This is a genomic window from Pseudomonas sp. GP01-A4, from assembly GCF_058780865.1.
This window is the reverse complement of record NZ_JBYSWF010000057.1, coordinates 1-49316: the sequence shown is the minus strand read 5'-3', so window position 1 is coordinate 49316 and position 49316 is coordinate 1. Positions and strand designations below refer to the sequence as shown.

The window sequence follows — 49316 nt, the reverse complement described above, 5'->3', positions numbered from 1 at the left end:
CCGAGTGGTGGGGCAAGAGCGTTTTGCTTACTTTTGCGCTGTTCAAAAGTGAGCCGCTGTAAGAGCGGAACCATAAGCCGCCGTTACCTAAATAACGGATATGTACCCCATCCCCCTCAGGGCCGATACAAATGCGCATGCCCCGCACGATACAACGACGACTCACCAAAACTGTCACTGGCCAAAACCCGACCCACCAGAATCAACGCCGTACGCCGAAACCCCTTGGCTGCCACCTTCCCGGCAATATCCGCCAGCGTACCAATGGCCCAATCCTGATCCGGCCAGGTCGCCCGATGCACCACTGCAATCGGACAATCCTCCCCATAGTGAGGCACCAACTCAGCCACGATCTTCTCCAGATGATTCACCCCCAGGTGAATCGCCATGGTCGTCCCATGCTGCGCCAGGCTACTGAACACCTCACCCTCAGGCATCGCCGTCTTATCCGCATACCGCGTCAAAATCACACTCTGCGCAATGTCCGGCAACGTCAGCTCAGCCTCCAACAACGCCGCACAAGCCGCCACCGCCGTCACTCCGGGAATGATCTGAAACCCAATCCCAAGCTCCCGCAACAGCCGAATCTGCTCCCCAATCGCCCCGTACAAACTCGGATCCCCGGAATGCACCCGCGCCACATCCTGGCCTTTCTCATGGGCCGTCTTGATCAGCTCGATGATCTGCTCCAGATGCAACTCGGCACTGTTGACCACCAGCTCAGCCTGATGCCCCTCAAGCACCGCCGCCGGTACCAGCGAGCCGGCATAGATAATCACCGGGCAACTGCGAATCAGCCGCTGCCCCTTGACCGTGATCAATTCCGGATCGCCTGGGCCTGCGCCGATGAAAAAGACAGTCATGGATTCATTCCTGTGAAAAAAAGCACGCGAGCAGCCCTCCAGATGAAGATTGCTCATGATCAAAGCTGACGATTATCGGGAATTCAGCCGGCGCAAGCCAATGCAAAGGTGGCCTGGGCGGTTTTTTTGCGGGTGATCAGCAGGGTGGCAGGGCTTTGAGACAGCTGTTCTGCCAGGGCCAGGGCGGCACTTTCAGCAATGCCGTAGCAGCCGGTATGAGCAAAAACCGTCTCGGACTTATGGCTCAGTCGATCTTCATAGGGCGCCAATTGCTCCGCACTGAAAAATACCAACGGCAAATCCAGAACCTGAGCCAGTGCCAGCAACCCCGGCTCATCCCGCTTGCGATCAAGACTGGCCAACGCAGTGATGCGCTGACGCTCAATGCCACCCTCGGTGAGGGCGGCGTTGAACAGTTCACGCAGGATGTCGACAGAACAACCCCGCTGACATCCCAGGCCAACCGCCAGGATCATGCCGAATACTGACCATCACGGTTACGGCGAAACAGCCAGGCACTGATCAAGCCCAGCGCCAGCCAGAAGGCAACGTTGGTCAACTGCGAGGCGATCTTGAATTGAGCTTCCAGAGCCTCCGGCGCCAGCATCGAGTGGACTTCCGGCTGTGGTGCGCCAATCACATGGGGCACAGCCAGGATCGCCACGCCCAGGATTTTCAGCAGCCAGTTACGACCGAACACGATCAGCGCGATACCGGCAGCGGTAGAGGCGGCAGTGCCGATCCACCAGATTTGCCGTTGCGCCAGGTCTGCCGCCGCAGTCCCCGGCAATTCAGGCGGCAAGCCCAGGGTCGGCGCCAACACAAAGGTGGCGTAACCGGCCAGGCCCCATAGCAGGCCTTGGGCCGTACGGGTCGGTGCACGCAGGGTGTACAGACCCGCAAGCATCAGGGCAAAACCTACGGCGACCACCAGGTTACCGCCCGTAGTCGACAGCACACGCTGCCAGCCATCTCCCGGCTCCCAGGCTTCAGCGTCGTGGGTGTGGGCCGTGGCATCGGCATGTTCATGCACTTCGGTCGCGGCCGGGGCGTTTTCGAAGGTTTCCGCCTGCAGGATCAGCGGGGCAACCCAGAAGCTTTGCAGCAAGGTCAGCAGCAAGGCGGCCAGGAGGCCGGTGAAACCTGCGGTTTGGGCAATACGCTTGATCATGTCGGCAGGTCTCAGTGGCACGGGAACGCAGCGCTGTGGCGGGTATCGTGGGCGGCGTTGTGCACCGCTTCGATGTGCGAGAAACCGGCGAAATACACCAGGCACGCGCCGAGGATCGACGCGCCGATGGCGGCAGTCAGGCGTTGGCTCAGGGTGGCGGTGGTGCTGGCGGTAGAGGCGGTGCTGCTGATGATCGACATGGCGCGTCCCTTCAGGGTTTCAGGGTGACACGAGCGCATGAAAACCCCGCGAGCCAGGCACGCAGGGTTCTGAACAGCGCCCGCCCACCGCGGGTTTGTTATCTGAATTTTTCGGGCCGGTCTCCGGGCTTGCGAGGGGCCTGGGCCTTGAAAGCATCACCTTCCCATGCCGTAGAGGCACAGTGGTTTTGATGCTTCACTCGCTTACCGTTGCGGGGGCAGCACCGGACTCGTCACGCCCTTGAGTAAAGGAACATGACTCACCGGTTTCCCGTTTCACCCTGTGAAGGGCACCCGAAACAAGATGTGTAGGAGAGCATGGGCGGGCGATGGGCGTCAAATCGCCGGGTTATTGCCAGCGTTTGAACAGCACGCTGGCATTCACGCCGCCGAATCCAAACCCATTGGAAATAGCGTATTCAATCGGCAACGGCCGGGCTTGGCCCCGGACCATATCCAGCCCTTCGGCAGCGGGGTCCGGGTTGTCCAGGTTGAGGGTGGCCGGGGCAATCTGGTCGCGCAGGGCGAGCACGGTGAAGATCGCCTCGATCCCGCCCGCTGCGCCCAGCAAGTGGCCAGTCGCCGACTTCGTTGCGCTGATAGCCACACTGGAATCGGCTCCGAACAGCGTATTGATCGCTGCCAGTTCGCCGTTGTCGCCTACGGGGGTCGACGTGGCGTGGGCGTTCAAGTGCTGGATCTGTGCGGCGCTGATCCCTGCCTGCGCGATCGCCAGTTCCATTGCCCTGCGTGCACCCGAGCCATCTTCCGGGCCCGAGGTCATGTGATAGGCGTCGGCGCTGGTGCCGTAGCCCACCAGCTCTGCGATAGGCGTCGCCCCGCGAGCCAATGCATGCTCCAGTTCCTCGATCACCAACAGCCCGGCACCTTCGCCCATCACAAACCCGTCGCGGCCTTGATCAAACGGGCGGGAAGCCAATGCCGGCGTGTCGTTGTAATCGCTGGACAGCGCACGCGCCGCAGCAAAACCGCCGAGGCTGACCCGGTGGATACAGGCTTCGGCGCCGCCACACACGGCGATGTCGATTTCGCCGGCACGGATCATTCGCGCAGCATCACCAATCGCCTGTACGCCGGCGGCGCAGGCAGTGACGGGGGAGCCCAGCGGACCTTTCAGTTGATGCTGGATCGACACGTGCCCGGCCGCCATGTTGCCGAGGAATGACGGGATCGTGAACGGCGACAGGCGGCGAGGCCCTTTGCTGTCAGCCGTACGAACGGCCTCGGCAATCGCGGGAAAACCACCCACGCCGGAGGCGATGATTGTCGCGGTACGTTCCTGCTGCGAGGGCGTTTGCGGACTCCAACCCGCCTGGGCCAAGGCCTCTTGCGCGGCGGCCAGGGCAAACACGATGAACCGGTCCATCTTGCGTTGTTCCTTGGCCGGGATGACAGTGTCCGGGTCAAAGCCGGCTTCAGGGTCCTGGATGCGGTCCAACACTTGGCCGCCGATGCTGATTGCCAGGTCGCCGATCAATGCCTCGGGTAGCCTGCGAATCCCGGATTCACCGGCCAGCAGGCGCTTCCAGGTCTGTTCCACGCCGGTTGCCAGCGGTGTCACTGCACCCATGCCGGTCACAACAATTCGCTTACTCATGATCGCTTAGCTCCGCAAATTTCAGGTTGGTAGCAATGCATGGACGAAACTATCATTATGAAAGTAACATCCGATAGCTGAAATTTCTGTAGCCGCCCCACAGAGGAACTGCAATGCAACGTAAGTCGCTGGTGAATGCCGAATGCCCGGTAGCCCGTGGAGTGGAACGGGTAGGCGAGTGGTGGAGCATCCTGATCATGCGCGACGCGCTGCAAGGGTTGCGGCGTTTTGACGAGTTTTCCCAGAGCCTGGAAATCGCTCCGAATATGCTCACCCGCCGGCTCAACAGCCTGGTGGAAGCGGGGCTGCTGGAGCGCCGGCAATACAGCGAGCGGCCGCCCCGTTTCGAGTACGTACCGACGCCGGTTGGCGAGGATTTCCGGGTGGTGATCATGGCGTTCATCGGCTGGGGCAACCGCCATTTCGCCAACGAAGGTGAAAGTCTGCAATTGGTCGACCGGAAAACCCGGCGCCCGGTGGAAGTGGCGGTGGTGGACGCCGACGGTGCGCGTGTGTCCGTCGAGCAATGCAGCGTCCAGGCCGGGCCGGCGGCGAGCGAAGGCATGCTGGAGCGCCTGGCGCTGCTTAGTGCCAAACGCTCGGACATTGACCCGTCCCCGCGCACTGCGTAGCCTTGCACCTTCGAGGTTCTTCGGCCCAGGCCGAAGCTAAGAAGGGAACGCGGTCAATGCCGCGGCTGCCCCCGCAACTGTAAAGGGTTTATCTGACTGCCACGCCACTGCCTGAACAAGGCGGGAAGGCGCAGCCAGCGCCGGCATCACCGCCGGCAAGCCCCAAGCCAGGAGACCTGCCTCGCAACCGATTTTCTACTTCAACCGGGCGGGGTGATCCGGTGGCGAATTCTGCTTCTGCGCACCTGCGCAGGGCCACTCGTCCCGTATGCCCGCCCCAAAGGGCATCCGATGAAAACACTGGCCAAACTCCCCGTCACCATCGTTACCGGCTTCCTCGGCTCGGGCAAGACCACCTTGCTGCGCCACATGCTGGATAACGCCCAGGGGCGCCGCATCGCGGTGATCGTCAACGAGTTCGGCGAGCTGGGCATTGACGGTGAAATCCTCAAGCAATGCTCCATCGGCTGTACCGAAGAAGAGGCGAACGGCCGCGTCTACGAATTGGCCAATGGCTGCCTGTGCTGCACGGTCCAGGAAGAGTTCTTCCCGGTGATGCGCGAACTGGTGGCCCGTCGCGGCGACCTCGACCATATCCTCATCGAAACCTCGGGCCTGGCCCTGCCAAAACCCTTGGTCCAGGCGTTTCAGTGGCCGGAAATCCGCAGTGCCTGCACCGTTGACGCCGTGATCACCGTGGTCGACAGCCCAGCCGTGGCCGCCGGCACGTTCGCCGCCTTCCCGGACCAGGTTGACGCCCAGCGCAAGCTCGACCCGAACCTGGACCACGAATCCCCCCTGCACGAGCTGTTCGCTGACCAATTGGCCAGCGCCGACCTGGTGATCCTCAACAAGTCCGACCTGATCAGCCCTGAAGACCTGGCCCGTGTGCGCCTGGAAGTGGCAGAAGAACTGCCGCCGGCGGTCAAAATCATCGAAGCCAGCAGCGGTCGCCTGCCGCTGGACGTATTGATCGGCCTGGGCGCGGGCTCGGAAGAACACATCGATGGCCGCCACAGCCATCACGATCATCACCACGAAGGTGAAGACGACCACGACCACGATGCCTTCGACTCCATCTCCATCGAACTGCCCCAGGCCGACGAAAGCCTGCTGCTGGACGCCCTGACCCAACTGGTGGTCAAGCACGGCATCCTGCGGGTCAAGGGCTTCGCGGCGATTCCGAACAAGCCGATGCGCCTGCTGATCCAGGGCGTGGGCACGCGTTTCGACAAGCACTTCGACCGCGCCTGGCGCGCCGATGAGCCGCGCGCCACGCACCTGGTGCTGATCGGCCAGGAACTCGACGCCGCGTTGCTCGAAGCGCAACTGCGCGCTGCCCTCAGCGTTTAAACCATGCATCTGCTCAGGACCCAGCCCGGCGGTTTCGTTTCGGATGACAACATCGCCGACCTTGGGCAAACCCCCGCCGAGTTGGTGATCCTGTGCAGCGGTGATTCCAGCCTGGCGCTGCTGGCCGAAGCGGCCCAGCAGTTGCCCGAGGATTACCCGAGCCTGCGCCTGGCGAACCCGATGCAGGTGCAGAACCATGCTTCGGTCGACCTGTATGTCGATGAAGTGCTGCGCCACGCCAAGGTCATCCTGATTTCGCTGCACGGCGGCATCGGTTATTGGCGCTACGGTATCGAGCGCCTGGTGGAGTTGGCCGAGCGCGGCGTGCAGCTGATCCTGGTGCCGGGGGATGATCGCCCGGACCCGGAACTCAGTGGCCTCAGCACCGTGGGCGCCGAGGAACGTGACCGGCTCTGGCACTTCCTGCGCCAGGGTGGTTTGGGGAATGCGCTGGATTTCTATCGTTGCCTGGCCGCCGGCTACCTTGGCCGCGATTACGCCTGGAGCGAGCCGCAAACCCTGCCGCGCACGGCGATTTATCACCCGCATAAAGCCAATGCCCGTCTCAACGATTGGCAGGCTGACTGGCAAGCTGATTTTCCCGTGGCGGCGGTGCTGTTCTACCGCTCCCATTTGCAGGCGGCCAACACCGGCTTTATCGATGTTTTTTGCCAGCGCTTGCAGGCCGCGGGTCTCAACCCGCTGCCGATGGCGGTGGCCAGTTTGAAAGAGCCCGGCTGCCTGACCGTGGTCGAGGATTTGCTGGACGAAGTGCACGCCTCGGTGATTCTGAACACCACCGGTTTTGCCCAGTCCAGCCCTGAAGCGCCGCACCTGCGGCCGTTTCGCCGCAATATCCCGGTGATCCAGGCGATTTGCGCCCAGGACAACGAGCCCGGCTGGCAGGCCAGCGAGCAAGGCCTCGGCCCACGGGACCTGGCGATGCACATCGCGTTGCCGGAACTGGACGGGCGCATCATCAGCCGGCCCATCAGCTTCAAGGACCTGGCCTGGCGCAGTGAGCGCAGCCAGTCCGATGTGGTGTGCTATCGCGCACAGCCGGAGCGCATGGATTTTGTCGCCGAACTGGCGCGGCGCTGGGTCGAACTGGCGAGGGTGCCGAATGGCGAAAAGCGTATCGCGCTGATCCTCGCCAACTACCCGACCCGGGACGGACGTATCGGCAACGGCGTGGGTCTCGACACCCCAGCCGCCGCGCTGAATATCCTGCGGGCACTGAAAATCCAAGGTTATCCGCTGCCGGACGAGCTGCCGGAAAGCGGAACGGCACTGATCCAGGCGCTCTTGGGCGGCGTCAGCAACGACCTGGACAGCCTCGACTTGCGTCCGTGTCATCAGAGCCTGGCGCTGGATGACTACGAGGCGATGTTCAACCGCTTGCCCGAGTCCAATCGCCAGGCCGTGTTGGCACGCTGGGGTACACCTCATAGCGATCCGATGTTCCGCGACGGCCGCATGATGATCGCGGGCCTGCGTTTGGGCCTGACCTTCGTCGGCATCCAGCCGGCCCGGGGTTACCAGGTGGACGCGAGTGCGGTCTATCACGACCCGGACCTGGTGCCGCCCCATGGCTACCTGGCGTTCTACTTCTGGTTGCGCCACACCTACGGCGCCCACGGCGTGATCCACGTTGGCAAGCACGGCAACCTGGAATGGCTGCCGGGCAAGGGCGTCGGGCTTTCCGAGAACTGCTGGCCCGACGCACTACTGGGGCCGCTGCCGAATATCTACCCGTTTATCGTCAATGACCCGGGCGAGGGCGCCCAGGCCAAGCGCCGCACCCAGGCCGTGATCATCGACCACCTGATGCCGCCGCTGACCCGCGCCGAAACCTATGGGCCGCTGCGCGACCTGGAGTTGCTGGCTGACGAGTATTACGAGGCACAACTGCTCGACCCACGGCGTGCCCGCGAGCTGCAAAAGGACATCCTCAAGCTGGTGCGCGAAACCCGCATCGACCAGGAACTGGCCCTGGACGAAAACCTCGACAGCGACGCCGATGCGGCGATCTGGCTGCCGCGCCTGGACACCTACCTGTGTGACTTGAAGGAGTCGCAGATTCGCGATGGCCTGCACATTTTCGGCGAGTCACCCGAGGGCCGCTTGCGCATCGACACCTTGCTGGCGTTGTTGCGTATTCCGCGTGGCGATGGGCGGGGGCCGCAATCGAGCCTGCTGCGGGTATTGGCCAAGGCCTTCGACCTGGGCTTCGATCCGCTGGACTGCGCCCTGGCCGAGCCGTGGACGGGGCGCCGGCCAGTGGTGTTGCAGAAGATCGACACGCAGTTGTGGCGCACCGCCGGCGACACCCGTGAACGCCTGGAGCTGTATGCCGCGCGCTTGATCGAGCAGGCGCTGGAAGGTGCCGTGGAGCAGCTTGAAGAGCCCGGCTGGGAAGACGTCAAGGCGGTGATCGAGAGCTTGCGCATCGTCGTCGCGCCACGCCTGGATGCCTGCGGCCCGGCGGAAATGCGCGGGTTGCTGGATGCCTTGAGCGGGCGCTTCGTCCCGGCCGGGCCCAGCGGCGCGCCGAGCCGGGGCCGTCTGGACGTGTTGCCTACCGGTCGTAACTTTTTCTCGGTGGATGTGCGCAACCTGCCCACCACCACTGCCTGGCGCATCGGCTTCCAGTCGGCGAACCTGATTCTTGAGCGTCACCTGCAGGATCATGGCGACCACTTGCGCCAACTCGGCCTGTCGGTGTGGGGCACCGCCACCATGCGCACCGGTGGCGACGATATCGCCCAGGCCATGGCGCTGATGGGCGTGCGCCCGGTGTGGGCCACCGGCAGCCAGCGGGTGGATGACTTTGAAATCCTGCCGATCAGTCTGCTGGACCGGCCACGGGTGGATGTGACCTTGCGCGTGTCGGGGTTCTTCCGTGATGCATTCGCCAACCTGATCCGCCTGTTCGATGCGGCGGTGCAAGCCGTGGCGGCGCTGGACGAACCGGATGACCTGAACCCGCTGGCGGCCAAGGTGCGCAGTGAGCGCGAGGCTTTGCGCCTGTCGGGCCTGGACGAGGACGCGGCGGCGAAGCAGGCTGGTTGGCGGATCTTCGGTGCCAAGCCCGGTGCCTATGGTGCCGGCGTGCAGGGCGCGATTGATGGGCGCTTGTGGCAGAGCCGCGAAGACCTGGCCGAGGTTTACCTGAACTGGGGCGGCTACGCCTATGGCGGCTCCGACGAAGGCACCGCCGCCCGCGAACAGTTTGCCCAGCGTTTGAGCCAGGTGCAGGCGGTGTTGCAGAACCAGGACAACCGCGAGCATGACCTGCTCGACTCCAATGATTACTACCAATTCCAGGGCGGCATGCTCGCCGCCGTGGAAACCCTGAGCGGCGACAAGGCTGCCAGCTATCATGGTGACCACAGCCAGCCGGACTTGCCGAAGATCCGCACGTTGAAGGAAGAGTTGAACCGGGTGATTCGTGCCCGGGCGGCCAACCCGAAGTGGATCGAAGGGGTGAAGCGTCACGGCTATAAAGGCGCGTTCGAGATGGCGGCCACCGTGGATAATCTGTTCGCGTTCGACGCTACGACGGCGTTGATCGACGATCATCAATACGCGTTGCTGGCGGATGCCTACTTGCTGGACCCGGACACCCGCGCCTTTGTGCAGCAGCACAACCCGGATGCCCTGCGGGACATGACCGAACGCATGCTCGAAGCCCAGCAACGCGGCATGTGGCAGGAGCCTGGGGCGTACCGCGAGGCGTTGGAAAACCTGTTGTTGGATATAGAAGAAGGCAGTTGATGACCGACATTCCACATTTCCCGCTGTCCGCCGTGGTCGGCGCCGACGACTTGAAACTGGCCCTGTGCCTGACCGCCATCGACCCGAAAATCGGCGGTGTGCTGATCGAAGGCCCGCGGGGCATGGCCAAGTCCACCCTGGCCCGTGGCCTGGCGGACCTGCTCGCCAGCGGCCAGTTCGTCACGCTGCCGTTGGGCGCCACCGAGGAGCGGCTGGTGGGCACACTCGATCTGGACGCGGCACTCAGTGAGGGCCGCGCACAGTTTTCCCCCGGCGTGCTGGCCAAGGCCGACGGCGGCGTGCTCTATGTCGATGAAGTCAACCTGCTGCCCGACCACCTGGTGGACCTGCTGCTGGACGTGGCCGCCAGCGGCACCAACCTGATCGAGCGCGACGGGATTTCCCACCGGCATTCGGCGCGTTTTGTACTGATCGGCACCATGAACCCGGAAGAGGGCGAGCTGCGCCCGCAATTGCTCGACCGGTTTGGTTTCAACGTGGCGCTGAGCGGGCACACCCAGCCGGCCGAACGCGGGCAGATCATCCGTCGCCGCCTGGATTTCGACAGCGACCCTCAGGGTTTCTGCGGGCAATGGGCCGACCGGCAGGCCGCGTTGCGTGAGCGCTGCACCCGGGCCCGCGCCTTGCTGGAGAGCATCCCGTTGGATGACCAGGCGCTGGCGCAGATTACCGAGCGCTGCTTTGCCGCCGGGGTCGATGGCTTGCGCGCCGACCTGGTCTGGCTGCGTGGCGCACGTGCCCATGCGGCCTGGCGGGGCGCGACGGCTATCAGCGAAGAAGATATCGAAGCGGTCGCGGAATTTGCCCTGCGCCATCGTCGTCAGGAGCAATCCCCGCCTGCAACGCCGCCCGCTGGCGGTCAATCACCCAAGCCCAATGATGCACCTGAAGGCCAGGGCCAATGGGGCGACATGCCCGCACCCGCCTTGCCGATAGGCGCTCGCCGTGATGTGCCCACCTGGCCAAAAAAGCCCTAGGCATCCGCCCCAAACCTGACGCGGGGGCGGATGCACGGCCCAAGGCGGGTCGACTGAACAAGGGCCGGCGCGGCCAGGCGCGCAGCGCGGCCGAAGGTTCGATCAACTGGCCGGGTACCTTGCTCGGCGGGCGGCCGCAACGCCGCGAAGATTTGCTGTATCAACTGCGTAGCCGTACGCCCCATGAGCTGTGGCTGGTGATTGTCGATGCTTCGGCCTCCACCCGGCGGCATCAGGCGCTGAGTGATGCCAAGGGATTACTGGCCCAACTGTTCGACGATGCCTATCGACAGCGGGCGCGCATGGCGTTGCTCACCGCGAGCGGGCAATCGCCAAAGTGGCAGGTGCAGGGATTAAAGGCGGCAAAAGGGCTTGGTCATTGGCTTGATGGCCTCGGTGCAGGCGGTGGCACGCCATTGTTGCCAGCGCTGAACGAAGCGGGGCACTGGTTGGCGGCTCGTCGCAAGCGTTACCCGGTGGAGCAGCAGCGGTTGCTGGTGATCACCGATGGACGGCTGAAAGATGTGGCAGGGCTGCCGCCGCTGGACTGCCCGGGCTTGCTGGTGGACATCGAGCGCGGCCCGATTCGGTTGGGCCGTTCAAAGCAGCTGGCTATGGGGTTACAGATTGACTATCGGCATATCGATAACCTGTAAGCGCCGGCACGTTCGGCCAAAGATCCGCCACCAGAAACAACCGTTCGGCTTCTTCCCATTCGCCTTCGCTGTTTTCCACCAGGCGCACCAGCAACTGCGCGGGCGCCATGGGGTCCAGCTCGGTCAGCCAGTGCTGCATCCGGGCCGCGTCCCAGGCTTCGTTCGCCGGGTAGTGCGCCGGCGCCAGCCATGCGTGGCGGGGCAGCGGTTGCCAGCGTCCTGCCGGGCTTTGCTCGATAAACCTCGACCAATCGCGCTGATGCAGCCAACGGCCATTCAGGTGTTGGGGATGCGCGCCCTGCGGGGCCTGCGCCATGCCCGGCCATGGGTAGAGCAGATACCCGCCCAGCCACAGATGGGCATCAAAAGCCTGGATATCCAGCGCGGCCAGGACTTCGCGGCTCTCCGGCCGGGCGGAAATCGGCAGTTGGTGCTGGGCCAGGTGGGCCAGCTTGCGGTCGAGCCGGTCATGACAGCCGGGGCCGAGCCATTGCGCGGTGTCCCGGCCATTACCGTCCTGGGGCCCGAGGTAGAGTTTGATCGCCAGTTCCAGATGATGCACACCGTCACGGTCGCGCAGCAGCATGTCCAGCTCGCCCAGGGTATGCCCGGCCTGGCGGATCGGCAGGTTGGCCGCCAGCAGCTCCACGCCCGGCGCATGCTGCACGGCGAATTGCCACAGCCGTTCGTAATACAACCCCAGCCGGCGGGTGCGTGCCTGGCTCAGCCAATGCAGCAAGGCACTGCTGTCCTGGTCCAGCTGGCGCAGCCACTGCTCCAGCAAATGCGGGGCCTGCACCCAGTCGCTGCCGGTCAGCGGGTGGCGTTGTGGCCACGGCGTTTGCGCGAGCATCGGCGGGGCGAGCATCACCCACGCGAGATCGCGCACCTCGGGGTGACGCAGTTGGCGGGGCAGGTGCTGCAAATCAGGGAACAGAGTCATGGTCCGAGCATAGCCTTTTACAGCCGGGAAGGGGGCTGAGAACCGTTGTCGTCTGGGGTTTGCGGCGACAAAGGATTTTGTGTAACGCCGGCTTTCGCCCATAATCGTTCTTTTTTGCAGAACCCGAACCCCGCAGGAGCCCCATGGAGCAATTTCGCAATATCGGCATTATCGGTCGCCTGGGCAGTACCCAGGTGCTGGACACCGTCCGCCGACTGAAAAAGTTTCTGCTCGAGCGCCACCTGCACGTGATCCTCGAAGACACCATCGCTGAAATCCTCCCGGGCCATGGCCTGCAGACCTCGTCGCGCAAGATGCTCGGTGAAGTCTGCGACATGGTGATCGTGGTGGGCGGCGACGGCAGCCTGCTGGGCGCCGCCCGGGCGCTGGCGCGGCATAACGTGCCGGTGCTGGGGATCAACCGTGGAAGCCTGGGGTTCCTCACCGATATTCGCCCCGACGAGCTGGAAGTCGAAGTGGCCAAGGTGCTGGACGGCCACTACCTAGTGGAAAACCGCTTCCTGCTGCAAGCCGAAGTGCGCCGCCACGGCGAAGCCATCGGCCAGGGCGACGCCCTCAACGATGTGGTGCTGCACCCCGGCAAGTCGACGCGGATGATCGAGTTCGAGTTGTACATCGACGGCCAGTTCGTGTGCAGCCAGAAGGCCGACGGCCTGATCGTCGCCACGCCGACAGGGTCCACGGCCTACGCGCTGTCGGCCGGTGGGCCGATCATGCATCCCAAGCTGGATGCCATTGTGATCGTGCCGATGTATCCCCATATGTTGTCCAGCAGGCCTATCGTGGTCGATGGCAACAGTGAGCTGAAAATCGTGGTGTCAAAAGACATGCAGATCTACCCGCAAGTCTCCTGCGACGGGCAGAACCATTTCACCTGCGCCCCCGGTGACACCATCACCGTGAGCAAAAAGGCACAGAAGTTGCGGTTGATCCACCCGCTGGACCACAACTACTACGAAGTGTGCCGGACCAAGCTGGGCTGGGGCAGCCGCTTGGGGGGTGGAGGCGACTGATGCTCGATCCCGCGCGTAGCTACGACCTGATTGGTGACGTGCACGGTTGCGCTCATACCCTTGAGCACTTGCTCGACCGATTGGGTTACCACAAGCAGGGCGGCACCTGGCGCCATCCGTCGCGAATGGCCGTGTTCCTCGGCGATATCATCGACCGGGGCCCGCGCATTCGCGAGGCGCTGCATATCGTCCACGACATGACCGAGGCCGGCCAGGCACTGTGCATCATGGGCAACCATGAGTTCAACGCGCTGGGCTGGAGCACGCCCGCCGCCCCGGGCAGCGGCAAGCAGTTTGTGCGCGAGCACACGCCACGCCACGCGCGGTTGATCCACGAGACCCTGACCCAGTTCGAACAGCACCCGGCAGACTGGCACGATTTCCTCGGCTGGTTCTATGACATGCCGCTGTTTGTCGACGCCGGGCGATTCCGCGTAGTGCACGCTTGCTGGGACAACGGCTTTATCGAGCCCCTGCGCGCGCATTTCCCGGACGGCTGCATCGACGAACACTTCCTGCAAGCCGCCGCCGTGCCCGGCAGTTTCGCCAGCAATGCCTTCGACCGCCTGTTGCGCGGCACCGACATGCGCCTGCCGGACGGCCTGACCCTGACCGGCGGCGACGGCCTGACGCGTTCGTTCTTCCGTACCAAGTTCTGGGAAGACGACCCGAAAACCTACGGCGACATCGTGTTCCAGCCCGATGCGCTGCCGGAACCGGTGGCCGCCACGCCGCTGTCGTCCACTGAAAAAAATTCCCTGCTGCGCTACGGCGTCGACGAGCCATTGCTGTTCGTCGGCCACTACTGGCGCAGCGGCAAACCGGCGCCGATCCGCCCGAACCTGGCCTGCCTGGACTACAGCGCGGTGCTGTACGGCAAGCTGGTGGCGTACCGGCTGGATCAGGAAACCCGCCTGGACCCGCGTAAATTTGTTTGGGTCGATGTCGAGCGCCCTGAGGTTATTTCATGAGTACCGTTGCTGTATTACGCCTGCCGCTGGCGGTGGATTTGAGTGGTTTCGTCAAGCTTCTGCAACGCATGCAAGTGCCCCATCGCGTCAGCGAAGAAGCCGGGGAGCAGGTGCTGTGGGTGCCTGACTCCATCAGTGAAGACGTGAAGGTCCTGTACCAGCGCTTTCCGGCCGGTGACCCGGACCAGCAACTGGACATTCCCGAGCAGGCGACGTCGACCAGGCGTCCCGGGTTTGCCCAGCAGCTTCGCCACAGCCCGGTGACCGCGTTGGTGTTGCTGCTGAGCATCATCGTCGGCGCCGTTACGTTGCTGGGGGATAACCTGCAAGCCATGAGCTGGCTGACCTTCCTGCCGTTCAGCGTGGCAGGCGAGTACATCCGTTTCACGCCATTGACCGACAGCCTGGCGTCGGGACAGTGGTGGCGCCTGGTCACGCCGATGTTGATCCACTTCGGCATCCTGCACCTGGCCATGAACGGCATGTGGTACTGGGAACTGGGGCGGCGCATCGAGTTGCGCCAGGGCAGCATCAACCTGCTGGGCCTGACCCTGCTGTTCAGCCTGGTGTCGAACTACGCTCAATACTATTTTGGTGGTCCCGGCCTGTTTGGCGGGTTGTCCGGCGTGCTGTATGGCTTGCTCGGGCATTGCTGGATCTATCAGTGGGTGTCGCCGAATCCGGTGTATCGCCTGCCTCGCGGGGTGTTGGTGATGATGCTGGTGTGGCTGGTGCTGTGCCTGTCGGGCCTGGTCTCGATGATCGGCTTCGGCGAAATCGCCAACGCGGCCCACGTGGGTGGCCTGGTGATGGGTTGCCTGACCGGTTTGTTGGGTGGCTTGTACAGCCGCCGCAAAATGTCTCCTATTTAGTTAAGGAAGAGTCTTATGTCCTCTTTTGTCGAAATGATCGAAAACATCACCCCGGACATCTACGAGAGCCTCAAGCTCGCCGTGGAAATCGGCAAATGGTCCGATGGCCGCAAGCTCACCGCCGAGCAGCGTGAACTGTCGTTGCAGGCGGTGATCGCCTGGGAACTGCAGAACCTGCCGGAAGACCAGCGCACCGGCTACATGGGCCCGCAGGAATGCGCCTCGAAGTCGGCGCCGGTGCCGAACATCCTGTTCAAGTCGGATGCCATCCATTGATTGAGATTGGCCGTGGTGCAGTCAGCAAGATGTCGGCGCAGTTGGGTGAGCCGACCGTTCAATACGCGTTTCGCCTGGGCGATACCGAGGTGCCGGTCAATCCATTGATCGGCACTACCGTGCGCCTGGAATACCTCGGTGCGATCCATTGCACCCATTGCGGTCGCAAGACCAAGACCAGTTTCAGCCAGGGTTACTGCTACCCGTGCATGACCAAACTGGCCCAGTGCGACCTGTGCATCATGAGCCCCGAGCGCTGCCATTACGACGCCGGCACCTGCCGCGATCCGGCCTGGGGTGAAAAATTCTGCATGACCGACCACGTGGTGTACCTGGCGAACTCGTCGGGGATCAAGGTCGGCATCACCCGCGCCAGCCAGCTGCCGACCCGCTGGCTCGACCAGGGTGCCAGCCAGGCGCTGCCGATCATGCGCGTTGCCACGCGCCAGCAGTCGGGCTTCGTCGAGGACCTGTTCCGCAGCCAGGTGGCCGACAAGACCAACTGGCGCGCGCTGCTCAAGGGCGACGCGCAGGCCGTCGACCTTGCGCAGGTGCGTGACGAACTGTTCGCCAGCTGTGCCGAAGGCATGCTCGGTTTGCAGGAACGCTTTGGCCTGCAGGCCATCCAACCGGTGACCGACATCGAACCGATCGAAATCCGCTACCCGATCGAGCAGTATCCGACCAAGATCGTCAGCTTCAACCTGGACAAGAACCCGATTGCCGAAGGCACGCTGATGGGGATTAAGGGCCAATACCTGATCTTCGATACCGGCGTGATCAATATTCGTAAATACACGGCCTACCAGCTCGCCGTGCATCAGTAGAAGGACGACAGACATGCGCACCGAACAGCCGAAGATGATTTACCTGAAGGACTATCAGGCGCCGGACTACCTGATCGACGAGACGCACCTGACCTTCGAGTTGTTCGAGGACCATAGCCTGGTCCACGCGCAGCTGGTGATGCGCCGCAACCCCGAGCGCGGCGCCGGCTTGCCGCCGCTGGTGCTGGACGGGCAGCAGCTGGAGCTGCTGTCGGTGAACCTGGCCGACCAGGAACTGACCGACGCCGACTACCAGTTGAGCGACAGCCACCTGACCGTGCACCCCACCAGCGCGACCTTCACCCTCGACACCACGGTGAAGATCCACCCGGAAACCAATACCGCCCTGGAAGGCCTGTACAAATCCGGCGGCATGTTCTGCACCCAGTGCGAGGCCGAGGGTTTCCGCAAGATCACCTATTACCTCGACCGTCCGGACGTGATGAGCGTGTTCACCACCACGGTGATCGCCGAGCAACACAGCTACCCGGTGTTGCTGTCCAACGGCAACCCGATTGCTTCCGGCCCTGGCGAAGACGGCCGGCACTGGGCGACCTGGGAAGATCCGTTCAAGAAGCCGGCGTACCTGTTTGCACTGGTGGCCGGTGATTTGTGGTGTGTCGAAGACACCTTCACCACCATGACCGAGCGCACCGTGGCGCTGCGTATCTATGTCGAGCCGGAAAACATCGACAAGTGCCAGCACGCCATGAACAGCCTGAAGAAATCCATGCGCTGGGACGAGGAAGTCTATGGCCGTGAGTACGACCTCGACATCTTCATGATCGTCGCGGTCAACGACTTCAACATGGGCGCCATGGAAAACAAGGGCCTCAACATCTTCAACTCCAGCGCCGTGCTGGCCCGTGCCGAAACCGCCACCGACGCCGCGCACCAGCGAGTCGAGGCGATCGTTGCCCACGAATACTTCCACAACTGGTCGGGCAACCGCGTGACTTGCCGCGACTGGTTCCAGCTGTCGCTGAAGGAAGGCTTCACGGTGTTCCGTGATTCGCAGTTCTCTGCCGACATGAATTCGGCCACCGTCAAGCGCATCCAGGACGTGGCTTATCTGCGCACTCACCAGTTCGCCGAAGATGCCGGTCCCATGGCCCACGCGGTGCGTCCGGACGGCTTTATCGAGATCTCCAACTTCTACACCCTGACCGTGTACGAAAAGGGCTCGGAAGTCGTCCGTATGATCCAAACCTTGCTCGGCGCCGAAGGGTTCCGCAACGGCAGCGACCTGTACTTCGAACGCCACGACGGCCAGGCTGTGACCTGCGATGACTTCATCAAGGCCATGGAAGACGCCAACGGCGCTGACCTGACCCAGTTCAAGCGCTGGTACAGCCAGGCCGGTACGCCACGTCTGGCGGTGAGCGAGTCCTACGACCCGGTGGCTAAAACCTACAGCCTGACCTTCCGTCAAAGCTGCCCGGAAACCCCGGACAAGGTGGAAAAACTGCCGTTCGTGATTCCGGTTGAGCTGGGCCTGCTGGACGGGAAGGGCGCGGGCATCGCCTTGCGCCTGGCCGGTGAAACCGCTGCCGGCGCCACGTCCCGCGTGATCTCGGTGACCGAAGCCGAACAGACCTTCACCTTTGTCGACATCGCCGAGCACCCGCTGCCGTCGCTGCTGCGTGGCTTCTCGGCGCCGGTGAAGCTGAGCTTCCCGTATAACCGCGACCAACTGATGTTCCTGATGCAGCACGACAGCGATGGCTTCAATCGCTGGGACGCCGGCCAGCAGCTGTCGGTGCAGGTGTTGCAGGAGCTGATCGCCCAACATCAGCAGGGCAAGGCGCTGGTGCTGGATCAACGCCTGATCACCGCATTGCGCAGCGTATTGAGCGACGAAAGCCTGGATCAGGCGATGGTCGCCGAGATGCTCTCGCTGCCGAGCGAAGCCTACCTGACCGAAATCAGCGAAGTGGCGGATGTCGACGCCATCCACGCGGCCCGCGAGTTTGCTCGCAAGCAGTTGGCCGACAACCTGTTCGAAGGCCTGTGGCTGCGTTACCAGGCCAATCGCGACCTGTCGAAGAAAACCCCGTACGTGGCCGAGGCGGAACACTTTGCCCGTCGCGCCTTGCAGAACATTGCGCTGTCGTACCTGATGCTCAGCGGCAAGCCGGAAGTGCTGGCGGCGACCCTTGAACAGTTCGACGCGTGCGACAACATGACCGAGCGCCTGACGGCCCTGGCTGTGCTGGTCAACTCGCCGTTCGAAGAAGAGAAAGCCAAGGCGCTGGCGGTGTTTGCCGAGAACTTCAAGGACAACCCGCTGGTCATGGACCAGTGGTTCAGCGTGCAGGCGGGCAATGGTTTGCCGGGCGCGCTGGAGCGGGTCAAGACGTTGATGCAGCACCCTGCGTTCAACATCAAGAACCCGAACAAGGTGCGGGCACTGGTGGGCGCGTTTGCCGGGCAGAACCTGATCAACTTCCACGCGGCGGATGGTTCGGGCTATCGGTTCCTGGCGGACCTGGTGATCCAGTTGAATGGCTTCAACCCCCAGATTGCTTCGCGGCAATTGGCGCCGTTGACCCGCTGGCGCAAGTACGACAGCGCGCGGCAGGCGCTGATGAAAGGCGAGCTGGAGCGGATTCGCGCTTCGGGCGAGCTGTCCAGCGATGTGTTTGAAGTGGTGAGCAAAAGCCTCGCTTAACTGAGGCTGAGTACTGCATCTGTGGCGAGGGAGCTTGCTCCCGCTGGAGTGCGCAGCGCTCCCAAGATTTTGGGGCCGCTACGCAGCCCAGCGGGAGCAAGCTCCCTCGCCACAACGGGTCTTAGATAACCGGCGGCCAGCGCAGGTCTTGTGCATCATCGTCCGTATAACGTGGGAAGCGTTCCGCGATCATCTCGTGGGGCACGCCCAGCGGTATCGCGCTGGCAGCATCCAGGCGGGCCACTTGCTCAGCCGAGAGTTGCACACTCAACGCACCCAGGGTGCCGTCCAGTTGTTCGCGGGTACGCGGCCCCAGGATCGGGATCAGCGCGGTAGTGGAACGACGGGCCTTTTCCCGTAGCCAGGCGATGGCGATGTGAGTCGGCGTGGCGTCCAGTTCACCGGCAACCGCCAGCAGGGTGTCGAGCACTGCGGTTTCCCGTGCGCTTTTTTCAGCGTGGACCAAAATCCCCAGCTTGCTGGCGCGGGTATCGTCCTGGCTGTTGCGGTACTTCCCGGTCAGAAAACCACCCCCCAGCGGTGACCATAAAGTCGCGGCCAGGCCCAGGGCCTCGGCCATGGGCAGCAGCTCGCGGTCAGCGGTGCGTTCGGCCAGGCTGTATTCGGTCTGGATCGCTACCAGGGGTGCAAAGCCGCGCACTTCAGCGAGCAGGTCGGCGCGGGCAATGCGCCAGGCGGGGAAGTTGGACAGCCCGGCGTAGTGGATCTTGCCGGCACGCACCAGGTCATCAAAACCCCGCAGGATCTCTTCCATCGGCGTGACGTTGTCGCTGATATGCGCCCAGAACAGGTCGATGTGGTCGGTGTTCAAGCGTTTCAGGCTTTCTTCGACGGCGCGCACCATGTTCTTGCGGTTGTTGCCAAGCTTGAGGGTGCCTTCGTCTTGAGGCTGGGTGCGCAGGGTGTATTTGCTGGCGATCACCAAGCGGTCGCGTTCCGAGGCAATGAACTCGCCGAGCAGCACTTCCGATTGGCCGAACTGGTAGCCGTTGGCAGTATCGAGGAAGTTTCCGCCGGCCTCCAGATAGCCGTCGTAGATTCGCTTGGACTCTTCGCGCTCGGCGCCGTGGCCCCAGCCTGTGCCGAAATTGGCGGTACCCAGGGCCAGCTCTGAAACCCGCAGGCCGCTGCGACGGCCAAAGACTTTATTGCGCATACCGAAACTCCTGACGCTGTGGTTGGTTTAAATGTTTCGCAACATCTATTAAATATGATGCGAGTCATATATTTCGTCAAGGAGCTTTTTTGGCGGCTGAAGGGAAGGGTGCCTGCTCCTGACACTTTCTGACGGAGGCCTCTGCTAAGCTGCGCCACCTTTCTTTTTCGAGCATGATCAACGTGTCGCGTACCAGTCGTCTGTTGACCTTGTTGCAAGTCCTGCGGGGCAAAAAGCGCCCGGTGACGGCCGCCGTGCTGGCGGCAGAACTGGAGATTTCCGAGCGCACGCTGTACCGCGATATCGCCGAACTGACCGCGTTGGGCGCACCGATCTACGGCGAGGCGGGCGTGGGCTATGTGCTGCGTGCGGGCCTGTTCCTGCCGCCGCTGATGCTCAATGCCGACGAGACCGAAGCCATCGTGCTGGGCTTGCGGTATGTCGACCAGCGCGGTGATGACGTACTGAGCCAGGCGGCGGCCAATGCGCTTGCAAAGATCGCCGACGTGCTTGACCCGGCTGCCCAGGAAGCCTTGCGCAATCCGACGGTGCTGCCGGGCCCGCCAGGCTTCGGCTACCCGGAAAACCGCGTGCCGTTGAATGTGTTCCGCGAGGCCATTCGCGGCCAGGCCAAGCTGCACATCGACTACGCCGATGCCAGCCAGACCGCCAGCCAGCGCCTGATCTGGCCCCTGGCCCTGGGCTTTCTCAACGAAGTGCGGGTGATCGTCGCGTGGTGTGAATTGCGTGGGGCCTATCGCACCTTCCGCACCGACCGAGTGGCCGCCGCGCGCCTGCAAGGTGAACGTTATCCGGGGCGCCGCAGCGATTGGTTGCGGGGCTGGCGCAAGCTGATGGAACAGAACGAATCCGGGCCGTTCACTCCTGACAAGAACTGACACAGCGCTGCTTTAGCATGGCTCCATAAATCACTAAAAAGGAGCTGTCACCATGTCCCAACCCACCCCTGAACTGGCCCCGGCTATTGCAACCTACATTGCTGCGGCGAATGCCGGCGACACCTCGCTGGTGGCCGACTGTTTCGCCGAAGATGCCAACGTGTTCGACGAAGGCGAGCACCGGGTAGGTACAGCCGCCATCGCCCGCTGGATGGAAGACACCGGGCGTCGTTACCAGCCCAGGGTCCAGGTGCTGAATGTGCAGCACCGCACGGGCAAGGTGCTGGTCAGCAACCTGATCACCGGCAGCTTTCCCGGCAGCCCGCTGGAGCTGCGCTATACCTTCCGCCTCAATGAACACGGCAAGATTGCCCGTTTGGATATTTCCCTGTAGCCGTCATGGCATACTGCCGGGCATGACTTTCGACTCGCCACTTGCCGCCTATCAGCACGCCATCACCGAACAGGGTTTTGTCCCCGACGACGCCCAGCGTGAGGCGGTGCAAGCCCTGCAGGACTGCCATCAGGCCTTGCACCACGGCCCTGGGCCCATCACTGGGGTGTACCTGTGGGGCCCGGTCGGCCGGGGCAAGACCTGGCTGATGGACCAGTTCTACCAAAGCCTGGGAGTGCCAGCGCGGCGCCAGCATTTTCATCACTTCATGGGCTGGGTGCACCAGCGTTCATTCCAGCTCACGGGCACCCACGATCCCTTGCAGGCCCTGGCCCGCGAACTGAGCCGGGAAGTGCGGGTGCTGTGTTTCGATGAGTTGTTTGTCAACGACATTGGTGACGCCATCATCCTCGGCCGGCTGTTCCAGGTGATGTTCGAGGAAGGCGTGGTGATGGTCTGCACGTCCAACCAGCCACCGGACCAGCTGTACGCCGACGGTTTCAACCGGGATCGTTTCCTGCCGGGAATCGAGGCGATCAAACAGCATATGCGGGTGGTGGCAGTCGATGGCGGGGAGGATCATCGGCTGCACCCGGGCACCGCACTGCAGCGTTACTGGGTCGACCAGCCCGACGCGTTGGCCGAGGTGTTTCGCCAGTTGAGCGCCGGGCAGGCAGTGAGCAGCGCCCCGGTTGCGGTCGGCTACCGCTCCATCGTGGCAGTGCAGTCCAGTGAAACCGTGCTGTGGTGTTGCTACGCCGACCTGTGTGAGCGGCCGTTGGCGGCGATGGATTTCATGCTGCTGTGTGATCGGTTCAAGGCCATTTTGCTCGGCGAGGTGCCCAACCTCAGCGCGCAAAAGCGCCCGGGACGAATCGCTCGTGGCACCGAAGACGCTGCCGAACGGGTGGACGCCGGGGACCGGGAACTGCCGGAACTGTCGGTGCATGACGACAGCGTCCGGCGTTTCATCGCGCTGGTGGACGAGTGCTACGACCGCAAGGTGCCGCTGTACATCGAGGCCCGGGTGCCGCTGGAAAGCCTCTACACCGAGGGTTACCTGGAGTTTCCATTCCGCCGCACCCTGAGCCGCCTGCAGGAGATGCAACTGGCACGGTTTGGCGAGCCTGGCGCGCTTTCACGCGGGCAAATGTAGTTAATCTCCTTCATCTAATGCCTGCACCACGCTTACAATCGAGCCCTTTTATGGGGACCGAGTCCCTGTCGCACCGTCAACGAGGAAGGAAATGGACAGCGCAGACATCCTGGTGCTGCAAGCCAGCTACACCAATCCGGTACACGCCGAGGCCATTGGCCTGGTGCTCAATCATTACGCCGAAGACCCCATGGGCGGTGGCCACAGCCTGCCGGCCGACCGCTTGCAGCAACTGCCGGCAGAGCTGGCCAAGCGTGCCCACGCGTTCAGTGTGCTGGCCTTTGTCGGCGGTACGCCGGCCGGCCTGGTGAACTGCTTTGAAGGGTTTTCCACCTTTGCCTGCCGCCCGCTGGTCAACGTGCACGACGTGGTGGTGATGGATCAATTCCGTGGCCTGGGGCTGAGTCAGAAGATGCTGCAAAAGGTCGAGGAAATTGCTCGCCAGCGCGGTTGCTGCAAGATCACCCTCGAGGTGCTTGAAGGCAACGCCGTGGCGCAGTCGGCGTATCGAAAGTTTGGGTTTGATGATTCGGTATTTGATCCGCAACATGGCCGGATGTTGTTCTGGAGCAAGCCGCTTTAATTAATGTTTATTTAATTAAAGGCAAAAAAAAGGCGCCAGCAAGTGGCGCCAAATTGACCTTGGCTATCAGAGCGGAATAGCACAGGTATTGCGGGTAAATCAGCTGTTCGGTGTGTTGGTAGTTTGGTCGGCCGTTGCCGGCTTTTCGGTCTTGCCGTCAGCCATTGCGGTTTGCTGGGCAGCACCGTGAGTCTGTTCCTGAACGAAGGTGAAGTTGTTGTAGAACTCCTTCGAACGCTCTGAGCCGCCTTCTGCAAAGGCGGCTACGGAAGTCATGGTCATCAGGCCGGCAAGGATAACAGTCGAAAATTTCATGGCAGTGTCTCAGTAAGTGTGTTGGGTCCGCGCGTTGTCATCAGCGGCGGGATGGGGAGACTGTGGGCCAATGATATTAAGTAAGGGTTAACCTCGCGCTGACCGAAAGTTAACGATTTCGTTAACTTCCAATCTTTAGCAGCGATGAATTCAGAGCTTCCAGTCCAGTGCAACGCTGATAGAGCGCGGGTCTCCCCAATACACGCCGTTATAGAAGCCGACGCGCTCGTAATATTTTTTATCAAATAGGTTGTTGATATTAAGTGACGCCGACAAGTGGTCATCGAACTCATAGCGCGACATCAGGTTGACCACGGTATAGGCCTGCTGGGTGATCCGGGTGCGCTCCCTGATCAGGGCTCCATTGGTGTCCCGGCCAACCGGGCGATAGGCGAAGTCGTAGAAGTCGCTTTGCCAATTCACCGCGCCGCCGACCGTCAGCGCGTGCCATTCGCCGGGCAGGCGGTAGGCCGTGGACACGCGCAGCAGGTTCAGCGGCAGGTGGGTGTTATTGCGCTGCTTGTCCCCGTTCAGGGAGTGGGTGTAGGTGTATCCGGCGGTCAGGTTCCAGTCGGGGCGCACCTCTCCGGACACCTCTACCTCGAAACCCTGAACCTTGTTGCCTTTGCCGCCGGATGTGAAGAACTGCTCACCGGTCTTCGGATCCGGTGGGGTCAAACTGTCCAGTTCCGCGACGTTGTCCTGTTTGCTCCAGAAGTACGCGGCCGCCAGGTTCAGGCGCTCTTCCAGCAGGCTGCCCTTGATGCCCACTTCATAGTTGCTGCCTACCACCGGCTCCAGGTATTGCTTGCCGGCGTTGCGTTCTTCCTGCGGGTTGAAGATGTCGGTGTAGCTGGCGTAGACGGTGTACTCCGGGGTCAGGTCGTAGAGCAGGCCGGCGTAGGGTGTCCACATGTCGTTGTGGGTCTGGCTGGATTTTGACGTACCGAGGAACTGGTCAGTGTCCCTGTTGTAGTTGTAGGTGGTGCTCTCGATCTCCCAGCTGCCGTAGCGGCTGCCCAATACCGCATGCAGGCGATCGGTCAGGCTCAGGCGGGTGGCCAGGTAGCCGGCCTTTTGGCGGGTGCTGCCTTGTTCGCCCTTGAGGCCGGTGTTGGTGTCGGGGAATTTGCCGATCCCGCCCATGTGTTTCCAATCGTCGATGCTGGTGTAGTCCTTCGGCACCGTACCGCTGCGCAGGTGTGGCGAAGCGTCACGCTGCTCGGACTCGCCGTAACCCACCATCAATTCGTGCTCACGACCCAGCAGGGCATAGGACCCGGACAGGTTCAAGTCGACCACGTCCATTTTCGAGGTGCCGAGCATGTGGCTGGTCCAGGCGGTCATGCCGCTGCGGTCGGCATTCGGGAAGCCTGAGCCGCCGTAATAGACCTTGCCGTCGGTGTCGCTTTCACGGTGGGTATAGGCGGCCTTCAGGTGCCAGTCACCCGCCAGGCGGTGGTCGAGGGTAGCGAAGGTGGTTTCATCTTTCAGCGGCCAGGAACTCCAGTGGGCCGCGATGTTGGCGGAGCGGGGCAGCCTGGCTTTGCTGCCGTCGCTGTTCCAGTAGGGCAAGGTGCCCCAAGCGGTGCCCTGCACATGCTTGTTCTGGTAATCGAAGCCCACCGCCAGCACCGTGTCGTCGGTCAGGTCGCCTTCGAGGATGCCGTAGCCGACTTCCCGTTGCAGCGCGTAGTTGTCGCGGTAGGACTGGGTGTCACGGTAGGCGAGAACCGTGCGGCCGCGCAGGCGCCCGTCAAATGCCAGGGGGCCGCTAACGTCCAGGTAGCTGTAGTAATTGTCGTGGGAGCCGCCACTGACGCCTGTCTTGGCCTGCCACTGTGCGGTCGGGCGTTTGCGCACCATGTTGACCGTGGCCGAGGGGTCGCCGGCGCCGGTGGTCAGGCCGGTGGCGCCGCGGACCACTTCGACCCGGTCGTAGATGATGGTGTCGGCATCGGACTTCATGCGGCCGAAGGTGTTGAGCATGCCGTCAATCTGGAAGTTGGTGATGCCGTAGCCGCGCGAGGAATAGCCGACCCGGTCGGAGTCCAGGTGCTGCACCACCACGCCGGTGGTCTGGCGCATCACTTCGGTCAGGGTGTTGAGGTTGAAGTCGTCCATCTGCTGGCGGGTGATCACCGAGACTGACTGCGGGGTTTCCTTGATGGACAGGTTCAACCGGGTGGCGGTGCCCATTGAGCCTGTGGTGTAGGCACCGGTGTGTTCGGTGTTGGCGCCAAGGCCTTCGGCGGTGATGCTGGTGCTGCCCAGTTCCAGGGCTTTCGCCGGCGCTTGGGATTCCTGGTCGGGGTCGTTTTCGGCCAGCAGGTCCGGGCTCAGCACCACGCTGAAGAGGCCCAGGGTCAAGGTCATGGAACGGGTAATAGGCGCGAACATCGCGGCGAACTCCTTGTCGTCTATGAAAAATGCCATTGGCTCAAAGACGAAAGGAGGCGGGGAACTTTAGCGCTAAACGAGAATAATTATTATCTTAACGTTGCAGCCAAATCGGGTTTCACCGCATTGCGCGGATGAAACCCGGGCGATTCAAGCTACTTGACGACCACGTTGGCGGCGTCTGGCTTGGGCTTGATCAGGCTGAAATCAATCAGCGGTTTTTGCTGGCGTGCATACGGGTCGCCAATCAGCCGTGGCCGAGGCTTGAAGCTGTCACTGACCAGGCTCTTGCTGTGGTCCAGTTCGTCGAAGCTCAACCCGGCCATGTCGGCCCAGGTATGGATCAGCTGCGAGCTGGTGTAAGGGCGCTGCAAGTCACCGGCAAAACTCCAGTCATGGCTTTCACGCCACTTGGGTGATGCGTAGGCCATGAACGGAATGGTGTACATCGGTGCCGTCGGCTTGCCTTCGTTGCGGCCCAGGGTGTTGTGGCCGGCCGAATCGAACACGTCTTCGCCGTGGTCGGAAAGGTACAGCAGGAAACCGTTCGGATCGGTCTTGGCGTAGTCCTTGATCAGGCTCGACACCACGAAATCGTTGTAAAGCACCGCATTGTCGTAGCTGTTGTAGGTCGGCAACTGTGCGTCGCTGACCCCCTCAGGCACGCCCTGGCGGTCGGTGAACTTGTCGAAGGTCGGCGGGTAGCGGTACTGGTAGCTCATGTGGGTACCCAGCAGGTGCACCACGATGAATTTGCGTTCGGCAGTGTCGGACATGGCCTTGGCAAACGGCTCCAGCACGTCGCCGTCATACTGGCGCGCATTCTGGTTGCGGTTGTTGTTCAGGTACACCTGCTCGTCGGCCTGTTCGGAGAAGGTCGTGAGCATGGTGTTGCGCTTGGTCATGGTCTGCTGGTTGGTGATCCAGAAGGTCTTGTAGCCGGCCTGCTTCATCACGCTGACGATGGAGGGGGTCTTGAGGTACAGGTCCGGGTTTTCTTCGTCGGCGAAGGTCAGCACCTGTTGCAGCGCCTCGATGGTGTACGGGCGCGGGGTAATGACGTTGTCGAACACCGCCAGTTGGTCCCGCAGCTTGTCCAGTTCCGGCGTGGTGTTGCGCGGGTAGCCATACAGGCTCATGCGCTGGCGGTTGGTGGACTCGCCGATCACCAGCACCAGGGTCGACGGCTGGCCGGCCATGCTGTCCTTGAGGTTGGTCAGGGGCGGGATCTTGCTGGCGCTGGTCAGCATGCCTTGCATGTTATCCAGTTGTTCGGTGTAGCGGCGGTAGGCGACGATCATCTGCCATGGCACTGCCGGCTCGATACGGGTTTCGAAGCGGTCGATGGCCAGTTCCATGGTCTCGCTCTTGGCGATCTGCTTGACCAGCGGGTAGCCGACGATGGCAATCACGATTGCGGCAGCCGCCAGCATGGCCTGGCCACGTGGCAGGTAAACCGGGCGTACGCGGGTCCACAGGAAAACGGCCATGGCGGTGTGGGCAATGAACGCCAGCACGATCCACCAGGCAAAGTATTGGGTGGCGTATTCGCCGGCTTCAGAGATGTTCGACTCGAACATGATGAAGATGACGCTTTGAGAGAATTCCTGCTGGTAGATGAAGAAATAACCCAGGCTGGCCATGGAACAGGCCCACAGCACCACGCCAATCAACCCCGCCACCAGGCGCGCGCGACGCGGGAACAACAGCATCGGCGCCAGCCACAGGGCGCTCATGAAGAATGCCTGGCGGAAACCACTGAAGCCGGAGGTGCCGGTCAGTTGGATCAGCAGTTGGGTAATGCCCGAGAAATACCAGAAGAACAGAAACATCCAGCCGAGGCCGGCCCAATCAAAACCTTTCGCAGACGTAGTGCTGCGTTTGAACATCGCCATCCAGCGCTCCAACCCGATAATTTCAGTGTCAACGCGCAGGGATGCACGCAAACAGAGGGCCTGCGCACGTAGCGCGGCCCTATTCGGCGGGAGTATCGGGAGGGGGATGTGAAAACTTCGTGAGTTATTCCTGAACGGTTCGTTCAGCCCACGTTCAGCAAAGTGCGGGCTGGGTGCCGGACGGCTGATTGAGCTGGCCCTGCAGGTGCGAGCGCAAACGCATGACTTCCTGCTGCAGTTGGTCGCGCTCGTTTTTCAACTGGCGCAATTCATCGCGGCGAATGGTGACGTAGAGGGTCTGTGGCGGACGGGTCATGTGTGCAGTGCTCATTGCTTACCTCGCAAATAGCCGGTCTATCGCGGTGCCAGAGCGCTTGAATCGAGGCTCTCGGCAACAGTCGGGGCAATTCTGAATTCTTTTTTTAATGAAGGGAACTTTTTTATTTTTGATGGTCGTTGTGACTTTTAACCCACTGAAGGCGAAAGGATGGCCACTTTTTGTCATGAAACTATGCCAATCCGCTCTGGACTAACCCTCATTAGCCTCATTGCGCTATAAACTGTGACACACATTTATTCGTAGTAAGGAGCATCAGCACATGCAACTGGGGATTATTGGACTAGGCCGCATGGGTGGCAACATTGCGCGGCGCCTGATGCTCAATGGGCATACCACCGTGGTTTACGACCGCAATGAAGCATTCGTAAAAGGTCTGGCAGGCGAGGGCGCCACGGGCGTTGCTGACCTGGCAGGCCTGGTGGCCGGGCTGCAAAAGCCCCGGGCGATCTGGGTGATGCTGCCGGCAGGCGACCCGACCGAGAACACCATTGAAGAACTGAGCCAACTGCTTGAAGACGGTGATGTGATCATCGACGGCGGCAACACCTTCTATAAGGATGACATCCGTCGGGCCAAGGCCCTGTCGGAAAAAGGCCTGCACTATGTCGACGTCGGCACCTCCGGCGGCGTCTGGGGCCTGGAGCGCGGCTACTGCATGATGATCGGCGGCGACGCCGAGACCGTTAAGCTGCTGGACCCGATCTTCGAAAGCCTGGCACCGGGCCTGGGCACCATCCCGCGTACCAAGGACCGTTCCGCCGCAGCGGACAGCCGTGCCGAGCGCGGCTATATCCACGCAGGGCCTGCCGGTTCCGGGCACTTCGTCAAGATGATCCACAACGGCATCGAGTACGGGATGATGCAGGCCTTCGCCGAAGGTTTCGACATCCTCAAGACCAAGAATTCGGAGAACCTGCCGCAAGACCAGCGCTTCGACCTGAATGTTGCCGATATCGCCGAAGTCTGGCGCCGCGGCAGCGTGGTGTCGTCCTGGCTGCTGGACCTGACCGCCGACGCCCTGGCCACCGATCCGAAGCTCGACGGGTATTCCGGCTCGGTCGCCGACAGTGGCGAAGGCCGCTGGACCATCGAGGCCGCCATGGAACAATCGGTACCGGTTCCGGTGCTGTCGAACTCGCTGTTCGCACGCTTCCGCTCCCGCCAGCAAAGTACCTACGGTGACAAAATGCTTTCTGCCATGCGCTTCGGCTTTGGCGGCCATGTGGAGACTCCCAAAAAATGACCGCCAACGGCAAGAAACCCAAGGCCGAACCCGCTCCGCCCACCACACTGTTTCTGTTTGGTGCCCACGGTGACCTGGTCAAGCGCCTGCTCATGCCGGCGCTGTACAACCTCAGCCGCGACGGGCTGCTGGGCGATGGCTTGCGCATTGTCGGCGTTGATCACAACGCCATCAGCGACGCCGATTTCGCCAAGAAGCTCGAGGACTTCATTCGCACCGAGGCCGCCAGCAAGGTCAAGGGCAATGCCGAGAACGCCCTGGACCCTGCATTGTGGGAACAGTTGGCCAAAGGCATCAGCTACGTCGAGGGTGATTTCCTCGACGACGGCACCTACGCCGATATCGGCAAGAAGATTGCCGACAGCGGTACTGGCAACGCGGTGTTTTACCTCGCCACTGCGCCGCGTTTCTTCGCCGAAGTGGTGCAGCGCCTCGGCGCGGCCGGCTTGCTGGAAGAAACCCCGGAGGCGTTCCGCCGGGTGGTGATCGAAAAGCCGTTCGGCTCCGACCTCGCCACTGCCGAAGCGCTGAACGCCTGCCTGCTCAAAGTGATGAGCGAAAAGCAGATCTACCGCATCGACCATTACCTGGGCAAGGAAACCGTCCAGAACATCCTCATCAGCCGTTTTTCCAATGTGCTGTTCGAGGCGTTCTGGAACAACCACTACATTGACCACGTACAAATCACCGCCGCCGAAACCGTCGGCGTGGAAACCCGTGGCAGTTTCTTCGAACACACCGGCACCCTGCGGGACATGGTGCCCAATCACCTGTTCCAGTTGCTGGCGATGGTCGCCATGGAACCGCCGGCTGCCTTTGGTGCCGACGCAGTGCGGGGCGAGAAGGCCAAGGTGATCGGGGCCATCCGGCCCTGGTCGCTGGAAGACGCACGGGCCAACTCGGTGCGTGGCCAGTACACCTCGGGTGAAGTCGGCGGCAAGCAGTTGCCGGGTTACCGCGAAGAGGCCAATGTTGCGCCCGACAGCAGCACCGAGACCTTCGTTGCCCTCAAGGTGTTGATCGACAACTGGCGTTGGGTGGGGGTGCCGTTTTACCTGCGCACCGGCAAGCGCATGAGCATCCGCGACACCGAGATCATCATCTGCTTCAAGCCGGCGCCTTACGCGCAGTTCCGTGATACCGAGGTCGATGAACTCAAGCCGACGTACCTGAAGATCCAGATCCAGCCGAATGAAGGCATGTGGTTCGACCTGCTGGCGAAAAAGCCCGGGCCGACCCTGGACATGGCCAACGTGGAACTGGGGTTTGCCTACAAGGACTTCTTCGAGATGCAGCCGTCGACAGGTTACGAAACCCTGATCTACGACTGCATGACCGGCGACCAGACCTTGTTCCAGCGCGCCGACAACATCGAGAACGGCTGGCGTGCGGTGCAGCCTTTTCTCGATGCGTGGAAGCAGGACGACGGTATCCAGGCCTACAAGGCGGGCGAGGACGGCCCGGCGGCGGCTGATGCGTTGCTGGCCCGCGATGGCCGTACCTGGCACAGCCTCGGATGAGTGACTTGCCGAGTCAACCCATCCGTTTTGTGTTGAGTGATATGGATGGCACGTTGCTGCATCCGGATCACAGCCTCAGCCAGCGCACCATTGATACGGTTCGCGCCTTGCGCGCGGCCGGGGTGTTTTTCAGCCTGGCCAGCGGGCGACCGCCCAAGGCCATGCGTCAGCAGGTCGAAGCGCTGGGCATCGATGTGCCGATTGCCGGCTTCAACGGCGGCACGCTGGTCAATCCCGACGGCAGTATTCTGGTGGCGCATCACTTGCCGGCAGAAGCGGCGCTGGTGGCGTTGGCCTTGTTTACGCCGCAGCCGGACGTTGAAGTCTGGCTGTTTGCCGACGGCGACTGGCTGCGTCGCGATCCCGGCGGACCGATGGCGGTTCGCGAGGAGCACGGCCTGGGCTATGGGGCGATTGTGGTGGAGAGCTTCGAGCCGTATCTGGATCGGGTCGACAAGATTGTTGCGGCCAGTACCAATACCCAGCTGCTGATGGAGCTTGAGGCGCAGTTGCAGCCCAGGGTCGAGGGATTGGCCCAGGTGTCGCGTTCGCAGCCGGTGTTCCTGGATGTCACCGCCATGAAGGCCAACAAGGGTGAAGCATTGAGAACCCTTGCGGCGCACCTCGGTGTGCCACTGCAACAGACCGCAGCCATCGGTGATGGCGGCAATGACCCGGCGATGTTTCATGTGGCGGGGTTGTCGATTGCCATGGGCCAGGCAGAAGAGGTGGTCAAGCGCCAAGCCAGCGTCGTGACCGGCAGCAATGTCGATGACGGTGCGGCGGAAGCCATCGAGCGGTTTATTCTCTCGGCCTATTGATCGGTAACCACACTAATAAGTAGTCAGCTATGCAAAGTTGCAACTTGCATGGCTGACTGTCCACTTGAGTTAGTGCGGGTCAATATACTGCGCAGCCGGGCGGCACACTTTCGGGTGCCGTCTCACGCACGCTTCAGTTACTTGGGCATTGCCCAGGATTGCAACTGGTAGCCATCTTTGTCGAGTTCGGCACGGGCCTGCAACAGCAAGTTCTCAAGCTGTGCCGGGTCGGTATAAGTGCTGGAAGACAGCTGCTTGCTACCGATACGGGTATTGGTGCGGTCGATGACGCTCAGGCTCAGGGCGCCGTTGCCATCGTGCCAGGCCACGCATTGAAAGGGCTGGAAGGCACGGTCTGCGATCAAAAGAGCTTCGTTGATGCGGAGCGGGGCGTTCATGGGGTCTTCTCTCTAAATGCCCATTCAAGTGGAAGCCGTTGGTTGGGCGTGCCTAACGACTGGTTACTTGTACTGATGCACGATCACCGGGTGCGGGTCACATGTTAGAAGAAGATTTTTTAACTTTCCCTGATTAAAGTCATGTAAGGGGCTATTTTGAAAGCCTCATGAAAGTTATGCCGCGGCAATTGACCGCACCCGACTGACATAAAAGACCCGGTTCGTTCGCGACTTATAGCGAATCGGTACAAAGGGTGCGTCAAGATCTTGCTAGGGTTACCAGCAGACTTTGCAAATAGTTGTTTTTAAATAACTTTAACGATTTTGACGCCAAGGAATAGTCATGATTGTTACACCTGCCCCGCGCCGCCTGCTTGTGGTCGATCCCTGTGATGACTGCCACCGGCTATTGCCCGGTTTGCGCGCAGCGGGGTGGGACGTGGACAGCTGCGCCCTCGAGTCGGTGGGTGAGCGCTCCTGTGACGTGGGTTTGTTGCGCCTGCAGCCGTTTCACCTGGAGCGACCCGAAGCGGTCAAGGAACTGATCAGCCGCAGCGGCACCGAGTGGATTGCGGTGCTTAACCAGGAAGTGCTGCGCCTGCAGAATGTCGGCGATTTTGTCTGTGAGTGGTTCTTCGACTTCCATACCTTGCCGTTTGATGTGTCACGGGTGCAGGTCACCCTGGGCCGCGCCTTCGGCATGGCGCGCCTGCGGGGCAAGGGCAACAACGCGCCTGCGGGCCAGCCGGAACACGAGTTGCTGGGGGACAGCCGTCCCATCCGGGAATTGCGCAAGCTGCTCGCCAAGCTGGCGCCCACTGAATCCCCGGTATTGATCCGTGGCGACAGCGGCACCGGCAAGGAATTGGTCGCGCGTACCTTGCATCGCCAATCCCAGCGCCATGCCAAGCCGTTTGTGGCGATCAATTGCGGGGCGATTCCCGAACACCTGATCCAGTCCGAACTGTTTGGCCATGAGAAGGGCGCCTTCACCGGCGCCCATCAGCGCAAGGTGGGGCGGATCGAGGCGGCGCACGGCGGCACCCTGTTTCTCGATGAGATCGGCGACTTGCCCATGGAGCTGCAAGCCAACCTGCTGCGTTTTCTCCAGGAAAAACAGATCGAGCGAGTCGGCGGCAGCCAGCCGATTGCGGTGGATGTACGCGTGTTGGCGGCTACCCACGTCGACCTGGAAGCCGCGGTCGCAAAGGGCACTTTTCGCGAAGACTTGTATTACCGGCTCAACGTCCTGCAAGTGGTCACCGCGCCGTTGCGCGAGCGTCACGGCGACGTGGCGATGCTGGCCAACCATTTTTCACACTTCTACAGCCAGGAAACCGGCCGCCGTCCCCGCAGCTTCAGTGAAGACGCACTGGTGGCCATGGGCGAGCACGGTTGGCCGGGCAATGTGCGCGAGTTGGCCAACCGCGTGCGGCGTGGCCTGGTACTGGCGGAAGGGCGGCAAATCGAAGCCGTTGATCTGGGATTGCAAAGCCAGCAGGCAATCGCGCTGCCGATGGCTACACTGGAAGATTACAAGCACCGTGCCGAACGCCAGGCGCTGTGCGATGTGCTCAACCGGCACAGCGACAACCTGAGTGTCGCGGCCCGTGTGCTGGGGGTTTCCCGGCCGACGTTCTACCGGTTGCTGCACAAACACCAGATCCGCTAGGGCGGGTAAACCGAAAAGCCCCGCAACGACCCTTATCGTTGCGGGGCTTTTCCCGTTGTCATGCCTTAAAAATAATACGGGAACTTCAGGCTGAAGCTGAACGACGGCGCATCCGGTGTGATCCCGATGGCCAGGTTCGGCACGATGGTCAGGTTGTCGCTTGCCGCAATCGTCATGCCCACGTTGAAGTAACCCGCGTTGGCGTCGCTGGAAACCACCGACTGCCAGTCGCCGCCATCCGGCTTGAGCTTGCTCTTGCGTTGCACCAGGTCGGACACCGAGAACGACATACTCATCTTCTCGTTCAGCGCAAACGCCACGCCAGCGCCGATCTGGAAGCTGTCGCCCAACTGCACTTTCCCCGGGGTCTTCTGGCCGACCTGGGAGCTGATATCGCTGAACGAGTCTTCGAAGTTGTGGGTGTACGACAGCGAGCCAAACAATACCGCCGGGTCGAAGGTCTTGACCAGCGAGATACCCGGCGTGATCGACCACACACCGTTGCCGGTGGGCAGGCTTTCCGGCACGAAAAGGTTGGTGTTGCTGGATGACTGGACCAGCTTGATCCCAAACGGATCTTCGCCGGTGGGCGCCTTGACCCGCACCGACACCACGGCATCCGGCAGGTTGACGCTCTCGTCGAGGAATTTGTAGGCAATCCCGAAGTTGACGTCGCCGATAGTCGGGTCACGCGTGACCGATTGTTCCGAGGTCGCGGTGCCGCTGCCACCGTTGGCACCACCGGACTGATAGGTCGACTCGCGGTACACCACCGGCACGTTTATATCGAACTGCCAGCGGTTGTCGAGGTTGTAGCGGCCCGTGAGGTCGACGGTCCAGTTATCCGACTTGATCCGGTCCAGGTTGATGTTGCCGAGGAAGATCGAGTCCAGCGCCAGGAAGCCGTTGAGGGTCAACTGGCGGGCATCATAGCGGGAATAGGTGACGCCGGTTTCAAAGCTGAACTTGCCGTTGCCAAAGAACCCGCTGGCCTCGTTATACAAGTTGCTCACGCTCTGCGCCGGGGCCGAATCATCCTTGAGGGACTGGCCGTAGGACGCGCCACCGGCTGCACCGCCCGAGGCCGCAGCCGCGCCGACTCCCGGCGTGTTGCCGGCCACCGTGGTGCCGCCTTTCTGGAAGTCTGCCGGGGATTTGGCCAGGCGTTTGGGCGGCGGCGCCACCGGTTGTTCTTCCACCTGGCGTACCCGTTGCTCCAGCACCGCCAGTGCTTTTTGCTGCACTTCGTAGCGTTGCTTGAGCTCCAGCAATTCCTTTTTCAATGTGTCTATGTCGGTGTCCGGCGCGGCATACAACATGGATGCGGGCAGGAGCGTGCTTAAACAAATTACGGCACGTAACGATAGCGATCGATGCATGGAATAAGCCGTCCCTTTCTAATGCGCAAGTGTCGAGGCACAGCGTAGTTCAATAACCGTTAGGGCGTAGGCCCCTGAGCTGATTCAGGTTGAGGTTCTGCCCCAAATTGTTCAAACCGTTGTTGCCCAGCACCACATTGAGTTGGGTCATGTTGCTGACGAAGTTACTGTTACCCTGCAAAACCGTGCCTTGCAGGACATTCCCGGCGCCGATCTGCTGCAACGAATTGCCCTGATTGTTGTTGGCCAGGATCGCCATTTGCAGCCCGCCATTGGCGGCCGACACCGTGACCTGGCCGGCACCCGTGCTGCCGGTGACCGACTGGCCAGCCACCAGGGCTTGTCCGGACTGGACGACATTGGCCGGCGACAAGCCATTCTGGTTCACATTGATATTCACGTTATTGCTGGCGGTGTTGCCATCGCCGGCGGCGCGCACGCTTTGGGTCACGCCCTGGCCGCTGCCCAGGCCGGCACCACCGACCACCGTGCCGGTGCCATTCGGCTGGTTGGGCGAGACTTTGGTGGGGCTGTCGGTTACCTGCACATAAAACTGCGGGGTGACGGTCGACGCGTTGACGTTCATGCTGGCCGAGCCGGTCACGCTGTCGCCGGCGGCATTGGTCCAGGTACTGCTCATCACGATGCCAAAACTGATGATCCGCCCCGGCATCACGTAGCGACCGCGCAGGTCAGCCAGTTCCGAGTCCTTTATTTCAATCGGTTTGAACACCGATGACGCATAAGCGGGCATTGAGGCTGCCAGGCACATGACCGTCAGCCAACGGTAAGTGTTCATCGTTTGCTCCTGGAGCGTCCTGCCCCTTATTGCGCTTCTAGAAGAAGTCGCTCTGGATAAAACCGAAGTCCATCAATTCACTGTCCCGCACCGGACTGAACTCATTGATTCTGTTTTTCGCCGTCAGTGGGGTGGGCGGGTCGAGCAGCACGTTGGTCTTGTCATAACCTTCGCCCAATACCGCGAAGACGATGCCATTCCAGCCTTTGACGAAGTCGTCGCGGGCATAGCGTTTATGGCCCAGTACCGGGTCGCCGATGTACACCCAGTCCTTGTCGGCGCGCTGCATCACCACGAAGTGCTTGTAGCCGCGAATCTCCAGCAACACCACCACCGGGATCTTCACCGTGAGCAGGGTGTCTGCATTGATCCGGTAACCCCGGGCGCGCATCCCGATGCTTTCCAGGTAGCGCTTCATGTCCAACATCGAAAAGCCCTGGGTACGCACCAGGTCCTGATCGGCGTTGACCAGCATGCCCTTGATGATGTGGTCTTCATCCACATCCATCCAGTAGGCCTGGCGCAGGATGGTGGCCAGGGCGGCGGCACCGCAGCTGAAATCGGTTTTCTGTTCCACCAGGTTGGCGAACTTGCGTTCACGGATGCTCTCGACCTTCTTGAAAATCACGCCACCGCCGGGCATGGCAGCAATCGCCATTTGCCCCGCCCAAGTCGGGCCGGTGAGCAATAACAGGAGGGTGAGGGCGATGATCCGCATGATCGAATGGCCTGGAGGACACTGGAATAAAAAGGGGCCTTGTCGCCAAGGCCCCGTTGCATCAGAAACGTACGCCGGAGGAAATCACAGTGGTGTTGCCCTGCTGATTGCCCACGCCTGCAGAAATGTTGGCGCCCAGGTTGCCCGAAGAGCCATTAAGCGAGTTGTTGGCGCTGGCGTTGTTCACGACAGGCAGGTAAGTGTGGCTACCCCATGGGCCAGACTGAGTGGCCACGGTGTTCAGGTAGGCGTTGTCCACGCTGGTTTGCGTGGTGTTGCTCGATGCGGCAGCAGCAGCACCCTTGGCCGAGGAAATAGCCAGTTGGTTTTTCTGTTGGTTGAAGTTGCCTGCGGTCGCGTTCACGCCCAGGTTGCCGGAGCTGCCGTTGGCCGAGTTGTTGAGCGAAGCGTTGTTGTGGGTAGCCACTTGCACAGAGATGTTGTTGCGGTTGTCTTGGGTAATGGTACCCAGGGCAAACACGGCATCTGCGTCACCGGCCGCAATGGCGGTCTGGTTGTCTTGTTGGTTGCCATCACCGGCTGCGATGTTGGCCTGGGCGTTGCCGCTGCTGCCGTTCAACGAGTTGTTGGCCGATGCGTTGTTCTGGGTGCCCAGGTTGAGCACGCCATTGTGGTTGCTCGATTGCGCATCGGAAACGGCGGCTACTGCAGCGGTAGGCTGATGAGTAGGTGGGTTGGCATGTGCGGCGGCAGCCATGATTGCAGCGAGAGCGAAGGCCAGTGGTTTAAGAGCCATTGTAGTTTTCATGGTATTTCCCCTTGCTTCTAATTAGTTGGTTAAGTGTTGGTACGGTCCAGCTTCGAGCTCCAATGAATCATTGGATTTGCACATTCAGGGCGTTAGCCATGCGGTTCCCCACCCCGGCACTCTGATTCACCTGTACCACTCCACGGCTGCCGGTGAAGGCCTGGTCGCTTGTGACGACCTGGCGGCTGCCAGTGGTAGAGGTGAACCCTGAGTTTGGTGACAGCGCCACGTTCTGTTGCGACATGACGCTGTCGTCGATGCTTTGCGGGCCAGCATTCACGCTGATCCGCACCGCATTGATCATCTGGTTGCTGGCCCCGGCCGACTGGTTGACGCCCAGTACACCGCTGCCATTGCTGAAAGAGCTGCCCTGGATCGCCACCTTGGCGTTCTGGGAGCGATCGGCCGGTGCGCCGCCGATGGTCTGGCTGAGGGCGCCGCCCGCCTGGGAGTTGCTGCCCGCCGAAATCGCGCGGCTGTTGAGCTGTTGTTGCTGACTGCCGGCCGCCTGGTTGATCGAGACGATGCCGTTGTATTGCTTGCCGGAGTTGTCGATCACTGCGCTGTTGTCAGCCATGGCCGCCGAGCAGCCCAGGATCGCCAGGAACAACCAGGAATGGTTCATCTCACTGGCCTCCCATCAGGCTGCCGATATTGTTCAAAGGCGCCATGCCGCGGGAGATTGAGCCGTTGATCTGCCCCGAGAGGCTGGAGCCGCCACCATGGCCGGCCGCCGCGCCGCCACCGAGGCCTACGCCACCCCCGTTGTTGGTCAAGCCGGGAAGGTTGCCGCCAGGCAGGATGGCGCGAGTGATGCTGGAGCCGCTGCTGATGTTGGCGTAGTCGTTGTCGCTCAGCTCGCTGGTGGCCCGCAGGATCTGTGGAGAAGAATTGGCATTGACGGTGACCGGGTTGGGATCGACGCCAGCGGTGCGGCCAGCCATGTGGCCCTGGACGGTGCGCTGAATCACGATCACACCGTCGCCTGCCGCGAGCACCGGGAGGCTCACGCTGGTACTCAGTACACAGCTGATCAGCAGAAGGCTCAATGAGCCTGGATTAAGTGTCTTCACGACGGCATTCCTTATTCTTGGCGCTGACCCTAAACAGCGCTGTCAGGAAGAGAGCAGGAGCTGTGCCGCTTTTGAATTTGTGATGACATACATGGGGTTATGAGCGCGGGAGAAAGAACGCGCAGTGGATGTGTTTCAATTGTGAGACAGCGGGCCCTTGTCCAGCCCGCCTGGCAGGTGTCTCAGGGATGAAACACTGCGCGCCGTAAACCCGGCACTCCGCAGCCGGCTGTCAGCTCAGCCGGTGCAAGTGTTTCAAAAATGGACGATTTGACGCAGGCGGGATCCGGGAGGAGGGCGCAGCCCATGACCCTGGCTCAGCTCTTTGGGGTTTTGCGCGGAATCGAATTGAGTACAGGGTTGCCGTCCTGGTTCTGGGTCAGGTAGACCGGCAGGACCTTGGGCAGGGAGGGGACGAGGTTGGACACCTCGTTGATGTTGTAGATGCCACCAATGCGGATCGCGCCGGTGCCGGCGTCGGCCAGCATCACGGGTTTGCTCAGGTAGCGATTGATCAGCGGCAACGCGTCGGCCAGGGCCAGGTTGTCGAGGATCAGCTTGCCTTCACGCCAGGCCAGGGCCGTGTCGCCCGGGGCAATTGGCTGGGCCTGGGGGCTGGCATCGCCACGGTTGTAGCTGGCCTGCATCCCGGGTGACAGGCGCAGGCCGCTGTGGGCGTCGTCGCTGCTCACCAGCACCGAGCCTTGCAGCAGCATGACCCGCACATGGTCTTCGTATTTCCAGACATTGAACTGAGTGCCGGTCACTCGAACCTGGCCGTCACCGGCGTGGACGATAAACGGATGTTGCGCGTCATGGTTGACCTTGAAAAACGCCTCGCCTTTTTTCAGGGTAACCCGACGCTGATCCTTGAAATTGCTGTAGACCAGTTCGGTGCCCAGGTTCAGTTCAACCTGGCTGCCGTCGTCAAGGGTGACCTGGCGCAAGCTGTTTTCAGCTTCGTAATGGTTGTACGAACTGGGCAGCCAGCCCGCTTCCCAGCCGGTAAAGGCCGCCAGTGGCAAGGCCACCAGGCATATCGCCGCCGCTACCGCGTAGTTCCTCAAACGGCTGCGAGGTTGTCGTCGCGCCACGACGGGGGCCGGATCGCTGCGGGGCAAGTGATCGGCAACGTCCCAGATTTCCAGCATCGCGGCGTATTCGAAGGCATGCAGTGGATGCGCATCGTGCCACTGCTCGAAGGCCTGACGCTCCGCCGTCGTGCAATCGCCAGCGTGCAGACGCATGCACCAGTGCGCAGCGGCATCGGTGATGGCGTCGTATTCGGCTTCTGATAGGGACTTATCTGTCATTAACTCATCCTGATTTCCGACATTCTAACCTCCACAGCAGGACGGCGAGAACAGCCATCATGGCGAATGCACATCAATTGGAACTAATTCTCGTCTGCAGGGCCCTAAAAAATTCAGGACAGGTAACACTCATTCCCTAATGGAGCACGAAAATGCTTAAGAAAACCTTAGCCGCCGTTGTCGCAACCACCGCCTTGCTCAGTGCTGGAGCCGCCCTGGCGGACAAACCGGGCGCAGGCTGGATCACCATCGAAAAAGCCATCGAGACCGCCAAGACCAAGGCTGGTTACGTCCAGATCTACAAGATCGAAGCCGATAACGATGGCTACTGGGAAGGTGAGGGGCGCAAGGCCGATGGCGTGGTCTATGAGTTCCGCATCGACGGTGAGTCGGGCAATGTGTTGCGCGATCAGAAAGACTGAATGAACTGACAGGTGCGGGCGTTCGGCCCGCACCCTGTCTGTTACGGTGTGGCTTCGGCAATCGAAGGCACGGGGTCCAGCTGGCGCCCCAGGGTTGTGATCAATAAGGTCAGTGAGTCGGCGTTATCCATCTGTGTGTTGAACCGCCGCGTCAGGTTGGTTTTGAAAATTCCCCGCGCATTGCTCAAGTCCACGCCTCCGGTCGTGGCAAGAATCTGCTGCCTGATGTAGTCATCTTCCGGGTCGGTTCCCAGATCAGACCCGGTAGCCCCCCACGCGTCCGTTGATTTGAACAATTGCCCAACAGGCGTGTTGATCGAGTACGCATTCTCCTGCACGTTGCGCAGCCAGTCCTGAAGATCGCGACCGGCTTGGGTCTGTACTTCAATCAGGTCGGAAAAAGGTGATGTGGAATTGAGGTAGGCGACGTCGGCGGTATTGCTCACGATATGAGTCAACTCATGAATCAAGGTGGCCGCGCGGGCATGGGCTCTTTGGTCGAAGTGATTGATCAGGCGCCCTTCGAAATCGGCCGTAGGCGGGTTGAAGAAGTTTTCAGTGAGGTAGATGCGTCGATCCGGGTCGCCGTCGATGGTAAACGCCCAATGCCGTTCGGGTTCGGCAATATGCGCACCGGAGACGAAACGCCGGGAATTGAGCGAGTAGAGTGTCGGCTCCAGCGCCTCATCGAGAATGTCGGTCACCGTGTCCATGAGCTTTTGCGCGAGGGTTGGCGGAAATTTGGCCGGGCCGGTGTCGGCGTCTATCGGGATGCCGAAGAAGCGGTTGATAAAGCGATGCACCCGGGTCACGGGCGGATACTGGTGGTCGAGCAGTTTCAGGTTCTGCTGGCAGTTGTGCAGGTAGAAGGTTGCCAGGTCCAGTGCCTCGACGATCGCCTGGGCCCTGGAGGGCGACACACGCCGAATCTCGGCCAGGCCGCGGGCCTCGACGTTCATCACCTGGTCCACGGCTGTCCGCACCTCACGGCGGTCCATCATTGCACTCCATCCGGGGCCGTGGCGGCGAACCGATGCGCCCGGGTCCAGGGTCCATTTGCGGTTGGCATCCAGGCGCACAAACGGTCCTTTGGACCGTGCACTGAAAAGCCGCCAATGGCCTTCGACCTGCCTGGCGCGGTAGACCTTGCCTGCGCACGGCAGGTAATGCCGGTTGTCCGTCGCTGTGTAGACGCCCGTGTTGCCTGCCTTCAGGCCCTCCAGGCTGATGTCGCAGGCTTCGTACGCTTGCAGCCGGGTTCGGGCCCGGGCGGTGACGTCGATGTCGTGCCAGGCACTGGCCGTTTGCGTCGGCGCTGGTTGCGCGGGGGCGGGGCCTGGTGTCGAGGGTTCATCCATCAATGCGCGGATCGAGGCCATTTGCGCGACACCGCCGATGAAGGTTTGCAGCGCCTCGCGCCAGCGGTGTTGCTGCAAATCTTCGGCAGAGGCCTGGAACAGTTTGTAGCTTTGCCAGATCACCAGCGGCACCATCAGTTTGCCCGGCAGCAGCGCCTGCGCGTGCTGCAGTCCGCTGCTGAACAAGGCTTTGAGGGTGTCCCAGGCTGACCGGCCGTTGGCCTGGGATTGCTGTTCAAACAGGTTCGAGATCAATCCGATGTTGTCGCGGTACAACTGCTTGAGCGCGTGGCCCTTGATCGGATTGGCCCCCAGGGTGATTTCCGAGGTTCCCCCGACCGTGCTGGCCCAGAGGTGTCTATACGTGGCTTGCTCAGCCTCTGGCAGGCGACCGATCACCCAGTCCTGCAAGGGGCCGGGCAGGTTGAGCCGGCGAATCAGATCCGCCTCGTTGTCGAACTCCTGGAACGCCTGTTGCGGCCCATAGGGCGCATACATCACCAGCGGAGTGCTTTCGACGGCACTGATCAAGTAGACCCCAAGGGCCTTGATGGACCGGGCCCCCGCCGTGGCGATCAACTCCAGCGGACGCACTGTCGAGGTCGCGCCCTCGACCGCTGCGCGGGCGAGCGCGTCCGGCATGTCGAGGACCTGTTCGACCAGGCTCAGGCCCGCGGGTGATAACAGTTCCTGCAGCCTCAGCGCGTGGGCATTTTGCAACAGTTGCCAGGGCAGTTGCCGAATAAACCGGCGCTCCCGCACATCTGCGCCCGGCTTGCCCGGGGTGAGTTTTTCGACCAGGCAAGCCTGGTGGTCCTGCTTGAGGGGCAGGCGCGCGAGGATCTGGCGCACCACAGCAGGTGTCAGGCCGGCGGCTGTGGACTCGACATCGAATGCAGCAGCTTGCTGGCTGACGTGATTGAGGGCGTAGTCCACCAGGTTCTGCCGCTGGCCGGCCAATACCAGCTTGGGCAGGATGTAGACGTCTTGCGGGCGCACGTCATAGGGCTGCAACAAGTCGATGAGCTTGCTGCCGAGATACGCTGGCAGCGGCAGGAAATCGTCAAGGTAATCCTTGTCGTCCGTGAGGCTGTGGCGGTATTGCTCAAGGATTTCGACATGGCGACGCTGTTGGCTGACAGACGCCATCCCCAGCCAGGCGGGCAGTGATTGTTGTGCCATGAAGGTCTGGGCGATTTGTGAGGCATGGCCCAGGTCGTTGGCCGGCAAGGCCTTTTCCAGCCCCCCGAGACGCTTCAGCAAGGCGTCCCCTGAGAGCGTCAGGGTGAGGCAGTGAGCCCGTTGTGCCCTGTAATGATCAATCCAGGACTGCTGGCAGTGCTGTGCGACCGCGCCGTTGATCAGCATGAACTGACCGAGTGCGCAGGCCTGGTGCGGTTTGAGATAGCGCGGGTCGAGATTGGCCAGTAGCTGCCTGCGAAGGTCCGGGGCGGCCAGTCGTCGTTGCAGTTCTGTCTGCAACTGGCTGACATTGGCGAAACTCTCCAGGCCGCGCGCCGGCGTCCACAGCACGGCCCGGCCTGAGTGGGACGGGGCCAGGCCACCGCGTTCGGTGAGCATCAAGCAATGCGCCAGGGGCACCCGTTGCGTCAGGCCCTCGGGTTCGACGGTCAACGCATAGGCATCCGGGATGAATCCACCCAGGCCCTGGCGCCGGCGGCGATCAGGGTGTTGAAGATCAAACACCGTCTGCGCTATCGCCTCATCACGCGCGTCCAGGCTGTTGTTGAGGCGCCTGAGCCTGGCTTCGCCCTGGATCGCCACCGCCATGGCATGGGCCATCGGCGCCTTGAGCTGTTCCAGGTATTCGCGGGGAATATCGGCAATGTTGGAGTGATGAAACTTGACCAGTGCGGCATCGAGCGCCGCGTTGGCTTGCGCTATGTCCAGGCCGCCCAGCGGTGTAACAGACCCATCGCCCTGGCTGGCGTAAAGGCCATAGTGCGGCGTTTGCGGAATCGGCCCGCGCTTGTGTATCAGGCGCGCAAGAAAGTAACTGCGCAGGCTCTGGCTTTCCAGGGGCGCAGTGGCGGGTGTCGCGCTTGCGCTGGCGGCGTAGCGATTGACGTAGATCTTGCCGGGATCGTGGCCAGCCAAGCCGCGGCGGTTGAACTCGGCGGTGAGCGCCTGATTGACGGTGTTGGCCAATGTGGGTTGCGCTCGCACCTGGGTTGCCAGCGTGTCCTGGATATCGGTCATCTGCTTTTGCAGCAGGGCGGCACGTTCGGCGGCCAGCGACACCGGGCGAGTCGGGTCGGCCAGTACCGAATGAGGCGTCCAGCGTCCCGCGGTATCCAGGCCCGGGAGGTGGCTGTCGATCATGTACCGCACATCCAGCGCGTAGTCGAGCAAGGCCGAGGGGTCAATGCCGGCGCGGGTGCGTCGGTACAGATCGAGTGCGTAGCGTAGGTTCTGTTGCTGCTTGCCGATGATGGTTTCGAGCACCTGCTCAAACAGATTGCCGGCGATGGGAGTGCCGGAAAACTGCGGCGTCTTGAACCCCACAAACAGCGCCCGCTCCTCCAGGGACATCAGGTTGTAGAGGTCGTCTTCATAGCCTGGCGCCTTGACCATGGCCTTGAGGGTGTCCATCAGGTCGTCGTAGGTGCCGAGCACCTGCAGGCCCTTCTCGGGGGTGTAGAGAAAGGTCTGCGAATTGCCGATCATCACGGTGCTGGCCAGCTCGACGGTGTTGCTTGGCTGCTCCCAGATCTGTACGTTCTCGACGCGCAGCGTCTGGCTGTTCGGGGGGGCCTCGTTACCCCGGGAAGAGTACAGCGCTGCCAATGCCCGGCTTTGCTCCGGACTGATGATGGATTGCTGGCGCTTGAACAGCAGATCCAGTTGCGCATTGGTGGCCATGGCCCGGGCGAACCAGGCCCGACGCGACACGCCCGGTGCGATCTCGCTGTTCCAGAACGTCTCCAGTGCACTGTGCAGGAACGGGATCAGTTGGCCGGCTGCTTGTTTGATCGCGGTTTCCCAACGCTGCGTGTCGCGGGCCTTGGCGTCGGCAGGCCGCTTGGGGTGGAAGAACTCCCGGGTTTGCCCGGCGGGCCAGGCTTGTTCACGGTAGTACAACAGCACCGCGTCATTGAGTTGCAGCGAGTCGAGCCAGCGAGGCACCGTGTGCCCAACGGGCTGTATGGCGAAAAAACTCACGTGGGCTTCGCCGGGGCTGAGCCCGGGGAACAGTGGGCGGCAGACGCTTTCGAGCAGTTTTGAAAGCAGGGCGCCGAGGGCGGGCAACTGTTTCAACGCCGCCAGCAGCGCCTGGCGATTATTCTCCTGATAGCGCCTGAGGGTTTTTTCCTGTTCACCCAATACGTCGCCGAGCATGGCCTCCGGTGTCAGCACCAGTCGGTTGTCGAGTAGCGGCGATGGTTGTTGCTGCAAGGGCAGGAAGTACAGCAGTTGCGTGGCGCTGTCCGGGGTTTTCAAGCGCTCGGTCAGTGCTGTCAGCAAGTGGGCGGGGCTGTCGAATTTTTCCAGGCCGCCGTACGGGGTGTAGAGCCAGGCATGTGGGTAGGCGCTGGTTGAACTCATCATGAAGCTGCCGGCCAGTTCGACGGCATTGGCAGTGCTTTTATTCAACCAGATGCGCTGCGCGATCATTGGCGGCGACTGTTGGCGACGGCCTGCATCGCTGGCAAAAAACACCTTGCCGAGAAACTCGATGTCCCTGCTGTCGATGTTCAGCTGGCGCTCACGGTCCAGCGCCCTCCAGCCCACGCGCATGGCTTCGGGGAAAAAATACGGGAGAGGGGTGTGGCTCATCATCCTGATCCTTGAAGAGTTGCGTGCCTGCAACCTATCCAGGCCTGGCGCCACGAGGGGCTAGATATGTCTGGCGCTCCCTGTCGACAGCCATGGGGCAAACCCTGTCTAATCGACGGACCGATTCTTGTACGCTGTTGCCCATTCCAATAATTAAACGGGAGCTTCAGATGTCTGCATCGCCTTTGGATGTCGAGTCTTCATCAGAGCGACTCAGTTATGCGCAATTGACCGACCTGCTGCGCCAGGTGTTTGTCCGCCACGGTACGTCGGCCGATGTGGCCCAGGTGCTGGCCGAGAACTGCGCCAGCGCCGAGCGCGACGGTGCCCACAGCCACGGTGTATTCCGTATCCCCGGTTACGTCTCGACCCTGGCCAGTGGCTGGGTCAACGGCAAGGCGGTGCCGGTGGTCGAGGATGTGGCCAGCGGATTTGTGCGAGTGGATGCCGGCAACGGCTTCGCCCAGCCCGCACTGCAAGCCGCCCGTGCGCTGTTGGTGGAAAAGGCCCGCAGTGCCGGGATTGCCTTGCTGGCGATCCATAACTCCCACCACTTCGCGGCGCTTTGGCCAGATGTCGAGCCTTTTGCTGAAGAAGGCCTGGTGGCCTTGAGCGTGGTCAACAGCATGACCTGCGTGGTGCCCCACGGCGCCGACCGCCCGCTGTTCGGCACCAACCCCATTGCCTTCGCCGCGCCCCGCGCCGATGGCCTGCCGATCGTGTTTGACCTGGCCACTAGCGCTATCGCCCATGGCGACGTACAGATTGCCGCGCGCAAGGGCGAGCGCCTGCCGCCGGGCATGGGTGTGGACAGCCTCGGCCAGCCGACCCAGGACCCCAGGGCGATCCTCGAAGGCGGCGCGCTGCTGCCGTTTGGCGGGCACAAGGGGTCGGCCCTGTCGATGATGGTCGAGCTGCTGGCCGCGGCCCTCACGGGCGGTAACTTCTCGTTTGAGTTCAACTGGTCCGATCACCCCGGCGCCCGCACCCCATGGACCGGCCAACTGCTGATCGTGATCGACCCGAGCAAGACCGCCGGGCAGAGCTTCGCCGAGCGCAGCCAGGAGCTGGTGCGACAGATGCATGCGGCAGGGTTGCGGCGTTTGCCGGGGGATCGGCGCCATCGCACACGGGCGAAGTCGCTGTCAGGCGGGATCGAGATCGAAACGCAGGAATTGAGTCGGTTGCGGGTGTTGGCACAGGCCTGAAGCGAGCTGCGCCCGGGGAGGGCGCAGCCGTTGCATCAGATCAGTTGCGGCGGCCCAGCAACAGGCCGACTACCAGGCCAAACCCGGCGGAAATCGCCACGGTCTGCCATGGATGGCCACCGATGTAGGTTTCGGTGGCATCCACCACCGGCTTGCTGCGCTCGCGCACGTTGGACACCGAGTCCAGCGCCTGCTTGAGCTTGATGGCGACCTGTTCACGCAGGGTTTCACCTTCTTCCCCCACCAGTGACGCGCTGCTTTTGAGCAGCTTGTCCGATTCTTCGATCAGTGCGGTCAGTTCACTGAAGGCTTGGTCCTTGATTTGGTCTTCGACGGCTTGGGCGGCAGATTTGCGAGCCATTGGGTTAACTCCTTGCGGGTGAATGTGGCAATGAATGCGCTTGATGAAGAATGGAGTGTTTGAAGCGGGCAAAAGTTGCAGTTTTTTTCCTGTGGTCAGCTTAGGAGAAATCCAGGCCAGGAAATTTCAACCTACAGTGTAAGATGTCACCTATTTGTGCAGCAGGTAATTCAACATGAGCTTCAATCTGGCCAACAAGCCCCTCGCCGAGCGCGCCGCGCTGGAAGATGAAAAGTCCCGTCTCTACGACCTCTGGCAAAGCAACCTGGGCAAGGCCAAGGGCGAGGCCGCCCGCCTGTTTGGCGAACGCGCCAAGCGCAAGGGCAAATGGGCCGAATGGGTGCGTGCAGAACTGGACGGCATGTCACCGCCGGAGTTCTCGAACATGGTGCGCAGTGAAGTCAATCGCCTGATGGCGGCGAAGTAAAACAAGCCTCGATTGCCTCGCGCACCTTGAGCAGCAACGGATCCAGTTGCGCCTGGGTGCGCCAGCCCAGCTCCACCGGGTAACGCGGCAGCGCCAGCGGGCAAGGCAGCTCCCTCAGTCCGGTCATCTGCGCGATGGCCTGGGCCGCATGGCCGGGGATGGTCGCCACCGCCTGGCTGCCCTTGAGCAGGAACGGCAGCGCCGCGAAGTGCGTGGTCGAGGCACCTACGTGGCGGCTCAGCCCCTGCGCGGCCAGGCCCTCGTCGGTGATCCCGATAAACCCGCCGGATGACACCAGCACATGCTCGCGCCCGACGAACTCGTCGAGGTCGATGGCCTGTTGTCCCGGCGCCAGGCTGTCGGGGTCCACCAGGCACGCGTAATGGCCTTCCCCCAATACCTGCCGGCTCAACCGGCGCTCGGCAAACCCGCCGGCGGTGATTGCCAGGTCCAGGCTGCGGTCGAGCAGGGCGTCGGCAACGATCTGGCTGTGGGTCTGGCGGAACATCAACCGCAGCTTTGGCGCACGCCGGGCAATCTCTTCAATCAGCCGCCGGCCGTAGGCGATTTCGAAATCATCCGATAACCCCACCACCACCGAACGACCCTGATAGTGATTGCCCAGGGGATCCACCATCGCCAGGCTCTGGCGGCAGCGATCCAGGGCTTCGCTGATCACCGGCTTCAACTGATTGGCCCGCAAGGTGGGCGCCAGGCCCCGGCCGGTACGCACGAACAACTGATCGCCGTACACATCGCGCAAGCGGCGCAGGGCTGCACTGATCGCCGACTGCGTGACGCCAAGACGCAGGGCGGCACGGCTGGCACTGGATTCGTCGTGCAGGGCCTCGAAGGTTTTCAGCAGGTTGAGATCGACGTTGGCGATATTCATATGGCTCATATCAGTTAGCAGCGAAGCGGGCTTTATTCATGATTGCCGCTGGCCGGAGAATGGGCAACCCCCATTGATACGGAGTGATCGTGATGCCTGTTTCTACCGTGGCTGCGCTGCAAATCGGTTCCTTGCCGGGAGGCAAGGCTGAGACCCTGGAACAGATCCTGTCCTACGAGGACGAAATCCTGCGCAGCGGTGCGCAACTGGTGGTGATGCCCGAAGCGTTGCTCGGGGGTTATCCCAAGGGTGAGGGCTTCGGCACCCAGCTGGGTTATCGCCTGCCTGAAGGGCGTGAGGCCTTTGCGCGGTATTTTGCCAATGCGATTGATGTGCCGGGCGTGGAGACCGAAGCGCTGGCCGGCTTGTCGGCGCGTACCGGGGCGAGCCTGGTGTTGGGCGTGATCGAGCGCAGTGGCAGCACGTTGTATTGCACGGTGCTGTATTTCGAGCCGGTGGGCGGGTTGGTGGCCAGGCATCGCAAATTGATGCCTACCGGCACTGAGCGGCTGATCTGGGGAAAGGGTGATGGTTCGACGTTGCCGGTGATTGATGCCGCGGTAGGGCGCATCGGTGGCGCCGTGTGCTGGGAGAACATGATGCCGTTGTTGCGCACCGCGATGTACGCCAAGGGTGTGGAAGTGTGGTGCGCGCCGACGGTGGATGAGCGGGAAATGTGGCAGGTGAGCATGCGGCATATTGCCCATGAGGGGCGGTGTTTTGTGGTGAGTGCGTGTCAGGTGCAGGCGTCACCCCAGGCGTTGGGTGTGGAGGTGGCGAACTGGCCGGTGGATCGGCCTCTGATCGCGGGGGGCAGTGTGATTGTCGGGCCCATGGGGGACGTTCTTGCCGGGCCATTGCTCGGTGGGGCGGGGTTGCTGGTGGCGCGGATTGATACGGATGATTTGGTGCGGGCGCGGTATGACTATGATGTGGTTGGGCATTATGCCCGGCCGGATATTTTCGAATTGACCGTGGATGAGCGGGTTAGGGCGGGGGTGCGGTTTATTGTTGACTGAGTACATATCCGTTTCTTCGGTAACGGCGGCTTATGGTTCCGCTCTTACAGCGGCTCACTTTGGAAAAGCCCCAAAGTAAGCAAAGGGCTCTGCCCCGCCTGTCGG

45 protein-coding genes and 2 riboswitches are annotated in these 49316 nt (G+C 61.9%); of the genes, 23 read left to right on the top strand and 22 right to left on the bottom strand.

All coding sequences use genetic code 11. The annotated features are described in order from the left end of the window. Positions 1 to 116: 116 nt before the first annotated feature. From cobM to fabF, 5 genes are all read right to left on the bottom strand, one after another. On the bottom strand, positions 117 to 863 hold the full coding sequence (gene cobM, locus AC3WKX_RS26080; protein WP_102605651.1) for a precorrin-4 C(11)-methyltransferase: 747 nt from the start codon (positions 861 to 863) through the stop codon (positions 117 to 119). A gap of 83 nt (positions 864 to 946) precedes the next feature. Further along, positions 947 to 1339 carry a cobalamin biosynthesis protein gene (locus AC3WKX_RS26075; RefSeq protein WP_102605650.1) on the bottom strand — a complete coding sequence of 131 codons (393 nt, stop codon included), beginning with the start codon at positions 1337 to 1339 and terminating at the stop codon, positions 947 to 949. Continuing rightward, positions 1336 to 2034, bottom strand: a complete 699-nt coding sequence (locus AC3WKX_RS26070) for a CbtA family protein (protein ID WP_102605649.1) — start codon at positions 2032 to 2034, stop codon at positions 1336 to 1338. Before AC3WKX_RS26070 ends, AC3WKX_RS26075 begins: the two co-directional genes overlap by 4 nt. 11 nt (positions 2035 to 2045) lie before the next feature. Continuing rightward, the gene (locus AC3WKX_RS26065; protein ID WP_003217883.1) at positions 2046 to 2234 is read right to left on the bottom strand and encodes a CbtB domain-containing protein; all 189 of its coding nucleotides are present in this window, start codon (positions 2232 to 2234) and stop codon (positions 2046 to 2048) included. Positions 2235 to 2331: 97 nt separating this feature from the next. Further along, a riboswitch (cobalamin riboswitch) is annotated at positions 2332 to 2547 on the bottom strand. A 36-nt stretch (positions 2548 to 2583) separates the two neighbouring features. Next, complete coding sequence (gene fabF / locus AC3WKX_RS26060; protein WP_102605648.1) at positions 2584 to 3852, bottom strand: beta-ketoacyl-ACP synthase II; 1269 nt, start codon at positions 3850 to 3852, stop codon at positions 2584 to 2586. Positions 3853 to 3965: 113 nt separating this feature from the next. Here fabF and AC3WKX_RS26055 point away from each other — a divergent pair, with 113 nt between their 5' ends. From AC3WKX_RS26055 to AC3WKX_RS26035, 5 genes are all read left to right on the top strand, one after another. Continuing rightward, a complete protein-coding gene (locus AC3WKX_RS26055) occupies positions 3966 to 4484 on the top strand; it encodes a winged helix-turn-helix transcriptional regulator (protein WP_003217886.1) in 519 nt (172 codons plus the stop codon). Beyond that, positions 4481 to 4682, top strand: a riboswitch (cobalamin riboswitch). Its footprint overlaps the gene before it by 4 nt. A gap of 93 nt (positions 4683 to 4775) precedes the next feature. Beyond that, the gene (cobW, locus tag AC3WKX_RS26050; RefSeq protein ID WP_003217887.1) at positions 4776 to 5837 is read left to right on the top strand and encodes a cobalamin biosynthesis protein CobW; all 1062 of its coding nucleotides are present in this window, start codon (positions 4776 to 4778) and stop codon (positions 5835 to 5837) included. A gap of 3 nt (positions 5838 to 5840) precedes the next feature. After that, complete coding sequence (gene cobN, locus AC3WKX_RS26045) at positions 5841 to 9614, top strand: cobaltochelatase subunit CobN (RefSeq protein ID WP_102605647.1); 3774 nt, start codon at positions 5841 to 5843, stop codon at positions 9612 to 9614. Further along, a complete protein-coding gene (locus AC3WKX_RS26040) occupies positions 9614 to 10612 on the top strand; it encodes a magnesium chelatase ATPase subunit I (RefSeq protein WP_102605646.1) in 999 nt (332 codons plus the stop codon). The genes cobN and AC3WKX_RS26040 overlap by 1 nt, the downstream gene beginning before the upstream one ends. A gap of 53 nt (positions 10613 to 10665) precedes the next feature. Continuing rightward, a complete protein-coding gene (locus AC3WKX_RS26035) occupies positions 10666 to 11268 on the top strand; it encodes a vWA domain-containing protein (protein ID WP_102605645.1) in 603 nt (200 codons plus the stop codon). On the opposite strand, the gene AC3WKX_RS26030 is transcribed toward AC3WKX_RS26035, so the two are convergent. Next, positions 11225 to 12211 carry a DUF1853 family protein gene (locus AC3WKX_RS26030; protein WP_102605644.1) on the bottom strand — a complete coding sequence of 329 codons (987 nt, stop codon included), beginning with the start codon at positions 12209 to 12211 and terminating at the stop codon, positions 11225 to 11227. The two genes, AC3WKX_RS26035 and AC3WKX_RS26030, sit on opposite strands and share 44 nt — an antisense overlap. A gap of 143 nt (positions 12212 to 12354) precedes the next feature. On the opposite strand from AC3WKX_RS26030, the gene AC3WKX_RS26025 reads away from it, so the two are divergent. Genes AC3WKX_RS26025 through pepN form a run of 6 tightly spaced genes read left to right on the top strand, consistent with a single transcriptional unit; the run spans position 12355 to position 18862 of the window. After that, a complete protein-coding gene (locus tag AC3WKX_RS26025) occupies positions 12355 to 13245 on the top strand; it encodes an NAD(+) kinase (protein ID WP_003217892.1) in 891 nt (296 codons plus the stop codon). After that, positions 13242 to 14216, top strand: coding sequence for a metallophosphoesterase (locus AC3WKX_RS26020; RefSeq protein WP_161635726.1), 975 nt, complete (start codon positions 13242 to 13244; stop codon positions 14214 to 14216). Before AC3WKX_RS26025 ends, AC3WKX_RS26020 begins: the two co-directional genes overlap by 4 nt. Continuing rightward, complete coding sequence (locus AC3WKX_RS26015) at positions 14213 to 15088, top strand: rhomboid family intramembrane serine protease (protein WP_008431996.1); 876 nt, start codon at positions 14213 to 14215, stop codon at positions 15086 to 15088. The genes AC3WKX_RS26020 and AC3WKX_RS26015 overlap by 4 nt, the downstream gene beginning before the upstream one ends. 15 nt (positions 15089 to 15103) lie before the next feature. After that, on the top strand, positions 15104 to 15364 hold the full coding sequence (locus tag AC3WKX_RS26010; protein ID WP_003217900.1) for a YeaC family protein: 261 nt from the start codon (positions 15104 to 15106) through the stop codon (positions 15362 to 15364). Beyond that, positions 15361 to 16191 carry a DUF2797 domain-containing protein gene (locus tag AC3WKX_RS26005; RefSeq protein WP_003217902.1) on the top strand — a complete coding sequence of 277 codons (831 nt, stop codon included), beginning with the start codon at positions 15361 to 15363 and terminating at the stop codon, positions 16189 to 16191. The genes AC3WKX_RS26010 and AC3WKX_RS26005 overlap by 4 nt, the downstream gene beginning before the upstream one ends. Positions 16192 to 16204: 13 nt before the next feature. Continuing rightward, entirely contained in the window at positions 16205 to 18862 is a 2658-nt protein-coding gene (gene pepN / locus AC3WKX_RS26000; RefSeq protein ID WP_102605643.1) for an aminopeptidase N, read from the top strand. A 121-nt stretch (positions 18863 to 18983) separates the two neighbouring features. Here the strand turns inward: pepN and AC3WKX_RS25995 are convergent, their stop codons facing one another. After that, positions 18984 to 20039 carry an aldo/keto reductase gene (locus AC3WKX_RS25995; RefSeq protein WP_102369259.1) on the bottom strand — a complete coding sequence of 352 codons (1056 nt, stop codon included), beginning with the start codon at positions 20037 to 20039 and terminating at the stop codon, positions 18984 to 18986. Positions 20040 to 20221: 182 nt separating this feature from the next. On the opposite strand from AC3WKX_RS25995, the gene AC3WKX_RS25990 reads away from it, so the two are divergent. The 4 genes from AC3WKX_RS25990 to AC3WKX_RS25975 all read left to right on the top strand — a co-directional run bounded on the left by AC3WKX_RS25990 (position 20222) and on the right by AC3WKX_RS25975 (position 23071). Then, the gene (locus AC3WKX_RS25990) at positions 20222 to 20938 is read left to right on the top strand and encodes a helix-turn-helix transcriptional regulator (protein WP_032898885.1); all 717 of its coding nucleotides are present in this window, start codon (positions 20222 to 20224) and stop codon (positions 20936 to 20938) included. A gap of 52 nt (positions 20939 to 20990) precedes the next feature. Then, entirely contained in the window at positions 20991 to 21332 is a 342-nt protein-coding gene (locus AC3WKX_RS25985; RefSeq protein ID WP_008432007.1) for a nuclear transport factor 2 family protein, read from the top strand. 22 nt (positions 21333 to 21354) lie between these two features. After that, the gene (gene zapE, locus AC3WKX_RS25980; RefSeq protein WP_102605642.1) at positions 21355 to 22488 is read left to right on the top strand and encodes a cell division protein ZapE; all 1134 of its coding nucleotides are present in this window, start codon (positions 21355 to 21357) and stop codon (positions 22486 to 22488) included. Positions 22489 to 22579: 91 nt separating this feature from the next. Then, complete coding sequence (locus tag AC3WKX_RS25975; protein WP_008432012.1) at positions 22580 to 23071, top strand: GNAT family N-acetyltransferase; 492 nt, start codon at positions 22580 to 22582, stop codon at positions 23069 to 23071. 99 nt (positions 23072 to 23170) lie between these two features. Here AC3WKX_RS25975 and AC3WKX_RS25970 read toward each other — a convergent pair whose 3' ends face one another. The 4 genes from AC3WKX_RS25970 to AC3WKX_RS25955 form a co-directional block, all read right to left on the bottom strand. Next, positions 23171 to 23386, bottom strand: a complete 216-nt coding sequence (locus tag AC3WKX_RS25970) for a hypothetical protein (RefSeq protein WP_003217916.1) — start codon at positions 23384 to 23386, stop codon at positions 23171 to 23173. A gap of 150 nt (positions 23387 to 23536) precedes the next feature. Further along, positions 23537 to 25786, bottom strand: coding sequence for a TonB-dependent siderophore receptor (locus AC3WKX_RS25965; protein WP_102605641.1), 2250 nt, complete (start codon positions 25784 to 25786; stop codon positions 23537 to 23539). A 155-nt stretch (positions 25787 to 25941) separates the two neighbouring features. Continuing rightward, the gene (locus AC3WKX_RS25960; RefSeq protein ID WP_003217921.1) at positions 25942 to 27681 is read right to left on the bottom strand and encodes a phosphoethanolamine transferase CptA; all 1740 of its coding nucleotides are present in this window, start codon (positions 27679 to 27681) and stop codon (positions 25942 to 25944) included. 154 nt (positions 27682 to 27835) lie between these two features. Further along, positions 27836 to 28012 carry a DUF6026 family protein gene (locus tag AC3WKX_RS25955; RefSeq protein ID WP_023658901.1) on the bottom strand — a complete coding sequence of 59 codons (177 nt, stop codon included), beginning with the start codon at positions 28010 to 28012 and terminating at the stop codon, positions 27836 to 27838. Positions 28013 to 28256: 244 nt separating this feature from the next. Between AC3WKX_RS25955 and gnd the strand changes: the two genes are divergently transcribed. Genes gnd through AC3WKX_RS25940 form a run of 3 tightly spaced genes read left to right on the top strand, consistent with a single transcriptional unit; the run spans position 28257 to position 31605 of the window. After that, the gene (gene gnd / locus AC3WKX_RS25950) at positions 28257 to 29264 is read left to right on the top strand and encodes a phosphogluconate dehydrogenase (NAD(+)-dependent, decarboxylating) (RefSeq protein ID WP_256579633.1); all 1008 of its coding nucleotides are present in this window, start codon (positions 28257 to 28259) and stop codon (positions 29262 to 29264) included. Continuing rightward, positions 29261 to 30784: a glucose-6-phosphate dehydrogenase gene (gene zwf, locus AC3WKX_RS25945; protein ID WP_003217928.1), complete on the top strand. Its 1524-nt coding sequence runs from the start codon at positions 29261 to 29263 to the stop codon at positions 30782 to 30784. The genes gnd and zwf overlap by 4 nt, the downstream gene beginning before the upstream one ends. Next, positions 30781 to 31605, top strand: a complete 825-nt coding sequence (locus AC3WKX_RS25940; RefSeq protein ID WP_003217930.1) for an HAD family hydrolase — start codon at positions 30781 to 30783, stop codon at positions 31603 to 31605. The genes zwf and AC3WKX_RS25940 overlap by 4 nt, the downstream gene beginning before the upstream one ends. A gap of 137 nt (positions 31606 to 31742) precedes the next feature. Here the strand turns inward: AC3WKX_RS25940 and AC3WKX_RS25935 are convergent, their stop codons facing one another. Further along, positions 31743 to 32003: a DUF1652 domain-containing protein gene (locus tag AC3WKX_RS25935; protein ID WP_003217933.1), complete on the bottom strand. Its 261-nt coding sequence runs from the start codon at positions 32001 to 32003 to the stop codon at positions 31743 to 31745. Between the two features lie 343 nt (positions 32004 to 32346). Here AC3WKX_RS25935 and AC3WKX_RS25930 point away from each other — a divergent pair, with 343 nt between their 5' ends. Next, positions 32347 to 33675 (top strand): sigma-54 dependent transcriptional regulator, encoded by a 1329-nt coding sequence (locus AC3WKX_RS25930; RefSeq protein ID WP_003217935.1) that lies wholly within the window; start codon positions 32347 to 32349, stop codon positions 33673 to 33675. Positions 33676 to 33740: 65 nt separating this feature from the next. Here the strand turns inward: AC3WKX_RS25930 and fapF are convergent, their stop codons facing one another. The 7 genes from fapF to AC3WKX_RS25895 form a co-directional block, all read right to left on the bottom strand. Then, positions 33741 to 35054 (bottom strand): fibril amyloid transporter FapF, encoded by a 1314-nt coding sequence (gene fapF, locus AC3WKX_RS25925; RefSeq protein ID WP_043224814.1) that lies wholly within the window; start codon positions 35052 to 35054, stop codon positions 33741 to 33743. A gap of 49 nt (positions 35055 to 35103) precedes the next feature. Next, complete coding sequence (gene fapE / locus AC3WKX_RS25920) at positions 35104 to 35853, bottom strand: fibril amyloid subunit FapE (protein WP_003217939.1); 750 nt, start codon at positions 35851 to 35853, stop codon at positions 35104 to 35106. Between the two features lie 37 nt (positions 35854 to 35890). Continuing rightward, the gene (fapD, locus tag AC3WKX_RS25915) at positions 35891 to 36571 is read right to left on the bottom strand and encodes a fibril amyloid maturation endopeptidase FapD (RefSeq protein WP_003217941.1); all 681 of its coding nucleotides are present in this window, start codon (positions 36569 to 36571) and stop codon (positions 35891 to 35893) included. A gap of 61 nt (positions 36572 to 36632) precedes the next feature. Continuing rightward, entirely contained in the window at positions 36633 to 37340 is a 708-nt protein-coding gene (fapC, locus tag AC3WKX_RS25910) for an amyloid-like fimbrin subunit FapC (protein WP_023658900.1), read from the bottom strand. Between the two features lie 67 nt (positions 37341 to 37407). Then, entirely contained in the window at positions 37408 to 37965 is a 558-nt protein-coding gene (gene fapB, locus AC3WKX_RS25905; protein ID WP_102605640.1) for a fibril amyloid subunit FapB, read from the bottom strand. A 1-nt stretch (position 37966) separates the two neighbouring features. After that, on the bottom strand, positions 37967 to 38413 hold the full coding sequence (gene fapA / locus AC3WKX_RS25900; protein WP_003217947.1) for a fibril amyloid chaperone protein FapA: 447 nt from the start codon (positions 38411 to 38413) through the stop codon (positions 37967 to 37969). Positions 38414 to 38730: 317 nt separating this feature from the next. After that, entirely contained in the window at positions 38731 to 39726 is a 996-nt protein-coding gene (locus AC3WKX_RS25895; protein WP_102605639.1) for a FecR family protein, read from the bottom strand. A gap of 152 nt (positions 39727 to 39878) precedes the next feature. Here AC3WKX_RS25895 and AC3WKX_RS25890 point away from each other — a divergent pair, with 152 nt between their 5' ends. Then, on the top strand, positions 39879 to 40148 hold the full coding sequence (locus AC3WKX_RS25890; protein ID WP_003217951.1) for a PepSY domain-containing protein: 270 nt from the start codon (positions 39879 to 39881) through the stop codon (positions 40146 to 40148). Between the two features lie 41 nt (positions 40149 to 40189). On the opposite strand, the gene AC3WKX_RS25885 is transcribed toward AC3WKX_RS25890, so the two are convergent. Next, positions 40190 to 45304 (bottom strand): dermonecrotic toxin domain-containing protein, encoded by a 5115-nt coding sequence (locus tag AC3WKX_RS25885; RefSeq protein ID WP_102605638.1) that lies wholly within the window; start codon positions 45302 to 45304, stop codon positions 40190 to 40192. A gap of 170 nt (positions 45305 to 45474) precedes the next feature. On the opposite strand from AC3WKX_RS25885, the gene AC3WKX_RS25880 reads away from it, so the two are divergent. After that, positions 45475 to 46512 (top strand): Ldh family oxidoreductase, encoded by a 1038-nt coding sequence (locus AC3WKX_RS25880; RefSeq protein ID WP_102605637.1) that lies wholly within the window; start codon positions 45475 to 45477, stop codon positions 46510 to 46512. Between the two features lie 40 nt (positions 46513 to 46552). Here AC3WKX_RS25880 and AC3WKX_RS25875 read toward each other — a convergent pair whose 3' ends face one another. Next, the gene (locus AC3WKX_RS25875; protein WP_003217958.1) at positions 46553 to 46873 is read right to left on the bottom strand and encodes an ElaB/YgaM/YqjD family protein; all 321 of its coding nucleotides are present in this window, start codon (positions 46871 to 46873) and stop codon (positions 46553 to 46555) included. Between the two features lie 175 nt (positions 46874 to 47048). Between AC3WKX_RS25875 and AC3WKX_RS25870 the strand changes: the two genes are divergently transcribed. Then, entirely contained in the window at positions 47049 to 47300 is a 252-nt protein-coding gene (locus AC3WKX_RS25870; protein WP_003217960.1) for a hypothetical protein, read from the top strand. Here AC3WKX_RS25870 and AC3WKX_RS25865 read toward each other — a convergent pair. Next, entirely contained in the window at positions 47275 to 48192 is a 918-nt protein-coding gene (locus AC3WKX_RS25865) for a LysR family transcriptional regulator (protein ID WP_102605636.1), read from the bottom strand. The genes AC3WKX_RS25870 and AC3WKX_RS25865 overlap by 26 nt on opposite strands. Positions 48193 to 48284: 92 nt before the next feature. Between AC3WKX_RS25865 and AC3WKX_RS25860 the strand changes: the two genes are divergently transcribed. Beyond that, positions 48285 to 49211, top strand: coding sequence for a carbon-nitrogen hydrolase family protein (locus AC3WKX_RS25860; protein WP_102605635.1), 927 nt, complete (start codon positions 48285 to 48287; stop codon positions 49209 to 49211). The last annotated feature ends 105 nt before the right edge of the window (positions 49212 to 49316 follow it).

Coding starts and splice junctions, on each gene's coding strand:
- AC3WKX_RS25970 (WP_003217916.1), bottom strand. CDS start 23,386: ATGAAATTTTCGACTGTTATCCTTGCCGGCCTGATGACCATGACTTCC.
- AC3WKX_RS25975 (WP_008432012.1), top strand. CDS start 22,580: ATGGACAGCGCAGACATCCTGGTGCTGCAAGCCAGCTACACCAATCCG.
- AC3WKX_RS25890 (WP_003217951.1), top strand. CDS start 39,879: ATGCTTAAGAAAACCTTAGCCGCCGTTGTCGCAACCACCGCCTTGCTC.
- AC3WKX_RS25865 (WP_102605636.1), bottom strand. CDS start 48,192: ATGAATATCGCCAACGTCGATCTCAACCTGCTGAAAACCTTCGAGGCC.
- AC3WKX_RS25935 (WP_003217933.1), bottom strand. CDS start 32,003: ATGAACGCCCCGCTCCGCATCAACGAAGCTCTTTTGATCGCAGACCGT.
- AC3WKX_RS25995 (WP_102369259.1), bottom strand. CDS start 20,039: ATGCGCAATAAAGTCTTTGGCCGTCGCAGCGGCCTGCGGGTTTCAGAG.
- zwf (WP_003217928.1), top strand. CDS start 29,261: ATGACCGCCAACGGCAAGAAACCCAAGGCCGAACCCGCTCCGCCCACC.
- AC3WKX_RS26040 (WP_102605646.1), top strand. CDS start 9,614: ATGACCGACATTCCACATTTCCCGCTGTCCGCCGTGGTCGGCGCCGAC.
- AC3WKX_RS25860 (WP_102605635.1), top strand. CDS start 48,285: ATGCCTGTTTCTACCGTGGCTGCGCTGCAAATCGGTTCCTTGCCGGGA.
- AC3WKX_RS26075 (WP_102605650.1), bottom strand. CDS start 1,339: ATGATCCTGGCGGTTGGCCTGGGATGTCAGCGGGGTTGTTCTGTCGAC.
- AC3WKX_RS25985 (WP_008432007.1), top strand. CDS start 20,991: ATGTCCCAACCCACCCCTGAACTGGCCCCGGCTATTGCAACCTACATT.
- AC3WKX_RS25875 (WP_003217958.1), bottom strand. CDS start 46,873: ATGGCTCGCAAATCTGCCGCCCAAGCCGTCGAAGACCAAATCAAGGAC.
- AC3WKX_RS26010 (WP_003217900.1), top strand. CDS start 15,104: ATGTCCTCTTTTGTCGAAATGATCGAAAACATCACCCCGGACATCTAC.
- fapE (WP_003217939.1), bottom strand. CDS start 35,853: ATGAACACTTACCGTTGGCTGACGGTCATGTGCCTGGCAGCCTCAATG.
- AC3WKX_RS26025 (WP_003217892.1), top strand. CDS start 12,355: ATGGAGCAATTTCGCAATATCGGCATTATCGGTCGCCTGGGCAGTACC.
- AC3WKX_RS25965 (WP_102605641.1), bottom strand. CDS start 25,786: ATGTTCGCGCCTATTACCCGTTCCATGACCTTGACCCTGGGCCTCTTC.
- AC3WKX_RS25955 (WP_023658901.1), bottom strand. CDS start 28,012: ATGAGCACTGCACACATGACCCGTCCGCCACAGACCCTCTACGTCACC.
- AC3WKX_RS26055 (WP_003217886.1), top strand. CDS start 3,966: ATGCAACGTAAGTCGCTGGTGAATGCCGAATGCCCGGTAGCCCGTGGA.
- AC3WKX_RS25880 (WP_102605637.1), top strand. CDS start 45,475: ATGTCTGCATCGCCTTTGGATGTCGAGTCTTCATCAGAGCGACTCAGT.
- fapF (WP_043224814.1), bottom strand. CDS start 35,054: ATGCATCGATCGCTATCGTTACGTGCCGTAATTTGTTTAAGCACGCTC.
- AC3WKX_RS26030 (WP_102605644.1), bottom strand. CDS start 12,211: ATGACTCTGTTCCCTGATTTGCAGCACCTGCCCCGCCAACTGCGTCAC.
- fapB (WP_102605640.1), bottom strand. CDS start 37,965: ATGAACCATTCCTGGTTGTTCCTGGCGATCCTGGGCTGCTCGGCGGCC.
- AC3WKX_RS25895 (WP_102605639.1), bottom strand. CDS start 39,726: ATGACAGATAAGTCCCTATCAGAAGCCGAATACGACGCCATCACCGAT.
- AC3WKX_RS25960 (WP_003217921.1), bottom strand. CDS start 27,681: ATGGCGATGTTCAAACGCAGCACTACGTCTGCGAAAGGTTTTGATTGG.
- cobW (WP_003217887.1), top strand. CDS start 4,776: ATGAAAACACTGGCCAAACTCCCCGTCACCATCGTTACCGGCTTCCTC.
- fapD (WP_003217941.1), bottom strand. CDS start 36,571: ATGCGGATCATCGCCCTCACCCTCCTGTTATTGCTCACCGGCCCGACT.
- AC3WKX_RS26070 (WP_102605649.1), bottom strand. CDS start 2,034: ATGATCAAGCGTATTGCCCAAACCGCAGGTTTCACCGGCCTCCTGGCC.
- AC3WKX_RS26065 (WP_003217883.1), bottom strand. CDS start 2,234: ATGTCGATCATCAGCAGCACCGCCTCTACCGCCAGCACCACCGCCACC.
- pepN (WP_102605643.1), top strand. CDS start 16,205: ATGCGCACCGAACAGCCGAAGATGATTTACCTGAAGGACTATCAGGCG.
- AC3WKX_RS25885 (WP_102605638.1), bottom strand. CDS start 45,304: ATGAGCCACACCCCTCTCCCGTATTTTTTCCCCGAAGCCATGCGCGTG.
- AC3WKX_RS26015 (WP_008431996.1), top strand. CDS start 14,213: ATGAGTACCGTTGCTGTATTACGCCTGCCGCTGGCGGTGGATTTGAGT.
- fapC (WP_023658900.1), bottom strand. CDS start 37,340: ATGAAAACTACAATGGCTCTTAAACCACTGGCCTTCGCTCTCGCTGCA.
- fabF (WP_102605648.1), bottom strand. CDS start 3,852: ATGAGTAAGCGAATTGTTGTGACCGGCATGGGTGCAGTGACACCGCTG.
- zapE (WP_102605642.1), top strand. CDS start 21,355: ATGACTTTCGACTCGCCACTTGCCGCCTATCAGCACGCCATCACCGAA.
- AC3WKX_RS25930 (WP_003217935.1), top strand. CDS start 32,347: ATGATTGTTACACCTGCCCCGCGCCGCCTGCTTGTGGTCGATCCCTGT.
- cobN (WP_102605647.1), top strand. CDS start 5,841: ATGCATCTGCTCAGGACCCAGCCCGGCGGTTTCGTTTCGGATGACAAC.
- AC3WKX_RS25940 (WP_003217930.1), top strand. CDS start 30,781: ATGAGTGACTTGCCGAGTCAACCCATCCGTTTTGTGTTGAGTGATATG.
- cobM (WP_102605651.1), bottom strand. CDS start 863: ATGACTGTCTTTTTCATCGGCGCAGGCCCAGGCGATCCGGAATTGATC.
- AC3WKX_RS25870 (WP_003217960.1), top strand. CDS start 47,049: ATGAGCTTCAATCTGGCCAACAAGCCCCTCGCCGAGCGCGCCGCGCTG.